The 46,456-nt window shown below is 44.8% G+C and carries 50 protein-coding genes and 2 pseudogenes (1 of these 52 running past the window's edge); all 52 read right to left on the bottom strand.

The features are described 5' to 3' along the window. Positions 1-308: 308 nt before the first annotated feature. A complete protein-coding gene (locus ONB37_13445) occupies positions 309-806 on the bottom strand; it encodes a ferritin (protein ID MDZ7401160.1) in 498 nt (165 codons plus the stop codon). A 317-nt stretch (positions 807-1,123) separates the two neighbouring features. Next, positions 1,124-1,342, bottom strand: a complete 219-nt coding sequence (locus ONB37_13440) for a DUF4364 family protein (GenBank protein MDZ7401159.1) — start codon at positions 1,340-1,342, stop codon at positions 1,124-1,126. Between the two features lie 174 nt (positions 1,343-1,516). Then, entirely contained in the window at positions 1,517-2,185 is a 669-nt protein-coding gene (locus tag ONB37_13435; protein ID MDZ7401158.1) for a peroxiredoxin, read from the bottom strand. Between the two features lie 237 nt (positions 2,186-2,422). Continuing rightward, the gene (locus tag ONB37_13430; protein MDZ7401157.1) at positions 2,423-3,469 is read right to left on the bottom strand and encodes an endonuclease NucS; all 1,047 of its coding nucleotides are present in this window, start codon (positions 3,467-3,469) and stop codon (positions 2,423-2,425) included. Between the two features lie 51 nt (positions 3,470-3,520). Further along, positions 3,521-3,775: a hypothetical protein gene (locus ONB37_13425; GenBank protein ID MDZ7401156.1), complete on the bottom strand. Its 255-nt coding sequence runs from the start codon at positions 3,773-3,775 to the stop codon at positions 3,521-3,523. 4 nt (positions 3,776-3,779) lie between these two features. Then, positions 3,780-4,256, bottom strand: coding sequence for a nucleotidyl transferase AbiEii/AbiGii toxin family protein (locus ONB37_13420; protein ID MDZ7401155.1), 477 nt, complete (start codon positions 4,254-4,256; stop codon positions 3,780-3,782). Positions 4,257-4,268: 12 nt separating this feature from the next. Next, a pseudogene (locus ONB37_13415) lies at positions 4,269-4,518 on the bottom strand (hypothetical protein). A gap of 54 nt (positions 4,519-4,572) precedes the next feature. Beyond that, the gene (locus ONB37_13410) at positions 4,573-5,034 is read right to left on the bottom strand and encodes a hypothetical protein (GenBank protein MDZ7401154.1); all 462 of its coding nucleotides are present in this window, start codon (positions 5,032-5,034) and stop codon (positions 4,573-4,575) included. Between the two features lie 171 nt (positions 5,035-5,205). Next, positions 5,206-5,604 carry a HEPN domain-containing protein gene (locus tag ONB37_13405; protein MDZ7401153.1) on the bottom strand — a complete coding sequence of 133 codons (399 nt, stop codon included), beginning with the start codon at positions 5,602-5,604 and terminating at the stop codon, positions 5,206-5,208. Next, complete coding sequence (locus ONB37_13400; GenBank protein MDZ7401152.1) at positions 5,597-5,914, bottom strand: nucleotidyltransferase domain-containing protein; 318 nt, start codon at positions 5,912-5,914, stop codon at positions 5,597-5,599. The genes ONB37_13405 and ONB37_13400 overlap by 8 nt, the downstream gene beginning before the upstream one ends. A gap of 319 nt (positions 5,915-6,233) precedes the next feature. Continuing rightward, the gene (locus ONB37_13395; protein ID MDZ7401151.1) at positions 6,234-6,842 is read right to left on the bottom strand and encodes a hypothetical protein; all 609 of its coding nucleotides are present in this window, start codon (positions 6,840-6,842) and stop codon (positions 6,234-6,236) included. 215 nt (positions 6,843-7,057) lie between these two features. Continuing rightward, entirely contained in the window at positions 7,058-8,167 is a 1,110-nt protein-coding gene (locus ONB37_13390; GenBank protein ID MDZ7401150.1) for an FAD-binding oxidoreductase, read from the bottom strand. 424 nt (positions 8,168-8,591) lie between these two features. Then, the gene (locus tag ONB37_13385) at positions 8,592-9,125 is read right to left on the bottom strand and encodes a hypothetical protein (protein ID MDZ7401149.1); all 534 of its coding nucleotides are present in this window, start codon (positions 9,123-9,125) and stop codon (positions 8,592-8,594) included. A gap of 210 nt (positions 9,126-9,335) precedes the next feature. Continuing rightward, on the bottom strand, positions 9,336-9,926 hold the full coding sequence (locus ONB37_13380) for an NADH:ubiquinone reductase (Na(+)-transporting) subunit E (protein ID MDZ7401148.1): 591 nt from the start codon (positions 9,924-9,926) through the stop codon (positions 9,336-9,338). A gap of 347 nt (positions 9,927-10,273) precedes the next feature. Further along, positions 10,274-10,915: an NADH:ubiquinone reductase (Na(+)-transporting) subunit D gene (locus ONB37_13375; protein MDZ7401147.1), complete on the bottom strand. Its 642-nt coding sequence runs from the start codon at positions 10,913-10,915 to the stop codon at positions 10,274-10,276. A gap of 93 nt (positions 10,916-11,008) precedes the next feature. After that, a complete protein-coding gene (locus ONB37_13370) occupies positions 11,009-11,407 on the bottom strand; it encodes a four helix bundle protein (GenBank protein ID MDZ7401146.1) in 399 nt (132 codons plus the stop codon). 127 nt (positions 11,408-11,534) lie between these two features. Beyond that, positions 11,535-12,305: an FMN-binding protein gene (locus ONB37_13365; GenBank protein MDZ7401145.1), complete on the bottom strand. Its 771-nt coding sequence runs from the start codon at positions 12,303-12,305 to the stop codon at positions 11,535-11,537. A 429-nt stretch (positions 12,306-12,734) separates the two neighbouring features. Beyond that, on the bottom strand, positions 12,735-13,760 hold the full coding sequence (locus ONB37_13360; protein ID MDZ7401144.1) for an RnfABCDGE type electron transport complex subunit D: 1,026 nt from the start codon (positions 13,758-13,760) through the stop codon (positions 12,735-12,737). 229 nt (positions 13,761-13,989) lie between these two features. Next, the gene (locus ONB37_13355) at positions 13,990-14,187 is read right to left on the bottom strand and encodes a heavy-metal-associated domain-containing protein (protein MDZ7401143.1); all 198 of its coding nucleotides are present in this window, start codon (positions 14,185-14,187) and stop codon (positions 13,990-13,992) included. A gap of 358 nt (positions 14,188-14,545) precedes the next feature. Continuing rightward, the gene (locus ONB37_13350) at positions 14,546-14,731 is read right to left on the bottom strand and encodes a ferredoxin (GenBank protein ID MDZ7401142.1); all 186 of its coding nucleotides are present in this window, start codon (positions 14,729-14,731) and stop codon (positions 14,546-14,548) included. Between the two features lie 200 nt (positions 14,732-14,931). Then, positions 14,932-15,471 (bottom strand): ferritin family protein, encoded by a 540-nt coding sequence (locus ONB37_13345; protein ID MDZ7401141.1) that lies wholly within the window; start codon positions 15,469-15,471, stop codon positions 14,932-14,934. Positions 15,472-15,515: 44 nt separating this feature from the next. Then, positions 15,516-15,866, bottom strand: a complete 351-nt coding sequence (locus ONB37_13340) for a type II toxin-antitoxin system PemK/MazF family toxin (GenBank protein ID MDZ7401140.1) — start codon at positions 15,864-15,866, stop codon at positions 15,516-15,518. After that, positions 15,863-16,108 carry a hypothetical protein gene (locus ONB37_13335; protein ID MDZ7401139.1) on the bottom strand — a complete coding sequence of 82 codons (246 nt, stop codon included), beginning with the start codon at positions 16,106-16,108 and terminating at the stop codon, positions 15,863-15,865. Before ONB37_13335 ends, ONB37_13340 begins: the two co-directional genes overlap by 4 nt. Positions 16,109-16,128: 20 nt before the next feature. Next, positions 16,129-17,583 (bottom strand): multiheme c-type cytochrome, encoded by a 1,455-nt coding sequence (locus tag ONB37_13330; protein MDZ7401138.1) that lies wholly within the window; start codon positions 17,581-17,583, stop codon positions 16,129-16,131. A 197-nt stretch (positions 17,584-17,780) separates the two neighbouring features. Further along, entirely contained in the window at positions 17,781-17,972 is a 192-nt protein-coding gene (locus tag ONB37_13325) for a DUF433 domain-containing protein (GenBank protein ID MDZ7401137.1), read from the bottom strand. Positions 17,973-18,044: 72 nt separating this feature from the next. Continuing rightward, a complete protein-coding gene (locus ONB37_13320; protein ID MDZ7401136.1) occupies positions 18,045-18,392 on the bottom strand; it encodes a DsrE family protein in 348 nt (115 codons plus the stop codon). Further along, a pseudogene (locus tag ONB37_13315) lies at positions 18,389-18,746 on the bottom strand (DUF86 domain-containing protein). The gene ONB37_13320 and the pseudogene ONB37_13315 overlap by 4 nt, the downstream one beginning before the upstream one ends. After that, entirely contained in the window at positions 18,743-19,033 is a 291-nt protein-coding gene (locus tag ONB37_13310) for a nucleotidyltransferase family protein (GenBank protein MDZ7401135.1), read from the bottom strand. Before ONB37_13310 ends, ONB37_13315 begins: the two are co-directional and overlap by 4 nt. 27 nt (positions 19,034-19,060) lie before the next feature. Beyond that, a complete protein-coding gene (locus tag ONB37_13305) occupies positions 19,061-19,303 on the bottom strand; it encodes a UPF0175 family protein (protein MDZ7401134.1) in 243 nt (80 codons plus the stop codon). A gap of 93 nt (positions 19,304-19,396) precedes the next feature. Next, on the bottom strand, positions 19,397-19,852 hold the full coding sequence (locus ONB37_13300; GenBank protein MDZ7401133.1) for a hypothetical protein: 456 nt from the start codon (positions 19,850-19,852) through the stop codon (positions 19,397-19,399). Beyond that, positions 19,849-20,820: an AAA family ATPase gene (locus tag ONB37_13295; GenBank protein ID MDZ7401132.1), complete on the bottom strand. Its 972-nt coding sequence runs from the start codon at positions 20,818-20,820 to the stop codon at positions 19,849-19,851. Before ONB37_13295 ends, ONB37_13300 begins: the two co-directional genes overlap by 4 nt. Positions 20,821-20,931: 111 nt before the next feature. Beyond that, positions 20,932-22,998 (bottom strand): thioredoxin domain-containing protein, encoded by a 2,067-nt coding sequence (locus tag ONB37_13290; GenBank protein MDZ7401131.1) that lies wholly within the window; start codon positions 22,996-22,998, stop codon positions 20,932-20,934. Positions 22,999-23,279: 281 nt separating this feature from the next. Then, positions 23,280-23,492, bottom strand: a complete 213-nt coding sequence (locus ONB37_13285; protein MDZ7401130.1) for a YgiT-type zinc finger protein — start codon at positions 23,490-23,492, stop codon at positions 23,280-23,282. Then, positions 23,489-23,818 (bottom strand): DUF4258 domain-containing protein, encoded by a 330-nt coding sequence (locus ONB37_13280; GenBank protein ID MDZ7401129.1) that lies wholly within the window; start codon positions 23,816-23,818, stop codon positions 23,489-23,491. Before ONB37_13280 ends, ONB37_13285 begins: the two co-directional genes overlap by 4 nt. Before the next feature lie 137 nt (positions 23,819-23,955). Then, the gene (locus ONB37_13275) at positions 23,956-24,189 is read right to left on the bottom strand and encodes a sulfurtransferase TusA family protein (protein ID MDZ7401128.1); all 234 of its coding nucleotides are present in this window, start codon (positions 24,187-24,189) and stop codon (positions 23,956-23,958) included. 98 nt (positions 24,190-24,287) lie between these two features. Then, positions 24,288-24,770, bottom strand: a complete 483-nt coding sequence (locus ONB37_13270) for a DsrE/DsrF/DrsH-like family protein (GenBank protein MDZ7401127.1) — start codon at positions 24,768-24,770, stop codon at positions 24,288-24,290. Positions 24,771-24,777: 7 nt separating this feature from the next. Continuing rightward, positions 24,778-25,206 carry a Fe-S cluster assembly scaffold protein NifU gene (gene nifU, locus ONB37_13265; protein MDZ7401126.1) on the bottom strand — a complete coding sequence of 143 codons (429 nt, stop codon included), beginning with the start codon at positions 25,204-25,206 and terminating at the stop codon, positions 24,778-24,780. 332 nt (positions 25,207-25,538) lie between these two features. After that, the gene (locus ONB37_13260; protein ID MDZ7401125.1) at positions 25,539-26,702 is read right to left on the bottom strand and encodes an aminotransferase class V-fold PLP-dependent enzyme; all 1,164 of its coding nucleotides are present in this window, start codon (positions 26,700-26,702) and stop codon (positions 25,539-25,541) included. A 269-nt stretch (positions 26,703-26,971) separates the two neighbouring features. Beyond that, positions 26,972-27,679: a succinate dehydrogenase/fumarate reductase iron-sulfur subunit gene (locus tag ONB37_13255; GenBank protein MDZ7401124.1), complete on the bottom strand. Its 708-nt coding sequence runs from the start codon at positions 27,677-27,679 to the stop codon at positions 26,972-26,974. 272 nt (positions 27,680-27,951) lie between these two features. Next, complete coding sequence (locus ONB37_13250) at positions 27,952-29,649, bottom strand: FAD-binding protein (protein ID MDZ7401123.1); 1,698 nt, start codon at positions 29,647-29,649, stop codon at positions 27,952-27,954. Between the two features lie 468 nt (positions 29,650-30,117). Then, the gene (locus tag ONB37_13245; protein ID MDZ7401122.1) at positions 30,118-31,413 is read right to left on the bottom strand and encodes a TRAP transporter large permease; all 1,296 of its coding nucleotides are present in this window, start codon (positions 31,411-31,413) and stop codon (positions 30,118-30,120) included. Positions 31,414-31,594: 181 nt separating this feature from the next. Further along, positions 31,595-32,089 carry a TRAP transporter small permease gene (locus ONB37_13240; GenBank protein MDZ7401121.1) on the bottom strand — a complete coding sequence of 165 codons (495 nt, stop codon included), beginning with the start codon at positions 32,087-32,089 and terminating at the stop codon, positions 31,595-31,597. Between the two features lie 13 nt (positions 32,090-32,102). Beyond that, positions 32,103-33,071: a TRAP transporter substrate-binding protein gene (locus ONB37_13235; GenBank protein MDZ7401120.1), complete on the bottom strand. Its 969-nt coding sequence runs from the start codon at positions 33,069-33,071 to the stop codon at positions 32,103-32,105. Positions 33,072-33,345: 274 nt separating this feature from the next. Continuing rightward, the gene (locus ONB37_13230) at positions 33,346-34,827 is read right to left on the bottom strand and encodes a Gfo/Idh/MocA family oxidoreductase (protein ID MDZ7401119.1); all 1,482 of its coding nucleotides are present in this window, start codon (positions 34,825-34,827) and stop codon (positions 33,346-33,348) included. 51 nt (positions 34,828-34,878) lie between these two features. Beyond that, the gene (locus ONB37_13225; protein MDZ7401118.1) at positions 34,879-36,150 is read right to left on the bottom strand and encodes a lactate racemase domain-containing protein; all 1,272 of its coding nucleotides are present in this window, start codon (positions 36,148-36,150) and stop codon (positions 34,879-34,881) included. Positions 36,151-36,200: 50 nt separating this feature from the next. Next, on the bottom strand, positions 36,201-36,962 hold the full coding sequence (gene kduD / locus ONB37_13220; GenBank protein MDZ7401117.1) for a 2-dehydro-3-deoxy-D-gluconate 5-dehydrogenase KduD: 762 nt from the start codon (positions 36,960-36,962) through the stop codon (positions 36,201-36,203). A 118-nt stretch (positions 36,963-37,080) separates the two neighbouring features. Further along, on the bottom strand, positions 37,081-37,911 hold the full coding sequence (kduI, locus tag ONB37_13215) for a 5-dehydro-4-deoxy-D-glucuronate isomerase (GenBank protein MDZ7401116.1): 831 nt from the start codon (positions 37,909-37,911) through the stop codon (positions 37,081-37,083). Between the two features lie 201 nt (positions 37,912-38,112). Further along, the gene (locus ONB37_13210) at positions 38,113-39,393 is read right to left on the bottom strand and encodes a DUF4861 domain-containing protein (protein MDZ7401115.1); all 1,281 of its coding nucleotides are present in this window, start codon (positions 39,391-39,393) and stop codon (positions 38,113-38,115) included. 501 nt (positions 39,394-39,894) lie between these two features. After that, positions 39,895-41,133, bottom strand: coding sequence for an N-acetylglucosamine-6-phosphate deacetylase (gene nagA, locus ONB37_13205; GenBank protein MDZ7401114.1), 1,239 nt, complete (start codon positions 41,131-41,133; stop codon positions 39,895-39,897). 481 nt (positions 41,134-41,614) lie between these two features. After that, on the bottom strand, positions 41,615-43,363 hold the full coding sequence (locus ONB37_13200) for a glycoside hydrolase family 88 protein (GenBank protein ID MDZ7401113.1): 1,749 nt from the start codon (positions 43,361-43,363) through the stop codon (positions 41,615-41,617). 459 nt (positions 43,364-43,822) lie between these two features. Continuing rightward, positions 43,823-45,076, bottom strand: a complete 1,254-nt coding sequence (locus ONB37_13195) for a glycoside hydrolase family 88 protein (protein ID MDZ7401112.1) — start codon at positions 45,074-45,076, stop codon at positions 43,823-43,825. A gap of 396 nt (positions 45,077-45,472) precedes the next feature. Then, positions 45,473-46,456 carry the 3' portion of an ATP-binding protein gene (locus ONB37_13190; GenBank protein MDZ7401111.1) on the bottom strand. 324 nt of this gene lie beyond the right edge of the window, so the window shows 984 of its 1,308 coding nt (coding positions 325-1,308); its start codon lies beyond the right edge, outside the window — the gene reads right to left on this strand; its stop codon occupies positions 45,473-45,475.

The following is a 46,456-nucleotide window of genomic DNA, read 5'->3' as shown; positions in this document are numbered from 1 at the left end:
GCAAAATGCTGAAACCAGTCATTCCGACCCGCCAGTAGGCGGGGAGGAATCTCATCAATCTTTAGTCCATAAGATTGCTTCGTCGCTTCGCTCCTCGCAATGACTCGATATCTGCTATTTTGCAGAAGTCTAGATATGTTTATTTTCTCTTGCTTATCTATGGATCACCCTTCCCAAGATTCGAAACCTTCGAAAGGATTCATTTTTCCTAATTACCCAATTACCTAATTACCTTGTTTCGGAATTTAAATTTTCGGTAATTGGATTTTATTTGGAATTTGGATATTGAATTTTGGAATTTGAGAAATCTACCCTTTAAACTTCCGCTCTTTCAAATGCGCATCCAACATAAAAATGCCAGGCCCTTTTTCGCCCACCATCTGGAGCTGTTTCAAGATTTTCAACATCGAAGCTTCTTCTTCCACTTGCTCGTCAATGTACCATTTCAATAAACTCTGAGTAGCGTAATCTTTCTCTTCCACAGCCAGATGCATCATCTCATTCAACCATTTGGTCACTTGCTGCTCATGCTTCCAGGCCAGCTCGAATACTTCGGTCAGTGATTTAAAATCCTGCTTGGGCTGATCCAGGCCGTAGATTTTCACATCCTTGTTTTGCTCCACCAGATAGTGATAAAATTTCATGGCATGAGCCCGTTCTTCCTGCTCCTGCACAATAAAGAAATTGGCAAAGCCATCCATATCGACTGACGAGCAATAAGCCGCCATCGACAGATACAGATGGCCCGAGTACAATTCATTTTTGATTTGTTCATTGATTTTTGCAGCCATTTTGTCGGATATCATAATTGTCTCTCCTTCTGAATTAATTGTTCTTCGAAAATTTTTTAGACCTATATTTTTGATTTCAACGTTGAAAGCTTTCAAAAAAGTTCTCTTTTAGGCAAGCGACCGTCATCCGCTGATTGGCGGAGGACGGACATCTCCCTAATTAGCGCTCGAACGAAAGCTCACCTTTCTGTCATTTCGATCCGCCAGTTGGCGGAGAGAAATCTGTGACTCTTATACTTTATGAAAATTCAGATTCTTCACTTCGTTCGGAATGACACTTTTACTTCAAATTCAATGGTTTTCTTTAAGGTACTAATTACCAAATTACCCAATTACCCAATCTTCTCCTTGCCCTTCTCGGTAATCGAATACCGTTCCGCCTCCAATTTCACCAATCCCCCATCGACCAGTTCCCGCAGGCTGCTGCGCACCCGAAACAGCGGATGTCCTGTTTGCTGCGCTACCTGTTCGGCTGTCATTGGCGAGTGGAGCAGCTTCAGCATTCCCTTTGCTGAATCGGAAATGGTTCCATCAGGATTAATGCATGCCATAATTTTTCACCTTGTTAAAGTATGTTTGTGGAAATACAATTTCTCAAATTCATTAAGAAATCTGTAATCAGAAATTACGCTTATTCTAGGATAACAATCATTCATGCGGTAGATAAAGGCGCCGCACTCCTGTGTTTCAATTCGGTGATCCAAATTGCCCAGTTACCAAAGAAGCTACTTTTTCAATTCTTTCTTGCAGAAATACCAATCCTTACACTCGTAGCCTTCCTTCATCCTTGCCTCAGCCATCTCCTGCGTCTTGGGCGGCGGCACGATCACTTTGTCGCCAGGACGCCAGTTGGCTGGAGTCGCCACGCCGTACTTGTCGCTGGTCTGCAATGCCTGAATCAGGCGCAGAATCTCATCCATGTTTCGACCAGTCGTCAACGGATAGTAAATAATTGCCCGAACGATCTGCTTGTCATCGATCACAAACACGCAGCGGGAGGTCTCGGTCTTGCTTTCGCCTGGCATGATCATGCCATATTTGGTGGCAACCTCTTTGTTCAGATCCGCTATAATCGGGAAATTAATCTTCACGCCCATTTTCTCTTCGATATTCCGTACCCAGGCAATGTGCGAATAGGTGCTATCAATACTCAGTCCCATCAATTCACAATTTAGCTCACGTAGCTTATCCTGAATCTGGGCGAATGCAATAAATTCAGTAGTGCAAACAGGGGTAAAATCAGCGGGGTGCGAGAAAAGAATGAGCCAGCTTCCTTTAAAGTCTTCCAATTTGAGATGGCCAAATGTGGTATCAGCCTCAAATTGCGGCGCTGGATCGCCAATGCGAGGCAGGCTTACTACCTTGACCTCGGAGGTTTCAGTTACGTGTTCCATAGCTAGATCTCCTTCTAATTTGGTTGGTTTTCAATTTGGAATGATTTTAAATTGGAATACAATATAAATTAAATTAATCACAAAATCAAGGATTTTTTTCAGCATCTTAAAATGTGGAGGGAAATTATCGTGAAAAAATTTTATTAGACATGCTTGACCGCTAATTGCGCTAATTGAAGCGAATCGACATGTCTATTGCTCATCTTTATTGGATGAGAATTAATCCGCTTACTCATCTCAAATATTTGCTTTCAAACCGTTCGCTTTAATTTTTGACATGAGATCATCAATGACTTGGAGAAAATCAATAATGTGCTGATCCGAATACTCCGTATCAATGATCCATTTTAAATTCGATTTTGCAGGGACAAAATAGCCGAGTTGTTCCAGCTTGGTACGATAATCCGAAATTATCTCTTCCGAATTGTTCACCTTTTTAGCTATTTCTTCGAATCCCGTGTAAATGCTTTGCTTGAATACCGAGTCGGGTGGGTATCCAAAAAATAATCCCACAAATCCGCCCTCCATTTCCAGATTCAGCGAAAAGCCTTTAGAGCCCCAGCGAAACAAAAGCTGGTTTTGTCTAGCAAATTGAAAAATGCGATCAAATACTCTGGTGCCAAACTTATCCAAAGACTTTCGGAATTGCTTCTCATCTATTTTGGGAAGCGATTTTGATTCTATTTTTTGGCGAAGAAATTCTTCTTCGCCCACTACCACATCACATGAGATGATTTTTTCACCTGATTGGGTACTAAAATATTTGAACTCCAAGCAATAAATATCCAGACCCTTTTTTCTGAGATACTGAGCAGTTTGTTTGATCTCTCGGGTTATTTCATGTGCGACAATCACAAGTTTTGAATACTTATTGAATGAAACTTTTTCATCGAGCTCGCTCTGGAAATATTGTTGATGGTAATCCTCCAGACTAATTTCCTCTCCAGAATAATTTTGATAGATTTCATTTAGCTGTGAATAATCCAAATTCTCGACAAATGAGGCATACTCCAACAATTGAGCGATAGTATCCCGAGGCGTCTTGTCCCGTTTTAATTCGATGACTACGGTATTACCCGCTTTATCAATGCCAAGGAGGTCAAGAGATGAATCAAGATTGGTGGTGATCTGGCGGCCGATAATTAATATTTTGGTGTTTTCAAAAAAATATTCAGGGTTGTTTTCAAGGAGGTCTTCTAAATCAGATTCCCTGTTTTCAAATTTAAATTTCATTTCCTGATAGGGAACCATCTTGCCATTGGCATCCAGCGTAAAAAGTCGCATTTTGTGCTCCTTCAACAGGCGTGCTAATTTCTAAGCCATGGAATAATAGATTTATTCTTCCGATCGAGCGTATCCCATTCTCCGAACGGCCACCTTTTTTACATGTTCAATCTCGATTGCTTCCCGATGGCGATTGGCCTCTTCAATTGTCTTGAATTTAAAAATCCCTCTGGGATAAACAATGGGATTCAACTGATTGGCAAATTCCCACAACTCTTCCACTCGCTGCAAGTACTTCTCATCGGGATTGAAATTCCAAAGCGCCTGTTCGGCCTCTTCAAAGGTTTTATATTTATAGATAGGCATAATTTTATTGATCCGATTTTCGCTGTTGGATGATTTCTTGCAAAAATAAAGCATCAGCTTTATCCTGAAGCCGCAAGGTGTTTTGCTTCATCTTAAAGAGCGTTTCTGGCGTAGCAATTTTTATTTTTATCTGACCAAACTCGATGGTTTCATATTCCAGATCTTGGAACGAGAAGGTCTCACCAAGCCTAGTCATAATATCGATATAAAATCCATCGGGTGTCCCGTAGCGAATCACTGCATAGTTACGCAATTCATCTAATGTAATCTCATCGATCTCTGGATCATCATAAAGCGAACGCAGCGCCATTTTGAGCCGATCAATATTTGTAGCGGAATCCTCGACAAAAATATCGATGTCCCGAGTTAATCGCTCCAGGCCATGAAGAATCACAGCGACGCCGCCCACCAGAACATATTCAACCTCAAATTTATTGAGCGCCTCAATGACAGCAAGGAATTTTTGGAATTGATTGGCCATATATTAATTGACTTACCGTAATGCTACTCGTTTTTTATGATTGGGAATTCTGGTTAATTGGATTACTAGACGTAAAGCTTCATTAACTGATTTGTCAGTAGGAAAAGCTCTGGCAATATCAGGTTCGAGCAAAACTAAATTCGTACCTGCACGAAACCGTTCGGGATATTTCCCACGAACTTCATTTTTTTAATCGCTCTGCTAGATCATACTCAGGACAAAGGCCAGCGTCCGAACCATCTTTCTGATTGGAATTTGACATTTTGTTCATTGGAATTTATTTGGAATTTGTTTTTTGAGATCTGGAATTTAGATATTAAGCACGCTTCAATTCTAATACCTGAACCAGTTCCTCAGGCTCCAACCGAAAGGTGCTCCCCTTCCCCTCAAAAAAACCATGTTCTTTGATCATGTGCACATTCAACTGAGAATATTTGATTTCTTTGTTCAATTTTTTATTGACCAGCGTGGCGATAATTTTGTGTTGCCGTCTCGGCTCGCCAAAGGGACAGGGCAGCAGTCCCCGATCCCAGGAAATTTGAACCGTAAAATCGCCCAGATCGACCTTCGTCTCCAATCCTTTTTTTCCTTCTTCAATAAAATATTGGAGCCGATCAGCAATGGCTTCCGCCTCTACGCCCAGGCGGGAGAGCGTGAGCAAATCTTCCTGAATGATGTCGTGCACATGTCGGGTGTCCTCGCCCAGAAAGCCGTCTTTGGTGATTTTGCCTGGTTTGAAATTATTGAGCAGTTTGGTTTCGAGTGGGGTAGGTTTCATGTTTTGACTCCAATGATGATTTTAATCTTTTGGATATGAGATGCTGACGTTTTTCTATCCAACTGATTGAAACAGCATAACGGATTTTGTCCTGAGACTCTTATCAGTTGGGTTGTTTGAATTCGCTGGGAATGAAGATGAAATGCATCGCCTGGTCCGATATGTTACATTTTAGTTTGGACTTGCTGACCTAACTTTATTTAGAACGAACTCTTTTATTTTCTCCGCATCTTTGATCGCCAATTTCATATCGGTTTCATTCAAATCCATCGGATAAGGATATCGGACATTCACAGCATAATCAGTTAATCGCAAGCATTCCTCTTCAATTGATTTGAATCCTTCATCATAACTGAGACATAATTGGTTTAGCAAAACCAAATCATGGGTTTTAATTACTTCATGTTCATTCCACGCCAAGAAACCTTTTAAATATTTTTCAGCGGATTGTTGGCAATGGTAACAAATTATTTCGATGGGAATGGGATGCATGGATTGCAAATATTTAGCAGATGCTAAATCTGTATCAGCAATATCAAACCACTCCTGGACAATCTGGAATTTATCCATTGATCAGAATTCCTTGTTTTGATATTTTATATTCCAATGTGTTAGGAAGCGATGATCGCTGCTGAAACTCGATGTAATCATAAACAAGAATATCCAGCGGGAATTGAAAATAGCCTCTTATTTCTTTTCGAATGTCTCGTATTAATTCGATTTTTCTTTTCCCTCCAAGCTTAGTAATAATGCAAAGGTCAAGATCGCTCTCCATTGCAGGATTGCCATAAGCATAGGAGCCGAACAAAAAGATTTTTTGAGGATTAAATTTTTTAATTATGATATTGACCAATGAATCGATTTGTTTTTTTGAAATCATATCTATTTCCTTTTCATATCAATTAATTTTAAAATCATGAACATTTCGATTACCGTCATTTAAAAGCCGTCATTGGTGATTTTGCCTGGTTTGAAACTATCGAGCAGTTTGGTTTCGAGTGGGGTAGGTTTCATGTTTTGACTCCAATGATGATTTTAATCTTTTGGATATGAGATGCTGACGTTTTTCTATCCAACTGATTGAAACAGCATAACGGAGATTTAAATTTAATTTCATCAGTTGGGTTGTTTCAATCCGTTGGGAAAATCTTGAAAGATGTAGTCCACTTTCAAAGTGGGCTACATCTTTTCTGACATCTTCACAGCTTCTTGATCATCGCCTCATATAATTCTGAAAGCTCCTGCTCATTAATAAGAATATCATTCGCCAGCAACGCCAAACTAATAATCAAGCCGCTCATATCTTTTAAATTAATATTACCAGCAACGTAAAAGTTGTCTCCGACTTTAAGATATTTTGCCTGGATGAAATCCTGCACTGCATATAGTTTTGACAACGATACTGCAAGATCATAATCCATGTGATCAATAGCCCCCGTTTGATTGGCAAGCTGCCACCCTGTTTTTTCTAATAATGGAATGCCAAATCCGCTGGGCATTGCTCGGTATAAATCTGAGAATGATAATTTTCTTTTATTCATAGAGAGCGTTGCGGCAAATACTTTTAGCGTATCACTCAATTTGGTGTGATATGGAAGGATTTTGGCGACGTGCTCTTTATTGCGTTGCAGTTCATCTTTAATGTAGCGAAGCGCATTTTTTGCCTGAGCCTTCTCGGCACGTGCCACACGCCACTCATTGGCTGCCAGCCCCAGAAGCACTCCTATAACAATTAACACAACTTGAATAAGCAAATATCCTAGATTTGTTTGGTTAGATGATTTGTTTTCACTTTTGGGAGAGCTCATCTCGTCGCATCCTCATTTTCGGTGATAAAATAGATTATATTGCAAGATGGAAGTTTCAAATACAAAAAGAGAACTAATAAATAATTTGCCCTCGGATGATAGAACTACGGCTGATTTTTTAAATAAATTATTCGTCGCTGCTTTTTCACTAGTAGAAAATAAAATCCGTTGGAGCGATAAGATATAGCCCACTTTGAAAGAGGACTACATCTTAATTATCCAAACGGATCAAAGAAAATCCGATCCGAGGTGATGCCGTATTTTTTCATGACCGCCGTGCAAGCATTGATCATACCAGGGCTGCCGCACAAGTATCCTTGGGCTTTGCTTGTGTCGATCTGTTTCAGATGCTTTTCCAGTGGAACAGTGATCAATCCGATTTCTCCATCCCAATCATCGCCAGGCTCGGGTGCTGAGAGCGCAGGGATAAATTTAAAATTGGGGAGCTGTCGCTCGAATTCCTTCATTTCCTCTACATAAAACATATCCTTCTTTGCCAGCGCCCCAAAAAAGTAAGTGATTTTCCGAGTCTCTTTGTTTTTTGCCATATCCGCCAACAACGACACCATCGGTGCCATGCCCGAGCCGCCTGCCACCATCACGATCTCACCATCCCCCTCGTGCAGATGAAAATCGCCCATGGGCCCAATCAATCGCACGATATCGCCCTCCTTCAAATGCTTGAAGACCCAGGTGGTACAAATCCCCTCGGGCACGAGACGAATCATCAACTCCACATAATGCTTCTCATACGCAGGCGAGCACATCGAATACGCCCGCTGTACCACCTCTTTGACGCCATCGTACGGCTGAGTTTCCAACTGGACATACTGCCCTGCCCTAAAATTGATCTCATTGGGCTCAATCAAGTCAAATCGGATCAACTTGATGTCATGCGTTAAATCCTTGATGAACGCCACCCTGGTCTTGAACTCTTTGATATTGAACAGCTCTTCGGGGATTTCAATTTTCATGTCCCTTTTGACTTTGACCTGGCAGGAAAGACGAATGTTGTTCTTTCGTTCCTCAAGGGATAATAGCGGTTCCTCCGTGGGCAAAATTGGCCCGACTCCTTCCAGCACTTTGCATTTGCAATAAGCACAGGTTCCCCGTCCGCCGCAGGCTGAGGGCAAAAAGATCTTTTCTCGGCCCAAACTTGCCAGCAGCGATGAGCCACCCTTGACAATCAGTTCTTTTTGGCCATTGATCGTAATCTTGCAATCCCCATAATTGGCCAGATAATGTTCAGCGATCACCAGTAGAATAGAAAGCAGCGCACTAATGCCTGCCATCGATAGCGTAGCGATGATGATTTTTAAAAACATAATTCCTCATTTTAACATAAATTTCAAAACCCAATTTCCAAATTCCAAATAAATCTCAAACTTCAATATTTAATGACCGAAACAAACAGTGTGCATTAATCAAAAATACGTCATAGCGATCGATTCCCAATCTCCCAATTACCAAATTACCTATTTGCCTAATTATCCAATCAGTTTTGAAATTGAATATTGAAATTTATCCGCCAGTTGTCAATTGGCGTCAAATTAGAAGTGCAATGTCATTCTGAGCGATCCGCCAACTGGCGGAGAGCGAAGAATCTCTTGATTTAACGAAAGTAGGTGCGTTTATTGAAGGGATTCTTCGTCGCTTCGCTCCTCAGAATGACAGCGCCTCCTTGAGTAGCCGCTTAAGTTGACGCCTATGGCCAGTTGTCGGACAGGTTTGGAATTTGGAAATTAAGCCTCACGGTATCAACACTCCCGCCTTTTTCAACGCCTGATAAATCCGAGCATCATTCCGCACATCAGGCTGGCCTTCGACCCATGATTTTTTAATCTTCAAAACAGTAGAGCCATAGTCCTGGAGCATATAGCCTGTAACCTCAATCGTTGGGAAAAATGGAGCGACGGATGAAAAAGCGTACCAGAACGCCCCCAGATAGATCCGCTCCTTATTGGCCATCACAATGAAGGGGATACCAAAAACTGTCGGCCGTGACTTGGCCAGTTGTCTGACCCTTTCATTGGCTTCAGATCTTAACGAAAAGGTATGGTCACTCCATTGATAATATTCCAGGTCGCTATCTTCAACAAGCGGCTTGTCGGCAAGGCTTAACAAATCGAGAGGTTTTTGTGCTGCATCGGTAGCCGTCACGGTGCTATCGGCCAGGGTGTAGATGGCAAAGCCATCATAAAGACCAGGCTTCACAGGATTTTTTTCATTTCTGCAGAAGCTGATCACCGAAATGATCGCAAAGCAGACAAATAACTTTTTCATTTTGATTCCGTGCCTATTTTTCGGAAGGCCAAATCATTCTTTTCCATGATTTGATCACCTTAATCACCCGAACAATCAATCATCGCCTTCCTACATTTCCCAACAACCCAATCGCCAAATTGTCCAATTTCCCAGTTACTCAAGAAGTTTTAAATTTGATAATTGATTTTTGAAATTTATTTGAGATTTGTTTTTGGGATTTGGAATTTTTCATTGTATCTGCACAATCCCTGAAAACCCAATGAACGCCATGGCCATGATCCCAGAAATAATTAGCACAATCCCAGGCCCCCGCAATCCTGCGGGAATTTTACTCTCGTTCAATCGCTGCCGAATTCCTGCCAGCGCCAGAATCGCCAGCAGCCAGCCCAGCCCGCTGCCTGCGCCGAACAGCACGCTTTGAATGAACGTGTATTTTCGGATGACCATAAACAGCGACACGCCCAGGATAGCACAATTGACCGTGATCAGCGGCAGAAAAATCCCCAGGTTGATGTACAATGGCTCTGAAATTCGCTCGATGATCATCTCCAGCAACTGCACCGCCGCCGCAATCACGATAATGAATGCGATATAGCGCAGGTATTCAATGCCCAATGGCTCCAAAACATAAAAAAAGACTACATAGTTCAGCGCCGAAGTGATGGTCAAAACAAATGTCACGGCCAGCCCCAGTCCCAAAGCGGTATTCACTTGTTTCGAGACTGATAGAAACGAACACATTCCCAGAAAATAGACCAGCAAAATATTGCCTGTAAAGATCGATGCAAAAAATATCACCCAGGGGGATAGGCCTTCCATATATCGAAGCTCCTGCTTATTTTGGTTTGCTCAAGTTATTCTTAATAATTTCATTCTGAACGGACAAGCGTTGTGAATATGTTGTATATTTAATTCTAAATGTCATTCTGAGCGCAGCGAAGAATCTTTATAATGCATTTATCTCAAAATCTTAGAGATTCCTCACTCCGCTGCGCTCCGTTCGGAATGACAGAACAATCGGATATTGTCACTGATGTAGGCGCAAAGCGGATTGAAGAATCTTTTTCTTTGATTATTTACCGTTAATACCAGATTTTTCTCCGCCTGCTGGCGGATCGAAATGACCCAAATTTGCACATGAATGGGGCTAATTAAATTAAACCAAATTATCCTTTATGAACCACTTTATGAGTGGCAATATTATTAGCCACCCAAATAAACATCGCCAGCATGAAAAATCCGCCAGGCGCCATGATCATAAAGGCCCACTGGATCCAGCCCTCGGAATAGCCGATGGCGTGCATCAGCGGATTCATCACCTGGTAGCCCAGGATCGTGCCAAATCCCAGCAATTCTCTCACAAAGGCGATCACCAGCAAGACATACGAATAGCCGATGCCCGACATAATCCCATCCAGAAACGCCAGCCCAGGCGGATTGGACGAGGAGAATGCCTCCAGTCGGCCCATCACGATGCAGTTGGTAATGATGAGACCCACATACGGCCCCAGCGCCTTGCTGATGTCGGGCACGTAGGCTTTCAACGAAATATCAACGATCACCACATAAACGGCAATGACCAGCGTTTGCACCATCATCCGCACTCGGGCGGGAATGATATTTCTCATCAACGAAATCGTCAACGCCGAGAATGCCGTGGTAAAAATCAAGCCCAGGCCCATGATGAGCGTGTTCAAAAAAATGTTCGTCACCGCCAGCGTGGAACAAATGCCCAAAATCTGCACGGTGACGGGATTGTTTTTCCAGAGATCGTCTCGAATGATGTCGATTGGTTTTGGTTTTGGCATAGAGTCCTCGAATCAAAATTTATTATCATACCTGAAAACGGAGTATTGGAGTTTTGGAGTTCTGGAGTAATGAAAAAGATTGCCACAATATTCTCATGGATTGTACTCCGCTATTTCATCAGAGATGTAGTCAACCCAGGTGCCGTCATCTCGTTTTCGTTCCAGGCTTTCGACTAAGCGTAGAAGTTTATTTTCGATTTCATAATGCAAAGAATCGATCATGTTGAATTGTGCTTCGGTTATTTGATTGGTGACTTTCAAGCCAATGATTCGGGTCAGGACTTCGGCTAAACAGGATAATGAAATGTATAAAAATTGAATATACTCCTTGATAGAGCGGCGGCTATATCCTTCAGCAATGTTTGAGGAAACTGATTGTGCCGCATCAGCGAGTTGGGAGCGCAGTTTGAAGTCCAATTTTATATCTTCATAAATGACTTTCCAGATGATCCGATACAATTCGATAGACTTTTGCCACACTTCCAGTTTCATATACCCCCTATTCTTGTTCCGAAATTTGGTATATTCAACGATCTCGATTCCTCCAAAACTCCATTATTTCAGTACTCCAATACTCCCCTGCTCCAACACTCCACTACTCCATCACTCCACCACTCCATCACTCCACCACTCCATTTTTTACCATTGCCTCATTCCCCCGAATCACCTCGATATAAAACCGCAAATCCGTATTTACCATTTTCAACACTCCATTTACCGTCTGGGTGGCGCCTGTGATGGCCTGGAAGCTGTTGGTCGATTCCTCCCGATTGGTCTTGTCCTTCTTTTTGACCAGCACCAAAGGAGGAGTGGGCGAGGCTGGATCATGAAAGCGGCTCAGATCGAGATTGCGGAAGAAATATTTGAATTCGATTTCGGTGATGCGGGCGCCCAGGCCTGGAGTTTCTACCTGCTCGGTGAAATCAATGCCGATCATTTTTTTCAGATCAGCAGAGATCACCCCAAAGGCGGTAATCGTACCCCACAAGCCCTTGCCTCGCAGCGGAAAACCGTAGGCGATGGGCTCGCCTCGCTCATTGGTTCGCACGAAAATCTCCACCGAATCTTTCACTGTGAGAAAGCTATCTTTTAATAATTGAGCCTGCTCGGCCGTAACGGGGAGTTTCACCGTTCGGATCTGGCTTTGCACTGCCCTGAGGATTTCGTCCTGTTTCCACGGGATATCGTTGGTGGTGCTGGTTAGCCCCAGCTCTTGCTCGCTAATCTTCTCTGGGAAGATATCGAACGCATAAAGGATCGATTTGTATTGATCGATCCTGGCGTTCTGCAAAACCCGCTCTTTCGATAGCTCATTGATCGACGCCAGCGCCGAAATAAAGACGATGGTCACGACGACCATGAATAAAATAGTGAATAGCCCTTTTTTCATTGGATATACTCTTAATTTTGTATTTAATCTTGGTAAAGAATCTGAATTATCCTCGTCCTTGCGATACTGCTTTTGGCTGAGAAGAAATCTTTTCAAATTAGCAGATTGCTTCGTTTCCGTTTCTAAGTCGGCAGACTGATCGCCGCCATGAAACGATATGTTTCAACTTTAATTCGTGCTTGAATAAAAACTCATCTTTCTGTCATCTCTATTCTCTAATTGGCGGAGAGAAATCTTATAGTCTGATAATTCTGTTACAGATTCCTCACTTCGTTCGGAATGACGCTATTAATAAAACTCGGTGGTTTTAGTTCAAAACCGAATACGAAACACTTTACTAACTTCCATTTGTTACTGATCACTGATCACTGATCACTGATTACTGATTACTGATTACTGATCACTGATCACTGATCACTGAGACACTGATCACTGTTTACTGCTCACTGAAAGCGCTTTCTTTTTATCCTTATAACTTTTCACATAAAAATCAATCAACGGCCCAAACATGTTGCCCAATAGCACGCCAAACGTCAATCCGCCCGAAAACAAGGCAAACGATTTGATGATGATGGTAAAAATGGCAATCATGGCGCCGTAAACATAACGGGTGAAGTCCTGCTTGGGCGCCGAAACAGGGTCGGTCACGATGAAAAATCCGCCCATCATGGTCGAGCCTGCCAAAAGACCGAACAGCAGATTCGGCACTTTGGCAGGAACGATCAGATGAAGGATGCCATCGAAAACCAGATAGGTCACAAAAAAGCTGACCACCAACCGCCAATTAGCCGCTTTTTTGTAAACTAGATATAGCCCACCGATCAGCAGCAAAATGGCCGAAACCTCTCCCATCGAGCCTGCGCCGATGAGGGTCGTCTCACCCAGTCGCTCGAATTGACCATTGATGTTGCCAAATAGCAATTGAAGATAGCTGGGCAAATTGGCAGCGCCTTCTTTGTATGCAATTTGCGGCGTGGCTTCTGTGATGGCCGAAAGATAATCGGGCGTGGTGTGAAATTGCCAAGCAGCAAATCCCCCTGGAAAATCCGAGAAATTGGCAGCGGGAATCCAGCGATTGGTCATTTGAATCGGAAAAGTGATATAGACAAACGCCCTACCGACCATGGCGGGATTGAACACATTATTGCCAAAGCCGCCGAACGCCATTTTGCCGAATGTGATGGCAAAGACCGCTCCAATGACCACCATGTACAGCGGTAGCGTGGGCGGCAAAGATAGGGCGTAGAGAAATGCGGTGACGAAGACGGCTTCGGAAACTTTGCCATTGGCGCCCCGAACAAATAGCCATTCAGTGATCACGCAACTGATGACCGACAGCACCACCATCGCCAGACTGCGCCAGCCGAAAAAGTAAACCGCAGCGACCGTGACAGGAAGCAATGTATACACCACGGTCCGCATGACTTTTTGCTTCAGGAATTCTATTTTGAACATGATTGGTTTTCCTTATGAAGGACAAGAAAAACAAACGCCACTTTCACGAACTGTGCGAAAATGAAAATCTTAGATAAGACCTGTCATTCCGAACGAAGTGAGGAATCTGTACAAGTAATTGATTCCGTTTAATTGAGAGATTCCTCACTCCTCCGCCAATTGGCGGATTCGTTCGGAATGACATCTACTTTTTGATGTTTTAGATACACAGCTAAAGTGGAGTGCATCTTTATTCTATCAATTTCGCTCGATAACCTATCTTATCAATCGCATCAATTACTGATTGCGCCTCTGGATTACCGCTGACCTGGGCTTCCCCCTTATCCAGATCGACGGAATAGGATTTCACGCCAGGCACCTTTGACAATGCTTTTTCCACGGCCATCTTGCAGTGCTGGCAGGACATGCCATCTATTTTGATTTTCATAATAAAAATAACCTCAATATTGAATATGAACGGTAAAGAATCGGCGGCAAGGGAACATGACCGTCTTGTCGCAGGTGAACGCCACGTTCTCCTCGTGCTGCGAATTCGGTCGTTTTATTTGAATGTGGGATAGCAGATGCCATGGTGGAGCTGCCCAATTCGATGAAGATCGAGGATGAAAGATGCGGCGAATTGGACAAGTTCATTCTCCGAAAATTTTTAAATTGTAGGACAGGATGGCATCCTGTCCTAAAAATAGGACAAATTCAGCAACCTAAATAATCAAGATGCTGGACCAGCCGAGCTGCATCCAGCATCTATTGACGATCAGGATAATTAAAACTTGAAAAGCAATGAGCTATTCGATTTTAATTGCCTCTGCTGGACAATCCTCAGCCGCTTCACGAGCGCAGTCTTCCGAATCGGGCGGGACGACATCGACAATAGCCTTGGCCACGTCGCCGTCCATCTCAAATACCTCGGGGCAGGTGCTCACACAAAGCTCACAGCCAGTGCAGAGATCAGGATCGACCATAGCTTTCATACGTTGACTCCTCATTTGATTTAATTTTATTTGGTAAATTGAAGTTGTCTGGTCCTATTAGATTTTACATCCCCTCTGGCCCCCCTCAAAGGGGGAATTTAAAAAGTGCCCCTTTGAACGGGAATTCAGAGGGATGTCAAAATTATATTCAGGTAGATTGATCTAATTCTAAAATCCGAAATCGTAAATCTAAAATCGATTTAGCCTCCATCAAACATCCAATTCTCCTCCTCCAGATTATAAAGCGACGGATTTTGGAGATAACGATACGAATTATTGAGAATATTATAATGCTCTCGCTCGACGTCGATCATAAAAGTGAAGAACTTCTTGGCCGAGGGATCGGCAGCAGCGTCCGCCTTCTGTTTATAAAAGACAGTCGCCTTATCTTCAATATCTCGAGCCAGAACGTAAGCTTCCAGATCGCTGGTGGCAACCTTCACGTGCTTGTCGATCTCTTCATGCTTTTGCTTGAAAATCGTCTTGATCGCCACCGCCGCATCGCCCACTTTCTGGTTCATCAATTCCACTGACAGCCACTCGCCCGTGTCGTTCAACTTTTGATACATCTTTTTGATGAACTCCACATGCTCCAGCTCCCATTTGGCGAAATACTCGAATGCCTCTTTGGTGAGTGGATTTTGGGCACGTGTGGCTGCATCTTTGAAAAAATTATAACCATCGGTTTCCATCTTCAACGCCAATTGCAGGGCCTGAAGATCGGCTTTTTGTGCAGTCATACAGGATCCTTTCGGTTAGCTAATATATCATTCACTTACAATTTCTATGTAAGTCCTAATTGAAAATTTAGCGCATCTAAAATACTTTGTCGCAACTCATAGCTTTCGATTTTGCCAATCAATTTTGTTAAGCGTACTTTATCTAATGTCCTAATTTGATAGCATAAGATTATCGATTCCCTCTCTAAGCCAGCAGTTCCAGCAGGTATCAGTACTTCATTTGCATAAATCTGGCGACCTGGTTTTCTTGAAGTAATTGGTAAGACGTTGACAACAGGCAATATTTGGTTGATTTCTTCTTCGCTAATCACCAGAACAGGCCGAGTGTTGCCTTGCTCTGAACCAATAACAGGATCAAGATTAGCCAGGAAAATATGCCACCTAAAATTGGTCACGATTCCTTCCAATCCTCTAAATCAACCGCCTTAAAATCCGATGCAACTTCTTCAAGATCTTTCATGAACAGCTCATCATTAACTGCCATTTTTAGCTGATTGATCTTTCTCTCAAAATCATCCCTGCGTTCCTTGAAAATTAATAGAACTTCCACAGGGGAATCTTCTGGGATGTAGTGAGGAATGGTAATTTTAATCTCGTGATTCCGTGGCGTTCTAATTATTTGTCGAATCGTTTCCATATCATCCTATGAAATAAATACTATTTCTTTTCTATTTTATCTTTCATCTCCCTGAGCGTCTTCGTCAAATACCACCAGCCATTTTTAAACGACGCATAATCAGGCGCACCTGTCATGGCTGAAGAATAGCGGACCGAATTGGCATAGAATAGCCACTGTTGCACCCATTTCAGCTCGATCGTTTCATCGAAGGGATTTTTATTATCAGCAATCTTTTTGTCCCAGGCTTTTTGCAATAATTGGGTCGCCGCTAATACCATGCCGTTGGTTTCTTTATTTGTATTATCGAATTTCTCAAAATGCTTTTGCACCCAATCCGTGGAATGACAACTCTGGCAGATTTTTTCCATCTGACCCTGTCGGGTTTTCGCTTCAGGCTGGCTGATCAAAAAATCCGAAGCCTGGCGATTGTCGAACGTCGTGGGCAGTGGCAATCCATCGGCGTTTTTGATGATGTGCGTCGCACCGCTTTTCGGCTGGGGATGGCTATAAATCAGGCCGAAAATCCGCTCCCAGATGCGGGAATCGAAATTGTGCGTCCGTACCGCCACCACCTTGCCCTCGGGAGTTGTGATCAAAGAACTATGGCAAACCGTACATGACGGCGCTTGAAAATCTTTACTTATAACCCATGGCACACTGTCAAAGTTCCAGCCGTGGCCCCGAGCGAAAAAGATGTTCCCGTGCTTGCTCTCTTTATAAACATTGTAGGCAGGGACGTCGGGCTCGAGATGGCACTGGCTGCAGGTGTACGGCTTGCGGGCATCGACCAATGAAAACGCATGTCGAGGATGGCATGAGGTGCAAGCGCCCATGCTGCCATCAGGATTGATCCGTCCCACCCCCTGGTTGGGCCAGCCTGTCAGATCGGGCACTTCCACATCGCCCAGCTCGGCGCTGATCGTTTTCATGCCTTTCACCTCCACCGTGGTGCCATGGCAGCCAAAGCAGGTCTCCCGCCTGGTGAAATGGGAGGCTTGGCCCTGAACGATTTTATCCCCCTCGATGGTCTTGGGACTGACAGTGGTTTCCACCAATGAATCGTAAATCGGATTCTGGGCCAAATTGCCGATGGCGTGCGCTTTGGTGCTCGTCGAATATTGCTCTACCTCCACGGGATGGCAGGTCTGGCAATCCTTCGGCGAGACGACTACATTGATTTTATAATCGAAATGCTCGAAGCTGTCCTGATGCTTTTCCGTATTCAGCCCATGACATTCAAAGCAGCCGACCACGCTATTTGCCAGTTCAGCGGGAACGCTCTCATTGGAAATGCGGCGCTCCAGCTTTGTTTTTTTCAGCGCCTCGGCAGGTGTCATTTTCGCATGGCGGCTGCTCAGCCAGTCCTGCACGATGCCAGGCTGGATGCTCTCGTGGCAATCAATGCAGGATTGGGTGGCGTCGCTGAAGGTTTGGGCGTACGAAAATGCCGTCGCTAATAGAATGGTTAAAAAAATAATCAATGGAATTTTCAATTTTAATTTTCTCCCTCTAACCAGATTTTTTCACACATGCAAAATGAGAAAGCCTGTCATTCCGAACCGCCAATCGGCGGTGAGGAATCTGTCAACTCTTTAGTAAAGCGGATTGCTCCTTCTCCGTCCGCCAGTCGGGGGACGGATTCTCGCAATGACTTAAAATTTGACACCTTGCAGATGCCTAACAGATTTTGTCAAAAAGTTGCCGCTGAAAATTTTAAAGCCTGCTTAATATCTTCTTCTTCCAAATAGGGATAATCCTCGAGAATCTCTTCTACAGACATGCCATTAGAAAACAGATTCACAATCAAAGCAACGGTAATCCTCATGCCTCGAATGCAGGCACGTCCTCCCATTATTTTGGGATCTGTAGGGCAAGATGGCATCTTGCCTTACTGATCTGGACAAGATAGCATCTTGTCCTACATTGTAGGACAGGATGGCATCCTGTCCTACAATCAAAATGTAATAATCTCGAATCCCTGCTCCATATATTTCGCCATGCTCGGATGTCCCATCAGTTCATCGCACAGCGGCAGGTGCTGCGCCATCGCTGCATTCAATGAATTCATCTTCGCAGAGCAGGCTTTGCACACGCAGTCGATCAATCCCTGGTCTTTGACTTTTTGATAGAGATTGGCGAACGGCTTGGTCGGATCCGCAAGTTCCTCCACCAATTTGGTCGCCGACCCTTCGATAATAACTCGCACGTCGTATCCTTTTTCTTTCATATCCAGAGCATTGAGCAGCACGTGGACGAAGCACATCGGCTCTCCGTTGAAGGCGAATAGGGCGATTTTTTTCATGGGTGTTCTTTCTTCTGCAATTCTTCAAACATATCTTCTAACTGTGGTTTTGTTTCTGGAATATTTTCAGCTACTATTGTCCAGATGTTGTCGAGGTCTACGCCAAAATATTCATGAATGACAATGTTTCTTAATACAATAATTTTTTTAGGGGATGTGTGAGTATTGTTGCCTCACATTTTCTGGGATTTGGGTTGCCGCCTCGCCAATGACTTCAATATTTCTCAGCACTGCATCGACAACCATATCATTGTTAACAAAAGAATCATAATCTAAACCCTGCGAGTACTTTTCAATTTTGTTCATTGCCTGGATAATATCATTCAAATACAGCCTATAAGTCCTTTTGATCATGTATAAATTACCTCGTTCAGGATTTGTTCACGAATCAACTGTTTTAATGAATTCTTTGTAACCAGATCTACTGGTTTCTGTAAGATCGTTTCCAGGAAATCTTTTAACTCGACAAAATCCCAGCCGATTGGCTCATAAAGTTCAACAAGTATATCGATGTCACTCTGTTCTCTTGCTTCACCCCGTATCAAAGAGCCAAAAATTCCGATTTTTTTGACCTTAAATCTGGAATCTAAGGTCGATCTATTGTTGTTTAAAACATTTTGAATTTCTTTTAGCCTTTTCATTTTTTTGAAACCTAGAAGTTTTTCTATCTATATATAATTGGCTTTTAAAGTTCGCAAGTCATCTTCAAAATCCTGTTCATCATAATGAATCGGAATCTGGCGACTCGCCAGAAGATGCTGGAATTGGAGCTGACTCATTCTAGCTAATCGGCTTGCCTGTCCCAATGTCAGCTTTTCTTTTTGAAACAGCAACAGGGCTATCTCTTGAGATAGCTCTGGAATCGACATTCGGGTGGATTTGATTATTTCGTCTGGAATAGTGTAGCTCATTTTTAACTCCATTCTTGAAAGCAAGGTTATCTGAATCAATAACAAAAGAAATAATCTCCAACGGATACCAAATTAAAAATCCTTTGGTTTCATCTATCCGTTGGGCAAAAGCGATACCAAATATTCCACCATTTTACTGCTTTTTTTAAGCTCCTTTATCAGCCTTTCAAAATCAGCCAACCTGACATTCACCACTTTATGTAACGCATTTCCATTGGCGGGCAGGTTGTAACTTGCCAGATCAACTTCAGCCTGTTGCGCTGCTGCCACTATCCAATCTTCCAACCTCGGACATAACACGATTAAATAATTTTGATTATTCTTATCATTCAAAACTTTCACATCATTTTTATCAGAAATCAATGCCAATGTCTCCAGGTATTGTGGCTGACCGCTATCAGGATCTTCATCCACCAGGCCAATACAATTCTTATTTTTCCTCAATCGATTGCAAACATTTCCCTTGCTAAAAACATGATAAATATCTTTCGCTTGAATTCCGAGCGACGTGAGCAGCGTTTTATCGGCATTGCACTCGACAAAGATCATTCTTCCCCCAGAAAACGATCGAGGTTAAAAAATACGCTGGCATCGAGATCAAAAAATTCAGATACTTCGTTTGCCGATAACTGCTTTACCCTGGTCTGATAATCTTCAAAATAAGTAATAAAAATCCCAAGTTCATTTTGCCGAGTTTTTTCCAGAAGCGACAGCAGAAAATAGGGATTATGGGTCGAAATAAAAAATTGATTTGTCTCATCCAGAGCAATTCTCTCTGCCAAATATTTAGTGTAAAATGGAAATGAATGGGCTTCTGGTTCTTCGAATAAAATGATTGAATCCTTATTCGTTTCGAGAGCGACTAAGTAAAAGGCGACTCTTCGCAAGGTATCGGACACCAGTGAATAAGGATAGGAAATGATGATACCATCGGTCTCTTTGAGAATCTCGATTTTATTTTCCAGTGGTTTTAGACCAATTCTGATGCCAAATTCCGCAAACAGATCACTAACCAGCTTCCTCAATTCCTTATTGGCCAAAAGCAGCGCCAATAAATTTTCACCTTTGGGCGGCAGCAAAAAATTCAATTCTTGTTTGGGAAATTTATCCAGTGAAAAAAACCGATAAAATTTAATCGGCAAACTTAAACTGGTATCGACTGAGCCACCTTTCCAACCCTCAAATCCATATTCAAATTGTATGTGAATAGATTTTTCTTTCAATTGATAGTTTCCCTTGCCAATAAATTTTCCCTGTTCAAATTCTAAGGTACAGAAAGAATCATCAGCAATCACCTCGATCTTGCGCTCGGTATCCTGATCGTAAAACAAATTGGCAATATTTTCAAATCGAATAAATGCTTCTAGCTTATCGTATAGGATGGAAAAAATACTGACACTCTCCAGAATATTGGATTTGCCCGTGTTCGGCTTGCCAATAAAAATATTTACCTTGCGACAATCGAGTGTAATATGCTTGATGGATTTGAAATTTTTGATTTCGAGTATTGAAATCATGTTTTCCTCTTAACTGAAAAAAAAGAATTCTCCAACGGATTGAAATAACCCAATTGATAAAAAATTTTAAAAATAAAATCCGTTGGGTTGTTTCTATCCGTTGGAAAAAAATTAATGATCGCTCAACAAATTATAAAAATCCTTTAAATCCGAAAACGGACTCTGACACGCATAATTCTCACACACAAAAATCTTTGCCTGCCCATCTTGCGAAACTTTACCATCCATCACTGGCAAAATTGTTTCCTTATTCGCCAACTCGGGATCAGCGTAAGCCAGAATCTTATTCGGCAGATAATGCTGATGAACCGCCTCGATCATCGCCTTTGTCGGATCAGCATCACGGTCGCCTGCAATCACGATTTCTTTTGGCTTGCCCCAGAAATAATCCAGCGAACAGAGCAGCACCGAAAATCCCGAGGGCGAGCGCTGCATCTGACTGGCGAACAATTTTAGCGTCCGCTCCGCCTGTTGTTTGAGCTTGAAATCGCCCGTGAATTGGCTCAATTTCAGCAGATTATGCACCGCTACCGAGTTGCCCGCTGGAACAGCATTGTCATGCGCATTGCGGGTGCGGACGATCAATCGCTCGTGATCATCTGGCGTGAAATAAAATCCTCCCGATTGTTCATCCCAAAACTTTTGCAGCATTATCTCATTTATTTCGATCGCCTGGCTCAGATATTTCCATTCGAAATTGGACTCGTACAGATCGATCAGCGCAGCGACCATAAACGCATAATCCGACAAATAGCCGTTCAAATGGCTTTTGCCATTGCGATAAGTCTTTAATATTCGTCTATCAATATAAAGTTTTTCCAGCAAAAAATCAACTGCTTTTTGGGCGGCGGTCAAATATTTTGGATCGCCTAAAATTTGATATCCCTTGCAACATGCCGAGATCATCAAGCTGTTCCAATCGGTCAGAATTTTGTCATCCGTGGCGGGCGGAACCCGTTGGGAACGAACGGCGAACAATTGCCATCGAGCCTTAGCTAGTCGATCTTTCAACACTGATAAAGAAATGCCATACTCTCTCGCTGCGCCTTCCAAGCTGCGGCGGAGATGGAGAATATTTTTGCCCTCCCAGTTGCCATGATCCGAGACATCGTAAATATCGCAAAACAGCTTAGCATCCTCTTTGCCCAAAATCGCTTCGATGTCGCTTTTATGCCACACGTAAAATTTGCCCTCCTCGCCCTCGCTATCGGCATCCTGGGAGGAATAGAAGCCGCCTTCGGGCGAGGTCATTTCTCGCAGGACATAATCCAGCGTAGCGCTGGCGGTCTCTTTGTAATCGACATTTCTTGTCAATTGATAGGCTTCCAGGTAGGTGATAGCGAGCAGGGCATTATCGTAGAGCATCTTTTCGAAATGGGGTACTAGCCAGCGTTCGTCGGTGGAATAGCGATGGAAGCCTCCGCCGAGGTGATCGAAAATGCCACCATTGGCCATTTCTTGCAAGGATTTTTCCACCATCGCCAGTGCTCGTTTTTGGCCTGTGTGAAAATAATAGCGCAGCAAAAAGGATAATTCCATGGCCATCGGAAATTTGGGCGCACTACCAAATCCGCCGTACCGTTCATCGAATCGCTGCTCAGCCGATTTGAACGCCGAATGCCACAAGGATTGATCAAGCTGGAAATCAACGGATTGAACTTCGTTGATTTGCTTGAGACTGGCCGTGATTTGTCGAGCGCTGCTCACTACATCGCCACGCCGCTGCTGCCAGATTTGGGCGATCTGCAACAAAATTTTTCGGAAGCCAACTCTCCCCCAGCGATCCTCGGGCGGGAAATAAGTGCCGCCATAGAACGGCTCCAGATCGGGTGTCAGCCAGACCGAGAGAGGCCAGCCGCCACTGCCTGTCATCAGTTGCACAGCGGTCATGTAAATCTCATCTAGATCAGGCCGCTCTTCCCGATCGACTTTGATGGAAATAAAATAATCATTCAGGATTTTAGCAATGGCTTCGTTTTCAAACGATTCGTGCGCCATGACATGGCACCAATGGCAGGCAGAATAGCCGATGGAAAGAAAAATCGGTCTGTCCAGCTTCCTGGCCAATTGCAGCGCTTCCTCGCCCCAGGGATACCAGTTCACTAGATTATGGGCGTGCTGGAGCAGGTAGGGGCTGGTTTCGTGGATGAGGTGGTTGGTGTGTTTGGATTGAGTCATCTTTTGAAGCTACTTTCTATCTATAGAGAATCCTCCCAATAGATTCACATTTTTCATTACAATTCTCGATCACGATAAATCGAACCAATAACGCAATCAAAATTTATGCATCCAAAGATCGGTTATTGCAGCCCTAGTATTGCCATTTATCAATGATTAGCTCAGACATAAATCATGAAAAACCTGCCACAAAATTTGGTGATTGATTTTTTACGCCATTAGGACTGGGAGAGATCAGCAACATCCATTAGGTTTTATTCCCACAAAAAATTTCGACTCCGTCAGGCAGCTTTGGCTAATTTTTCAGCCTGCTCATCCAATTTTTGAAGTACGGTCTGGATGGAATCGACCTCGGCCTCTTCAAAATATGCTTCGCCGCATTGCTGGCAAACCCAGGCGGGAACTGCATTCAGCATCAAATGATACCCTTTTCGGTGAATTTGAAAGGGAGCGGTTTTTCGCTCCATTTTGCCCTGGCAATGAATACACTTCATAATTTTCGCCTCGTCTTAAAATCATTTTCCCATTGATCTATGTGTGGAATATAAGCTGTGAAAATCGCTAAATAATCCTCTTTGGGAGAACAAACGACATGAATTGGACGACCATCACTCCCATAGCCCATTATTAAGCAGCTATGCCCCCGTTGATCCTCTGGATAATCTTCGATCACTTCGCCATGCTCTACAACGTTACGTATTTCTGTAACACTAATCATTCTGTCGGGCCGAGACATCTGTCGCAATGCATGAGGAAGATATAGAATCTTTATTTCAGCAGCTTTCCGTGCTAATATCAGAATATCTGATTGTTCTGCCATGCAACTTCTTTATCTGATTTTTTTATGGATTATCCAAATGTTACATGCTTCCATTAACAAATTAGCTTAAGCTTATTTTAACACTGGAAAAACAATTTTGCAGAATCGATTCCCTAACCATAAACTTGCTCAATTCTCTACCCACCAACCTTCCTCACATACGCCCGATACTCCTCCCCCTCCTGCTGCATCTCCAAAAACTCATGTCCCGTCATTTTACACCAATTGGGCATATCCTCGACAAATCCAGGATCATCAGAGATAACTTCCAGAATCTGCCCTGGTGATAATTCTTTGATCTTCTCTGCCGTTTTGATAATCGGCATCGGGCAATATAATCCCAAACAGTCTATGGTAAAATCTGCTTTCATTATCGATCGGTCCTCGTTTTTTCCCCACGGATCATAGAACAACCACGGATGTTATTTCAAATAAATATCAGCGGAAGTTTTATCATCTGTGTGAGAAATTAGATAAACAACGTCACACTACTTTTCTCTGCATCCGCCAAAAACGAAGTCACCCCAGCGATGTTATCGACCTCTGGGATCAATGTTTCTCTGGTAATCCCCATCACGCCCATGCTGGTGGTGCAGGCGGTGAATTTGACGCCCAGGTTTTTGGCTGTGGTCATCAATTCCTTGAGCGATGGCATTCGGGACCGTTTCATAAGCTTCTTGAGCATCATCGGTCCCATGCCCGCCATATTTAATTTGGAAATGGTGCGCTTATCGGGACCTGGCTTGACCATGAAGGCGAACATTTTTTGCAGGAAGCTCATTCCTCGGGGCTTTTGGTGGGTCTTTTGCAGCAGCTTCAATCCCCAGAAGGTGAAGAACATATTCACCTGTTTGCCCGAGGCAGCCGCTCCTGTGGCAATGATAAATGCCGCTAACAGCTTATCCAGGTCGCCGCTGAAAACGACGATGGTCACTACATTTTTATTGTCCATATTTCGCTCATTCGTCCTTATGAAATTCTTCGGAAGTTTTCAATTTGAATGGAGCGGGTTTGCCCTGCCTCTTAAAATAATCAGCCAGAGCACTGTGGAGTGCCTCTTCAGCCAACACTGAACAGTGGCGCTTCACGGCGGGCAATCCGCCCAAGGCACTGGTAACCTGTTCGTTGGTGACTTTTACCGCCTCTTCGATTTTTTTGCCTTTTATCAACTCGGTAGCCATGCTGCTCGTCGCAATGGCCGCACCGCAGCCAAAAGTTTTGAACTTGGCATCAACAATCGTGTCATCTTTCACTTTGATAAACATCTGCATAATATCGCCACAGGCGGGATTTCCCACCGTTCCCACGCCATCCGCATCCTCGATTTCGCCAACGTTCCTCGGATTCATAAAGTGATCCATTACTTTTTCGCTATATGGGCCTGTCATTGTTATATCCTTTCGTAATAATTCAATAATCGGCATTAAAATTCCAAAAATCAAATCCCAAAATCCAAATAATTTTCAATTCTCAAAAACACAAATTCAAAACTTTTTGGTTCATTGAATATTTGGATTTGAGATTTGTTTGAAATTGGCTTATTGTTTTTTGTAATTTTTATTTCTTATTGACTTCTGCAAAATGTTTGAACCCGTCATTCCGAGCGAAGCGAGGAATCTGATTAATTGATAGATTCCGTGAGAAATGAAGATTCCTCACTCCGCTGCGCTCCGTTCGGAATGACTGTAAAATTTTTATTTTGAAGAAGCCTAAATAAACATCATTTTTTATACAGCGGCGACATCGACCTCAGTCGCTCTACAATCCCGGGAAGCTTCTCCCCCAGAAGCCGAATATCTTCTTCGGTATTATCAATACCCAGCGTGAATAAAATTGTTCCGTTGGCAATGGCGTGCGATTGACCAATGCCCAACAGCACGTGGGAAGCTTTCAGCGCTTTGGAGGTACAGGCCGAGCCGCTGGAGGCGATGATGTTGCTCATGCCCAAAAACAGCAGGATCGATTCGCCTTCGATGAATTCAAAGCCAAAATTCACATTATTGGGCAACCGCTGGGTGCGATGACCATGAAGATAAACATGGTCGATTTTTTCTTCGATCAATTGAATCATCAAATCCCGCAGCGGCTGCACGTGGGCGATCCTTTTGTCCATGTCCCTGAGAGCGAGCTCCGCCGCCGCACCCATGCCAACAATACCCAGCAAATTTTCCGTGCCCGCTCGCCGACCGCCTTCCTGGGTGCCCCCGTCGATCAGTGGATTGATCCTGGCGCCCTTACGGATGTAGAGTGCCGCTGCTCCTTTGGGTCCATAAAAGGCGTTGGCCGCCAGACTGAGCAGATCGACGTTCAATTTTTTCACGTCCACGGGGATCGTGCCTGCGGTTTGAATAGCATCGGTATGAAACAGCACTCCCTTCTCCCTGGCGATTTTACCGATTTCCTCGATCGGTTCGATGGTCCCGATCTCGGGATTGGCATGATGCACCGAAATCAAAATCGTTTTATCGGTGATCGCTTTTTTGACGTCATCAGGATCGACCAAACCATCTTTGTCTACTGGAATCTGGGTGATTTGATAGCCCAGCTTCTCCAGCGATTTGGCCGCCTGGAGCACAGAAAAGTGCTCGATGGCTGAAACAATGATATGGTCGCCCTTCTTGCGATTGCCAAACGCCACCCCTTTCAATGCAAAATTATTGGATTCGCTGCCCGATGCGGTGAAAACGATTTCCTCGGGCTCGGAGTTAATCAACGCTGCGACCTGAGCTCGGGCTTTATCCAGCGCCGCCTTCGCCTGTTGACCCAGCACATGCATGCTGGACGGATTGCCATAATTGTCTTTCAAAAACGGCATCATGCTCTCCACCACCTCAGGCAATGGCTGGGTGGCTGAGCCATGATCGAAATTTATGATTCTATCCATAAATTACCTCGAAATTCCAATTTCAATATATTATTATTCAGAGCAGTTATCAGTTTGAATCTCAGTGTCATTTCGACCGAATGGAGAAATCTGCAAATTCAGCAACTACATGAAAGTCAGATTCCTCACTGCGTTCGGAATGATAACCCAAATATAAAGGACAACCTGCTTTCTGGAATAATTCCCCATTCAGATCTATCTCCTCAACACAGAATATTCCAATGCTCCAGCACTCCATTACTCCACTATTCCATTATTCCACTATTCCATCATTTAATCCGATTCTGGATGAACGTAATCGCCCGCAGGGGACGACAATCTTTCGGGCAGACTTTCACACAGACCGCATGTTTATCACAAGCAAAGACGCCATTGGGAGCGGCACTGATCTGCTTGCGATGCTCGAAATTTCTATCCCGTGGATCGAACATTTGCTTGCTAATTTGAATAGAAATGGCTGGGCCAATGAATTCGGGCATTTCATCGACCTTGGGACAGCCCGCATGGCAGCAGGAGCATTTGATGCAGTCTGACGATCGATTCAATTGATCCAGGTCCATCTTGCTCATACTGGCTTCATAATTGAGCCGTTCGTCGGGCAGTTCTTTCTCTCGAACCAGCCAGGGCATGGTGGCCTGTACCGCCTGCCAGAATGGTCGCTTATCCACCACCAGGTCCTTGATGACACCATAATGCGCCAGCGGCTCGATGGTGATGGCGTCGGCCTCATCGAGAATTTTGCTCACCTGGGTTTTGCAGGCCAAGCGAGGAACGCCATTGATCATCACGGCGCAGGTGCCGCAGATCGCCCCACGGCAGGAGTAGCGATAGGCCAGCGTGCCGTCCTGCTCATCGTGCACCTGGTGCAATAGCGCCAGCACGGACATGCCTTCTTCCATGCGCACGGAGTATTCGACCAGTTTGCCCTTTTTGTCTTTGTCAGGATGGTAACGGAATATTTTGGTTTTGATGGTCATGAAGATTGGACTCCTCTGGATTATTCAAAAAGATATGATAATCTCCAACGGATTGAAACGACCCAACGGATAAACAAAAATCCCGAATCTCACCAGGCAAATTCCAAATAAATTACAAGTCTCAATATTTAAAATTCAAACGTTTCGGTGATTGGTCATTTAAGATTGAAATTTGTTTGTAATTTGTTTTTTATTATTTGGAATTTTATCCGTTGGGTTGTTTCTATCAGTTGGAAAAAATAATTCTAAAATCGAAAATCAAAAATCTAAAATCAATACTTGATCTCCGCCAGTGGCTCAATATCCTCGATTACCACGGGCTTGTAGCTCAACTGCGGCTGGCCCTGTTCATCTCGCTGCACCATCGTATGCTTCAAGAAATTTTGATTATCCATTTTCGGATAATCTTCCCGATAATGGGCACCTCGACTTTCTTTGCGGGCGATGGCGCCGATCGCTATCACCTCAGCGAGATCGAGCATGTAGCCCAATTCCAGCGTTCGGATCAAATCGAGATTATAAGCTTGACCTTTGTCTTCAACGATTACATTTTGATAACGCTGCTTCAGTTCAGTGAGTTGCGCCAAACCTTCTTGCATCACTTGTTCGTTTCGGAAGATGCCGAAACTGTTGACCATGGTCTTCTCCATGTCCTTTCGAATAGTCGCCGCCCGCTCGCCCTGGCTTCGACTCAGCAAGGTATTCAATCGGTCTTCTTCGGCCTTTAGCGAAGCTTTCGAATAATCCAATAGCTCATGCTGTCTCGAAAACTTCAACGCCTCCCGACCCGCAATGGGACCGAACACGACGGTCTCCAGCAGCGAATTGCCGCCGAGCCGATTGGCACCATGAACGCTGACACAACTACATTCGCCTGCTGCATAAATGCCAGGGATGGCTGTCTCCGTTTTGATATTGACATCGATGCCGCCCATGGTGTAATGCACCGTCGGTCGAATCGGGATCGGATCGTGCACAGGATCGACGCCAGCAAAGTGGATGCATATCTCCCGAATCTGTGGCAGGCGAGTTTTGATCTTCTCCTCGCCCAGATGACGCAGATCGAGGTAGACATATTCGTTATTGATGCCTCGTCCCTCTCGGATTTCAAAGTGGATGGAGCGAGCGACAAAATCCCGTGGTGCCAGCTCCATGAATTTCGGCGCATAGCGCTGCATGAACCGCTCGCCATCTTTGTTGATCAAATAGCCGCCTTCGCCTCGGGCGCCTTCGGTGATCAAAATGCCGTTCAACAAACCAGTGGGATGAATCTGGAAAAACTCCATATCTTTGATGGGAATGCCGACCCGATAGGCTAAAGCGGCACCATCCCCTGTATTGATCAGCGCATTGCTGCTTTGACCGTAAATTCGACCTGCTCCGCCCGTAGCGATGATCAGCGCCTTGCCTCGGATGAAATAGAACTCGCCCGTCAACATATCGAAAGCGACGATGCCTTTGAATTGTCCCTCCTCCACGATGAGGGAAGTGACGAAATGCTCCCAATAGAATTTCACCTGCCGCTTCATGCATTGTTCGTACAGCGTATGGAGCAAATTGTGGCCCGTCTTATCAGCGATGTAGCAAGTGCGATTGCGGCTCTGGCCGCCAAAGGCCCGCTGGGCAATGGTGCCGTCCTCGTTGCGATTGAACAGAGCGCCGTATTTATCGAATCGGGCGATGACCTCTTTGGCTTCGCTGCATAAGATTCGAGCCGCATCCTGATCGGCCAAAAACCATGAGCCTTTCACTGTATCGTACATGTGTGAATGCCAGCTATCGTCGAACCGCAGCGCTGCATTGATGCCGCCCTGGGCTGCGCCAGAGTGCGAACGAACAGGATGAACCTTGGAAATAACCGCCACGTCAGCCTTTTCATCCCGTTCCAATATCTCCAGAGCTGCGCTCAAGCCGGCCAAGCCAGCGCCAAGGACAATACTATCGTGCTTGATCTGTTCCTTGATTTTCATTCACATTCCCTCAATTATGAGTTAGGGGCATTCAGATTTATTCAAATAAATTTGTGAACAATTCTATTTCATGAAAAATTTCAAATCGGAAATGAATATAAACCAAATCTGTTTCAAAATCAAGCGATTTTTTTCCCAGAAAACCATCCCTTTGAATTATCAGAGCAATTGGACTCGTTATATGAACGCACCAAGAGGCTGTGAAAATTAACAGGATTGAAATGCAATAACGAGTAATAATTTGTTCTGAATTGAATGCATGAAAGAAAATTTCTTCCAACTTTTCAGTGCAGTGCGACTCAATGCGGCGATTCGGCGAGGTGGCTTTCAATCGCAAAAAAATAAATGGAGCGGGTCAACTCAAAGCTTTCGTTTAGTTCACAGCGATATTATTGGATCCACAGGATGCTCGTTCAGCAAAAAACTTTTAGAAACTAAAGTCCGAACCGAATAATACATGGCTCGTTCCTAATATCCAAATGATTTGGGAATTACTAGGCTAATCCAAGGAATGTATGTGATGATCATTAAAACGATAAACATCGCCAAATAGAATGGGATGAGCGCGCGGGACATACTGGCAATATTCGTCTGACCAATGCCGCAACCTACGAATAAAACTGAGCCCACGGGAGGTGTACAAAGTCCTATGCAGAGATTTAATACCAGGACGATGCCAAAATGAAGCGGAGACATCCCGAGCTGAACCACTACTGGTAAAAAAATTGGGGTAAAAATCAGGACGGCTGGCGTCATATCCATGAAGGTACCAACAATTAACAAGATGACATTGATGATCAGCAGGATGATTATTTTGCTATTGGTCAATCCGATCAATGAAGCGCTGATGTTCTGGGGGATATTCTCATAAGACAGAATCCACGACATGGCAGAGGACGTTCCGATCAGCAGCATGACGATGGCGGTGGTCTCCACGGTTTTGAGCAATATCTGTGGTAGTTCTTTGATTTTCACTTCGCGATAGATAACCACAGACAGCAACAGGGCATATAATACAGCGACAGCGCTGGCCTCCGTGGCTGTGAAGTAACCAGCGATTATGCCGCCAATAACGATCACGATGAGAGATAAACTGGGAAGCGCATTTAAAAATTTCTTCGCCGCTTCAATCGCGGCGACTTTTTCGCCGACTGGATATTTTCGGACCAATGAAATACCCGCAGCAACCATCATGAGTCCCACGCCCAAGATGATGCCAGGGAGATATCCTGCGATAAAAAGCGCGGCAATCGAAACGCCCCCACTCGCTAACGAGTAAACGATCAGGACATTAGATGGAGGGATCAGCAACCCAGTCGTCGACCCCGTTACGGTAACTGCGGTGCTAAAATTTTTATCGTATCCCTCTTTATTCATAATTGGGATCATAAAGCCCCCGATCGCGGAGGTCGCCGCGACAGCCGAACCTGAGATGGCACCAAAAAACATACATGCCAGCACATTCACATAGGCCAAACCACCAGGGAGCATCCCCACCAGTACCTTAGCGAAATCAATTAATCTTCTGGCAATGCCGCCTCTTCCCATGAGTTGACCAGACAGGATGAAAAACGGAATAGCCAGCAAGGTGAAGCTGTTGATTCCAGTGGCCATCCGCTGGGCCACTGTTGTTACTGCGGGACCTGGTGCGATGGTGAACAACATGGTTAGAATCGTCGAAATTCCTATGCTGAATGCTATCGGAATGTTCATTGCCAGAAGAACAATAAAACTGATGATTAAAACCAACACCGAAATATCCATGAATTTGCTCCCTGTTGCTAATCATTTAATTGATAATCTGCTCCATCTGCAATCGCGCACCTATTCAATTATTCAGCTAATCTTCGATTCGTATCTGCAACAATTGTTTTTGGGATTGCTACATGAGTGCAGAGCGCTCTATCAGGGACCGAAACGAACAAATCAATTCGAATTATCCCTATCAAAATTTGTCAGGAACACTCGAATTAGTTTTCAGGTTGTTTATGATAAACTGAATGGCAAAATAGATCATCAAAATCCCAGCGATCGGAATAACCATGTAAATATACCCCATTTCAATTCCCAGAGCTGGCGAAATCTGCCCCAAGGTAAAGGTAAGCTTGACCAATCGAATACCGCCAAGGACCATGACGAAGAACGCGAACGTCAGAACGATCAGATTAATTGAAATCTCAATTATCTTTCTTTTCACACCAGAAAGTCTATAGACTAACACATCAATGCCGAGATGAGCTTTGGTGTAATACGCATAGCTAGATCCTAATAGACCGATCCAAATTAACAAGAAACCAGCCAGCTCCTCGGTGTAAGAACTGGGATTTTTAATGACAAAACGGCTCAACACCTGCCAAGTCACGTCAATAACCATGGCGCCCATCAGTACCGTTAGCACTACCCCCAAGATCTTGCTGATGATTTTGGTTATCTTTGTCATACTGATCCCTTCTTCATTGGATGCTTTGAATAGCTTGAATCAGATCGTAAATTGGCGTTCCTCTGAAGGAAGCGTACATTTCTCGCACAGCTTGCTGGAATGGATACTTATCTGGATGGATCACTTGAACACCTGCCTTTTGGACCTCTTTCAAGGCTTGCTCTGAGGATTCTTGCCAGAGCGTTTTTTGATACTCAACAGACTCGTCGATGGCCTCCTGCAACCATTGCTGTTCTTGAGGCGATAGGCTCTGCCATACAACGGTGCTCATAAGGACAATATCAGGAACAGAAGTATGTTCATCCAAACTGTAATATTTGCAGACCTCATAATGGCGCGACAAATAAAAACTGGGGGGATTATTTTCAGCGCCATCGACCACTCCTTGCTGCAGCGCAGTATAAAGTTCACCCCATGGGATGGGGGTTGCTGAACCGCCCAAAGCCTGAACCATGGCAAACGAAGTCGGACTATTCATCACTCGAATTTTAAGGCCCTTCAAATCCGTTGGTGAATGAATCGGCACATTTTTGGTGTAAAAACTCCGACTACCCGCATCATAATAACACATTCCCCGAAGAAAAAATTTTTCACAGGCCAAAAGCAAGCGTTTCCCAATTTCACCATTGAGCACCTTCCATCTATGCTCATCATCCCGAAAAACATAGGGCACTCCGAAGATCTTCATCTCAGGGACAAACGCCTCCAGCGCTGCTGTTGAGACTTTGGTCATCGCCAAGCTGCCGATTTGAAGGAGCTCGATTAGGTCGCGCTCCTGGCCCAATTGCCCACTGGGGTAAATATCCACCCGCATGCGTCCAGCGGATTTTTCGGATACGCGCTTTGCCATGAAAACCATACCCCGATGCACGGGGTGACCCGGATCCAGCACATGGGCCAATTTGATCTCCCGAACCCGGCTTTCGGTTTGACAACCGATCAAACCGAGCATAACAAGCATTACCAACAAATGATTCCGCATCTCACCAAACCTTCAGTTTTTAATTCAGAGCGAGCCTTCGCATTTCTAGCCAATATCAACCAGAATTAGCAGCAAACACAAATGGAATTTTTCATTTCATTTCGTCATCAAAATTTTTGATCGACTGCTACGATACGAGCGAGAAATGAACATCTGGGAAAACTCCTGTGAACGCAGGAGTCTCTTTTATTCCGATAATTGGAAGGTGAAGAAATTCCTGCATTCGTAGGCAAGACATGATAGAACTCTAAAATTCTGTGAGCGAAGAGAGCCATCACAAATTTTTCTCAGGCATTGGCAGAGCCTCAGCACGGGATGGCATCGCTGGATAATCAGGATAGCCGATATTATGGACCAGATCAGAAATAGTTACGGGCTTCCCGATTTCAAAACAGATGTTGGCAGCAATTCCAATCAGGATTGAGTAAGCTCCGGATCGCTGATCCGCTGCGCGCAGATACTTATCCGCTGGTTTCTCTGGCAAAAATAGATCGTCCAGCAGTATTTGATCGCCGCCGCCATGTCCACCAATTCCCATCCACGGCTTGATCTCCTGAGCTGGTCCGCGCAATGGGATCACGCGGGTGAAGGTCCCGCCTGGCTTGAGCCCTCCTTGCACCGCATCGGTACCGCTAATGTAAATGCTCTCCTCCACGCGATGCTCCAGCCTGCCTTTGGTGCCATTAAAGACAATTGTATATCCCTCCCACGAATTGAACGCATTGAGCGAATAACAAAGTGTGACATTGTTATCGTATTTGACCAAGACATTCATCGTGTCTTCGATATCGATGTCAGGTCGAAACACGCAACGATCGCGGTAATAGCCATCATACTGTTCATTGTCCAAGTACAACTCTTTGAGACCCTTGTCCGCGGCTAGGTCCAACTCGAAACCGCACCGTTTTTTCTCGGGACAGGGATGGCAACGTTCATGATGACTGTCCAATCCAAATCGCTTCGCCATCTCAGGGGTATAGAATTCTCTTTTTCCAGTAGCATAGACCGATATGGGGACGGCCGAAAGCCACCAGTTAACCAGATCAAAATGATGCGTGGCTTTATGCACCATCAATCCCCCTGAGAATTTCTTCTGGCTGTGCCACCGACGGAAATAATCTGCTCCGTGGAAGGTATTGAGCATCCAATGGAAGTCCACCGATAAGACATCTCCAATAATGCCGCTCATTAATAGCTCTTTGATTTGGGTCCGCGGTGGTGAATAGCGATAATTAAATGTCACCGTACATTTTCGACCAGTTCTGGCTTGCGTGTCAATAATCGCCTGGCATTTCTCCGCATCGATGGTCATTGGTTTTTCTGTGATCACATCGCATCCCAGCTCCATAGCGCGAATGATGTACTGATGATGAAATCCATCCACTGTAGTGACCACCACCCGATCAGGCCGCGTTTCTCGGATCATCTTATCAAACTCTTTGGCATCAAAAATGGGCACGCTACTGCCAACATTTTTTATCGATCGCTGCTGCGCTAATCTTAACCGTCCCAAGTTGATATCGCACAAGCCCACCAGTTGGCAATGCTCTGCGTATCGGGTCTGGACCGCATCCTGATACATTCGAGATCGCGAACCAACGCCAACAATCGCAATGCGCTGTTTACGAGCTTGCGACCTGCCCGTTCGCCAGAATGCTGCGGAACCCATTGCCATCGCACTTGCGGCGACTCCAGACCTCTTTATGAAATCGCGGCGAGAAATCTTTGCCGGAAAAAAATTGTGTTCGATCTGCATCACTGCACCTGTTACTTATTTGGTTTTTTCGATAATTCTATTTCGGAAAAATCAAGCGAACCGCTCTTTATGCGACCAGAGACCGAGCGCTGGGTTGGAAATAAAAAAAATGGTCTCCCCATTCGGTAGTGTATTGAACCCATCAACCAATTCGCTCGGGGGATATTTTTTTATCATTTGGTTATAATTGCTATAGCGAAAACCGACGGCTTCCACTTCTTCACGAGTTAATTTTCCTGGACAATAAATGACGGCAAATCGTCCCTCCGATGAACCATGGATCAGATGCGCTGCTACGCCCAAATTCTGTCGCAATTCCTCATTGTATTGGACCATTTCCAAAATCCGAGCAGATCCCACATACCCATATTTGCGAATCAATCGATCGATCTCCTTATCCTCCCCGAACGATCTGACCCCAGGCGCAAGAACGATCAACTCACCCCCATCGGCAATGGCCATCCGGGTACGATAGATGCTTTTGTTGCCCAACCAGGTGCTTTTGTATTCACCTGGCTCTAAATAGACGATGACCTTTTGCAACGGCTTCTCCAACCGCTCAAAATTGACCTGTAACGACAACTCACTGGCGAGGTTAAAGCATTCGATGTCATCCCCAATAAATAGACCTCGCACTATCAGATGTCCAGATTGGTCTCGGCTTACAACTGTCAGAACGTAAACGATCGGAAGGTGGTGAGCAAAATGATCCGTTGCATAGTTTAGCACCTTCCGGACGGGATTATCAGCGCGGCCCATAATGTGCTCCATGCCATAAGCTGCTCCGAGGAAGTGGCTCTTGTTGATGCTTTCGGCGCCACCAGTGCCCACGAAAATATTTTTATTATAGCTGGCCATTCCAGCAACTTCGTGCGGGACCACTTGACCAAACGATAAGATCAAATCATATCGGCCTTCTACTAATAATCTCGCCACCTGTGCTGGCCAGGAATAGTTGAGCTTGTGTTCAGATACTGATTGAATGAAATCCGCCGGTATTGTTCCCAAAGTGACAGTTCCATTCCGCCAATCGTGGACGCGAAACAATTGTCGCGGAACACTAGGGAACATGGTCTGAATTTCAACATCGGACATGGGGTGATGAGTGCCAATCGCGGGCAATACATCAGTGAGCGAATTTTGGTAATATTCCCAGGCGAATCGAGTAAGCAGGCCGGCATGAGAATGAAAGCGGGTGAAATCTGGGGGGATTGCAAGAACACGTTTTTTCATTCCAATTTTATCGAGGGCAAAAAAGAGCCCGACTTTTAGATCCTCATCAGTCAGCCGATCCGTTACACCCCCTCGTTGATAATAAACCATTGCTTTTTTCCCTCCGACTGCATCAAAAAATTGTTAAATGGATTATCCCCCTACCTGGCCAACCAACCCCCATCGACCGCGATCGTATAACCAGTCACGTAATCTGAAGCGGAAGAAGCCAAAAATACCACCACCCCTTTTAGGTCCTCGGGTTCTCCCCATCGACCTGCCGGAATTCGGTCCAAAATGGCCTTGCTGCGCACTGGATCAGCTCGCAGCGGCGCCGTATTGTCTGTGGCCATGTAGCCTGGCGCGATGGCATTGACATTGATGCCGTAAGGTGCCAGCTCATTGGCCATGAGCCGCGTTAACCCCATCACCGCACTTTTCGACGCTGTGTACGAGGGCACTAAAATCCCTCCCTGAAACGATAACATCGAAGCGATATTGATGATTTTGCCCCCTTTTCCCTGCTTGACCATCACCCGCGCTGCAGCCTGACTGAGGAAAAACAAAGTCCGAATGTTGATATTCATCACGTCATCCCAATCCTTCTCGCTGAACTCCAACAGCGGCGCACGACGGATAATCCCAGCGCAATTCACCAGAATATCGAGCGAGCCCATGGCTTCCAGCGTTTGGTCGATTATGGAGCCAACGCTTTCTTTATTCGAAAGATCAGCAGCAATTACCTTGCACCTGCGGCCCAGGCGCTCGATCTGCTGCTTCGTCTCTGCCATGTTTAATATATCCACCAAAACCAAATTGGCACCAGCCTCAGCCAACCCCACTGCCATCCCTTGTCCCAATCCTCGAGCTGCGCCGGTGACAATGGCGACCTTGCCATCCAATTTGAATTTGTCTAAAATCATAAGCACCCTCTCTGAATTCGTTTTAGGCTTCGAACTTTTCGCTAATGGATTTGATTGAGCAAGCAAAGAACCTTCGGGATCGAAAACCACATTTCCAATTGTTAAAAGCAGCATGAAGTCACTTTATTTGTCCAATTTCAATCCCATCCATATCTTCGAATGTCTGGTTTTCGCCGCCCATACCCCAGCAGAACGTATAAGCGCCAGTACCAACACCTGAATGAATCGACCAACTGGGCGAAATTACTGCTTGGCGATCGGCGACCACGATGTGCCGCGTCTCATTTGGAGTGCCCATCAGATGAAAAACCCTGCTATCTGGCGCCATATCAAAATAAAGATAAACCTCCATCCGGCGCTCGTGCGTATGCGGGGGCATCGTATTCCACACCGAGCCAGGTTCTAATACCGTGAATCCCATCACTACTTGACAACTGGGGATGCCTCGCGGATGAATATATTTATAAATCGTTCGCCGATTTGCAGCTTCCGACGATCCCAGATGGACGGCCTCAGCGTCTGCTATTCTAGCCCGTTGCGTCGGAAAACTCGTGTGGGCTGGGAAACTCAGCAAATAAAAAGCAGCAGGATGCTCGGGATCATTGCTGCTAAAATGAATCGCTTTCGAACCCTTGCCGATATAAAGTCCATCTCTCGCATCCAGTTCAAAATTTTGACCATCGACCGAAATTTTACCTTTCCCGCCGATATTCAGCACCCCGATTTCGCGGCGCTCACAAAAATATTCCGTCCCCAGCTCTTTCATGACTGATAACTCCAAAGCCTTTTTTCCTGGAACCGCTGAACCGATAATCGCTCGATCTACGTCGACATAAAGTAAGTAAATCGTCTCAGGCTGAAAAAGCGTTTCCACTAAAAAAGATTCTCGGATCTCCTGTGTCGTCATCCGCTGAAAACGAACAGGGTCGGCTAAGTAACGTATCTCCATCAGCTCTCTCCATAATTCAAAAATTTTAGTCGCCTTTGACAGGTTGATATCTCACTTTGATAATAGCAAATTTTACCTTATTGGCAAGGTAAAACTTTTTATTGGCAAATAAAAATGATGAACGGCAAGTAAAATTCCATCATTAATTGTGATGCTGTTCGTAATTCTGCTGCAATTGAATTCGATGCTAGGCTGCTACGATCAGTCACCCCAATCAAGGATAATCGGTTGATTCAATTTCTTCACCGTAGCATTCAAATAATCGACAAACGCTTGTTGAGTTTTGATCCCGTTCGGCTCCTGAACCCAAGCAGCCAGAAAATAGTAGCTCAACCTTCCATTTTCGGGTTTCAAAACCACTACCTGATTAAGATCGTCTTCAGTTAGCTGAAGCAATTGATCCCCAGGATACAGCACTGCAATACCCAATTCATCTTCTTGGCTTGCCAGACTTTGCTTTCCCCAGAGCCCTATATAGCCCCATTCGCCGGATCGCTCAGGTTTGGTGCTAAAAAAAATTGTGTTTTCATGCTTGGCCAATCCAGTGCAAATATTTTCCAGCTCCCCATCGATCCTCAGCTCTGTTTTCGTCAACCGCGAACCGGCAAAGATCGAAAGGTCAGAGGTCAAATTGACCTTCTGAGGCCCCACCTGCCAACCGAAATATTTGGTTCGAATTTGAGAAAAAATAGGCCCACTGGCTAAAATTGCACAAGTGACACTGTCAGTTTGGGCGACGCGATTGGCCTTGCCCTGATACCAGCTGGCGATTGACCCCAGCCCCAAGGATTCGCCTACCTTGAATATATCAGCCCCCCAATCCGACATCTGGTGATAAGATTCAAAACCATCTAATCCGACATTCTGAAGCACCATATTAGGCACCTTCTTACCAAAAATGTCAACGGCATTGCGCCAGTCCAAATAAAAACGATAGCCCACTTTATCCGACTCCCAGCCAGGCCCTTCGTAACGAATATAAAAAGAATGATCAGTGTGCTCAGGTGGGACTCGCAAATGCGAGACGTTCTGAAATGTTCCGCCCTCATACTTGCGATTCACAAACCTACCACCCACTTTGATCGACAGTTCAGCCTGAGTGCGCTTCGGGTACTCTCGCAGCCGAGTGCCTGATGGATGATAGCGAAACATCAGCGTCTTGTTCTCCCGTGGTTTGAAATCCGCTATGACTGCGATCTGGTCTGGATTCCCATCGGCGTCCCTATCGATCGCCTGACTGGGAAGTTCAGCACCTTGGCTGAAAATAACAAATGCATGAGGATTAAAATCGCTTGCTCTGGTTTTTAGGTCATCCATCTCTACAATCAAAGCCTCGTCGACTCGCGATATGTCTGTATTATTTGCAGCTCGCAATTTCAGCGATAGGGGATATTCGGCTTTGATCGTCTCATCAATATCTGGGGAACAACATATCAAAGCACCAAGAATGCTCAGGTAGACAACCATTAAAAATGTTCTCATTCGTTCCCTCCTTCTATTAGTGCTGTTTGAAATTTACCGATAACATGAAGCTTTCGCCTCATAAGTCCATTAATCCTAATTTTTGGAAAAATATAATCACTTTATTTTAAATACTCAAGGTGAATTTTTAGCCATTTCTTTTTCAGCTCCTCAATTCACTTATTTCAATGAACGATTTTGTTAATGCTAAAAATCATCTTCTAAAAATGTTAAGTCCTCAATTAAAACATCACAAGGAAAATCTCATTTAAAAATTGCACAATCCTTTCATCTAACGGCCAATGAAGAAATGCATTGAAAATTTGATCTATTGAAACGTGACAATAAATCTTGGGCTGTTCCCATTCTCATTAAAAGCATTTGCATGATTTTTCGAACCAATCCATGCCAAAATTGTTTTCTTCGATGAACAAACTCCAAACAAAATAGAATAATCTATTTTGAGCAACAACTCTCAATTTAGAGTAGCAAGTTTAATTTTTTTAGATGATCAGGAGTTTATTATCTCAACAGATGATTCACTTCCCGGCCTGCCAAGATCGTCTCATGAATGATCAAATCACTCTCCCCTATCGAAAACAGCACCAGATCCGCCCGCTTGCCAACTTTGATTTCACCACGATCGTTCAATTGATAAAGCCGAGCAGGATTGGTCGTAGCCATCTGGATTGCCTCGGCCAGGGAGCATTGGCTAAATTTCATCATATTGAAAATTCCCCTACCAATGGGCAACGAGGCGCCTGCCAGCACGTTCTGGGCGGGGTACTGGATCATGCCCTCGGGCGTCATCACCACCGTCATTTCGTTCCACACATATTCGCCAGGAGGGAGGCCCGCCAGCTTCGTCATATCCGATGTCAAGATCAGCCGCTCCACGCCTTTGGCACGGAAAAAGGTCTTTACCTCCTCAGCCCGCAGATGGAAGCCGTCCACAATGATACTGGCCCAGAGCCGATCCTCTGCCAGTTGCGGCCAGAGGGGATTGTCATGGCGATGGATGAAATTGGCGCAACCATTGCCCAGATGTACCGAGATCGCCGCACCCAGATCGGTAGCCCGTTTGATTTGCTCCGCCGAGGCATGGTGATGACCGAGCCCCACCACAATGCCCTGAGCGGTGCAGTTCTGAATGAACTCCATCGCCCCATCCAATTCTGGCGCCAGCGTCACTTGAATTATTTTATTCTTAGCCGCCTGATTTAGTTTTAAAAATTCCTCCCAATTGGGCGGCCGCACCCAGGCTTTGTTGTGCGCCCCACGATAGCCATCCTCGGGCGAGATGAATGGCCCCTCCAGATGAAAGCCAGGCACCGAGAGCGCAATATCTGGTTCATGAGCCGCCTGCGCCAAGACCGCCAAATTTTCGCTCAGCCGCTCTGGGGGACTCGTAACAAGCGTCGGCAAATAGGTGGTCACCCCGACCTTCCAGAGCGCCTGGGTCGCCCGACGCACATCCTCGACGGTCAAACCAGGCACCGAAAAATCCACGCCCAGATAGCCATTCACCTGATTATCAATAAAACCTGGTGCGATGAAAATTTGGGCGGCTGAGTTATCCGACAATTTATCAGGCCGAAGGATGCGACTAATTATCCCGTCATCAATTTCGATCACAATGGGCGCAGCGTCGAGATAGAACAGACCTTCGATGCGCTTCAAATGTTTATCCTCGCAATAGAGATTCGATAGAAAATTGACGAGCAACAATAGTGTCACGATGTTGAGGGATTTTTGGATCAAGAATTTCCTCGGAATTGTCTTTTGGATTGGATGATTTTTTCTCCAACGGATAAAAACAACCCAACGGATGAAAACGATTTTGGATTTTAGAATCTATTTCCCCGCTGATGATAGAACAACCACAGATATTTCTTTAATAAAACATCAGCGGTTGTTCTACCATCCGTGGGCAAATTCTTGCCAGGCTTCTCACCTTTCACAAGAAAGCCCTTTTCAATTTTCCCCGCTGATGATAGAACAGCCACAGATATTTCTTTAATAAAACATCAGCGGTTGTTCTACCATCCGTGGGCAATTTCTTGCCAGGCTTCTCACCCTTCACAAGAAAGCCCTTTTTAATTTTCCCCGCTGATGATAGAACAGCCACGGATATTTCTTTAATAAAACATCAGCGGTTGTTCTACCATCCGTGGGGAATTAAAATCCGTTGGGTTGTTTCTATCCGTCGGAAAAAATATTTTTCGAAAATAAATCCCATCCCTCATTTTAATTGCATCATCCTTGCCATTTCCACCGCTGCCACGATCACTGCCCCCAATCCCCTGGGATCATGATCGAACGTGGCTCGGTTGAAATAGAACGCCAGATCATTTCCGATCTCAGTGCCCCGACAGATACCATGTACTGTGCCATCCGCAGCAATTTTTTGGCAGAGCGCCTGCCAACCCTTGAGCGCAGCAGCTTGGTACTTCTTGTCGAGCCAGCCTTGGTGAATTCCCCTGGCAATCCCCAACACAAACATCGCCGTGCAAGAGCTCTCCTCGTACGATTCTGGATGATCCAGCACCTGATGCCACATCCCACTCTTGTCCTGAACTTTGGCCAATCCCTTGATATGCCTTCGATAAATATCAAGAATCTTTCGATAGTGGGGATGATCCTTTGGCAAAAAGAGCAGTGCTTCGCTCGTCGCCCAGATCGCCCAGCCGTTGGCTCGACCCCAGCAGGCGATAGAATTTCGCTTCGTCTCACTGAACCAGCCGTGATAAAATAGCTGCTTTTGCTCATCGAATAGCAGTTTCGAAAAATTGACGATCTGGCGAGCGGCGTCATCGAAATAAGCTCTCTGGCCTGTGATTTTTCCCATTCGCAACAGAAACGGAACGCTCATGAACAGATCATCGGCCCAGACCGTTAACGCCACTGGCTCGGAACGACAAAACGTGCCATTCGTTAAGCGAACTTGTTCGTTCAGCACATAATTCGCCAGCGGCTCGATCACACGCCAATAGTCAGGATTTCTTGTTCGATCAAATAACTCAAGGAATGGCAGGGCTGGCGCTCCTGCATCGTCCAGCATGCTACGCCGAAACAGACGATGATAGCTGCCCCGATAAGCATGATAATGCTCATATTGCCAGCGAAAATAGTCCTGATGCGCAAGGATAAAATCAACATATTTCTGGACAAAATCAAGGTATTTTTTCTCGCCAGTGGCATCGCCCAGCGCCAGAAGGCCCAGCATCATGGCGCCATTGGCATAGTGCCAATCCAGATAAGACTCTCGCTTGAAGGTATTGGTTGGGTTAATTTTTAACTCAAGCAACGTATTCGCACGGGGAAGCGACCAACAAAAAAGTTGTCCCTCATGCCAATAATAATTTTTGAATTCTGACTCGGGTGGCAGAGGATTATCCAGATCGTCTCCTGGCAAAATTCCCAGGCAGAGCCAATTGGAGCGATCCATTTTCGGAGCAATGGGATCGAGCGAAAATTTCACTGCTGTATTTTCATCCCCATTGAACTGAATAGCCCGTAGGAAAAAAATCCAGGGCTTGCTCTTTCTCACTGTTTTGATCAAAATTTTATTTGCCCCCTTTTTTAATTTGAATTGAAGCGTATCCTGAAAAATAAAGCGGTTGTAGGCAATTTCTCTGGGAACCACCAGCGGTCTCTTTCGCTGCGAAAAAATCAATTGCTCATTGAGCCAGATTTTAACGGGATTGCCACAACTGAAGCCAAATAGCACCGAGCTATCCTTTTCACTCAAAATAAAGCTCAGGGCATAGCCGATCCCAATTACCCCTTCGCCGAATTGCTGCTGGAAATCCATCACCTGCATCCCCAGCACCGTCGCCTGGGGCACCAATTCAAATTCAAAGCTGGATTCCCGCATCACCTTATCGGCGACCTTTTTGGCGACTTCGAGCGGTGATTGCGCCAGTAGTAAGCTAAATTTGAGAGTCCGCAAAATGATGAAGAAAAGAAATATCTGCTTTAATCGTCTCATTATTGCCTTCCTTTCTCCACAGATAATAAAACAACTACAGATATTTTTTTGATATGCCCTTGGGAAGGTTATCGACGATCGCAAGGATTTTTAATCGATGCAAGCAAAATTAATTCAAATTGATTGAGATTACTTTTATATTTCCCGCTGATGATAGAACTACCACAGATTTCACACTCGAAAAAACATCAGCGGCTGTTCTATCATCCGTGGGGAAACATGACCAAAAGCCATCAACCCTGTCAAAGCTTTTTTCCATTTCCCCACTGAAACTAAAACAATCACAGATTCCCTCCAATGTAATAACATCAGCGATTGTTTTATCATCCGTGGGGAAACATGACCAAAAGCCATCAGCCCTATCAAGGCTTATTTCATTTCCCCGCCGAAACTAAATCAACCACAGATTCCTTTCTAAGTAAAAACATCAGCGGCTGTTTTATCATCCGTGGGGAAATTTTATTTTGTCTCACCCAGCCATCGATAACAGTCGCACAAAAACCGCAGCCCAAACGCCGTGGCAATATCCCGAACCGTGAGCCACATTTTGCCATCCTTGCTGCGGGTGCGCAGTTCGAAAAATCCCCCTGCCAGGTTTTTATCGGGATGATCGGCGGCAAAGCGATTGTTGAGCACCCACTTCAGCGAGCGCTCTACATTCGTTTTGAACTCATCACCAACACCATACTGAATCAATCGCAGCCAGATGATCCCTGCAAACGACACGGCTGAGCCGCAGGGCGAATTCTGGTTACTTTTGCCGTTCAAATAATTTTGATAATAAATCGTCCCATCCTCTTTTTGAAATTTGGTGTAGAACTGAGCCGTCTTTTTCGCTGCCTCGATATAGCGTTTGTCGCCTGTGAGATCGTAGCCATCCAGCAGCGATTCGGCATACCACAAATTGAAGCGAGGATGGAATGAGCCATCCTCTTTATGATTCGGCATGAAGTCCATCCACAGCCCCTCTTCGCCCTGTTTTTCCACCAGGCTTTCGCACAGCTCGATAAACACCTGTCGATATTTTTCATTCTGGGTGAATTCATACATGTCTTTGAACAACGAACCCTCATTATTCGGCCGAGCCACATCATATAATTGTTGCTGCTTTTTTTCGGGCCAGAATGGGCTATTTTCCTTCATTACCTCGCCCGTGATCGGCTCGATGCTGTCATAAAACACGCCTTTATCCCGAACGTACATATTTTGCAGCATCCATTCCCCTGCCCTGGTTGGCACCTCGGCATATTTTCGATCGCCTGTGACCTCATACAATTTGAACAGTCCCGCAGTCCCGTCCGAGACCGTGGCGAAAACGATAAAATCGATCCCATCGCCATGAACCGCCCGCACCATGCCCTTTAATTTCGGATGATCTTTAATTTCCAGCCCGATCCACCAATCACCAGCCCGTCTCGCTGCCGCCAGAAATTTTGAATTCCTGGTGACCTGATACGCCTCCAGCAAGCCGTAGATCAATTGCCCCGTATGCCAGGGCGGTTCATAATCGTGCCAGGTGCCGTCAAGCCAATTGTAATCGCAGCGGGACTTGCCGTTTTCATCCAGCAGCACGTCGCAGGCGTAATTTGCCCCGTCGCTGATGGCCTGGAGGATGCGATTTTTGAGATCGGTTTCGTTCTGAGCCAATGCGGATTGAAAAATGAATATGAAAACGATTGGGAAAACAGAGAAAAGTTTGGAAACTCGGTTCATAATGAAACGCTCCACGATGGGTTTTAAAAATACAAGGTAAATCTGAAAGGCCAACTTTAAAAATACAAGGTTAATTTCAAAATTGGATTTTAATTTTACAAGGCATATCTTGAAATTCCCAAAAAGCAAAATCCAAATCTCAAATAAATTTCAAAATTCAATTTCTAAATTCCAATTGAACGATGCCATTGGAAATTTGGGAATGGCGTGATCAATTCAAATCCCAAATGTACCAATTCCAGAGAAGAGTAAATCCTGGGGACAAATCGATAATTTGTATTTCGAAATTTTGTTATTGAGATTTGTTTGGAATTTGCTTTTTGTCATTTGGAATTTCATCTGTTGGGTCGTTTTCCGCCAACTGGCGGATTGAAAAAAATAATTAAAGCTTGCAATTTAATCCACCATCCCCATCTGATACGCATAATAGAGCGGCAGAAAGACGAGCTTTTGATCAGGCAACTCCTCATAATTCTGGGTCGAAAGCACATAGCCCATTGGGACATTGGGGTACTCATCCAACAGCAGATGTAAACTTCGCAGCCGCCCTGATGGCCCGCTTTTCACTTCGATCGGGGTAATTGTCCCTGCTCGGTTGATCAAGAAATCGACTTCCGCTGTGCTGCTTTTGGCTTCTCGGGACCAATAGAACAATTCTGGCTGGCCTGCGGCTAACAATTCCTGCCCCACAAACTGCTCGGCCATCGCCCCCTGATAAATGGACAGCAAATCGGATTTCTGATACTCCACCTCGACATTTAGGCCGCTCAATGAGTTCATCAAGCCGATGTCGACCATAATGGCTTTAAACTTTCTATATGAAGCCGATGCCCCCAGTGGTAATCCTGCGGGACTGGCAATAGGAACTTTATGAATTATTTGCGCCATTGAAAGGAGATCAACCGCCTTTTTGATGGTCGGATTGCCAAATTCATCAGCCAGACGGGCATATTTTATCTGCTGACCTACACTTTGAGCAACCGAACTCAATACGGCATTCAAGCATCGCTTATCAGAATATGGCGCATATTTAGAAAAATCTGATCGAAACGTATTGATTAGATTGGATTGAATTTCAAAAGCCCCTCGCATCCGTCCCGACTCTGCGAAATCCTGGACACACTCAGGCATCCCACCGACAAAAAAGTATTTTTTTAACTCTTCAATTAGCATATTGTGGATCGTCTCCGACTGCTTCTGCGGAGGCGAAAGAATTAATTCAGCTACACGATCTTTTCCAGTGGCCATTAAAAATTCAGCAAAACTCATCGGATGCAGATTTAAAAATTGAACTCTACCGACAGGAAAGGATATGTCCTTCATAGCGAACTCAAGCAAGGAGCCAGCCGCAATGACATGAAGCTCTGGATAATCCTCATA

The organism is candidate division KSB1 bacterium (assembly GCA_034506395.1).
Taxonomy (GTDB): domain Bacteria; phylum Zhuqueibacterota; class Zhuqueibacteria; order Thermofontimicrobiales; family Thermofontimicrobiaceae; genus Thermofontimicrobium.
Note: the sequence above shows the minus strand (reverse complement) of the source record. Positions and strands in the feature narration are given on the sequence as shown.

What these genes read in the sequence shown, in the direction of transcription:
- ONB37_13445 (MDZ7401160.1), bottom strand. Translation starts at nt 806, where the DNA reads ATGATATCCGACAAAATGGCTGCAAAAATCAATGAACAAATCAAAAAT.
- ONB37_13440 (MDZ7401159.1), bottom strand. Translation starts at nt 1,342, where the DNA reads ATGGCATGCATTAATCCTGATGGAACCATTTCCGATTCAGCAAAGGGA.
- ONB37_13435 (MDZ7401158.1), bottom strand. Translation starts at nt 2,185, where the DNA reads ATGGAACACGTAACTGAAACCTCCGAGGTCAAGGTAGTAAGCCTGCCT.
- ONB37_13430 (MDZ7401157.1), bottom strand. Translation starts at nt 3,469, where the DNA reads ATGCGACTTTTTACGCTGGATGCCAATGGCAAGATGGTTCCCTATCAG.
- ONB37_13425 (MDZ7401156.1), bottom strand. Translation starts at nt 3,775, where the DNA reads ATGCCTATCTATAAATATAAAACCTTTGAAGAGGCCGAACAGGCGCTT.
- ONB37_13420 (MDZ7401155.1), bottom strand. Translation starts at nt 4,256, where the DNA reads ATGGCCAATCAATTCCAAAAATTCCTTGCTGTCATTGAGGCGCTCAAT.
- ONB37_13410 (MDZ7401154.1), bottom strand. Translation starts at nt 5,034, where the DNA reads ATGAAACCTACCCCACTCGAAACCAAACTGCTCAATAATTTCAAACCA.
- ONB37_13405 (MDZ7401153.1), bottom strand. Translation starts at nt 5,604, where the DNA reads ATGGATAAATTCCAGATTGTCCAGGAGTGGTTTGATATTGCTGATACA.
- ONB37_13400 (MDZ7401152.1), bottom strand. Translation starts at nt 5,914, where the DNA reads ATGATTTCAAAAAAACAAATCGATTCATTGGTCAATATCATAATTAAA.
- ONB37_13395 (MDZ7401151.1), bottom strand. Translation starts at nt 6,842, where the DNA reads ATGAGCTCTCCCAAAAGTGAAAACAAATCATCTAACCAAACAAATCTA.
- ONB37_13390 (MDZ7401150.1), bottom strand. Translation starts at nt 8,167, where the DNA reads ATGTTTTTAAAAATCATCATCGCTACGCTATCGATGGCAGGCATTAGT.
- ONB37_13385 (MDZ7401149.1), bottom strand. Translation starts at nt 9,125, where the DNA reads ATGAAAAAGTTATTTGTCTGCTTTGCGATCATTTCGGTGATCAGCTTC.
- ONB37_13380 (MDZ7401148.1), bottom strand. Translation starts at nt 9,926, where the DNA reads ATGGAAGGCCTATCCCCCTGGGTGATATTTTTTGCATCGATCTTTACA.
- ONB37_13375 (MDZ7401147.1), bottom strand. Translation starts at nt 10,915, where the DNA reads ATGCCAAAACCAAAACCAATCGACATCATTCGAGACGATCTCTGGAAA.
- ONB37_13370 (MDZ7401146.1), bottom strand. Translation starts at nt 11,407, where the DNA reads ATGAAACTGGAAGTGTGGCAAAAGTCTATCGAATTGTATCGGATCATC.
- ONB37_13365 (MDZ7401145.1), bottom strand. Translation starts at nt 12,305, where the DNA reads ATGAAAAAAGGGCTATTCACTATTTTATTCATGGTCGTCGTGACCATC.
- ONB37_13360 (MDZ7401144.1), bottom strand. Translation starts at nt 13,760, where the DNA reads ATGTTCAAAATAGAATTCCTGAAGCAAAAAGTCATGCGGACCGTGGTG.
- ONB37_13355 (MDZ7401143.1), bottom strand. Translation starts at nt 14,187, where the DNA reads ATGAAAATCAAAATAGATGGCATGTCCTGCCAGCACTGCAAGATGGCC.
- ONB37_13350 (MDZ7401142.1), bottom strand. Translation starts at nt 14,731, where the DNA reads ATGAAAGCTATGGTCGATCCTGATCTCTGCACTGGCTGTGAGCTTTGT.
- ONB37_13345 (MDZ7401141.1), bottom strand. Translation starts at nt 15,471, where the DNA reads ATGACTGCACAAAAAGCCGATCTTCAGGCCCTGCAATTGGCGTTGAAG.
- ONB37_13335 (MDZ7401139.1), bottom strand. Translation starts at nt 16,108, where the DNA reads ATGGAAACGATTCGACAAATAATTAGAACGCCACGGAATCACGAGATT.
- ONB37_13325 (MDZ7401137.1), bottom strand. Translation starts at nt 17,972, where the DNA reads ATGCCATCTTGCCCTACAGATCCCAAAATAATGGGAGGACGTGCCTGC.
- ONB37_13320 (MDZ7401136.1), bottom strand. Translation starts at nt 18,392, where the DNA reads ATGAAAAAAATCGCCCTATTCGCCTTCAACGGAGAGCCGATGTGCTTC.
- ONB37_13310 (MDZ7401135.1), bottom strand. Translation starts at nt 19,033, where the DNA reads ATGAAAAGGCTAAAAGAAATTCAAAATGTTTTAAACAACAATAGATCG.
- ONB37_13305 (MDZ7401134.1), bottom strand. Translation starts at nt 19,303, where the DNA reads ATGAGCTACACTATTCCAGACGAAATAATCAAATCCACCCGAATGTCG.
- ONB37_13300 (MDZ7401133.1), bottom strand. Translation starts at nt 19,852, where the DNA reads ATGATCTTTGTCGAGTGCAATGCCGATAAAACGCTGCTCACGTCGCTC.
- ONB37_13295 (MDZ7401132.1), bottom strand. Translation starts at nt 20,820, where the DNA reads ATGATTTCAATACTCGAAATCAAAAATTTCAAATCCATCAAGCATATT.
- ONB37_13290 (MDZ7401131.1), bottom strand. Translation starts at nt 22,998, where the DNA reads ATGACTCAATCCAAACACACCAACCACCTCATCCACGAAACCAGCCCC.
- ONB37_13285 (MDZ7401130.1), bottom strand. Translation starts at nt 23,492, where the DNA reads ATGAAGTGTATTCATTGCCAGGGCAAAATGGAGCGAAAAACCGCTCCC.
- ONB37_13280 (MDZ7401129.1), bottom strand. Translation starts at nt 23,818, where the DNA reads ATGGCAGAACAATCAGATATTCTGATATTAGCACGGAAAGCTGCTGAA.
- ONB37_13275 (MDZ7401128.1), bottom strand. Translation starts at nt 24,189, where the DNA reads ATGAAAGCAGATTTTACCATAGACTGTTTGGGATTATATTGCCCGATG.
- ONB37_13270 (MDZ7401127.1), bottom strand. Translation starts at nt 24,770, where the DNA reads ATGGACAATAAAAATGTAGTGACCATCGTCGTTTTCAGCGGCGACCTG.
- nifU (MDZ7401126.1), bottom strand. Translation starts at nt 25,206, where the DNA reads ATGACAGGCCCATATAGCGAAAAAGTAATGGATCACTTTATGAATCCG.
- ONB37_13260 (MDZ7401125.1), bottom strand. Translation starts at nt 26,702, where the DNA reads ATGGATAGAATCATAAATTTCGATCATGGCTCAGCCACCCAGCCATTG.
- ONB37_13255 (MDZ7401124.1), bottom strand. Translation starts at nt 27,679, where the DNA reads ATGACCATCAAAACCAAAATATTCCGTTACCATCCTGACAAAGACAAA.
- ONB37_13250 (MDZ7401123.1), bottom strand. Translation starts at nt 29,649, where the DNA reads ATGAAAATCAAGGAACAGATCAAGCACGATAGTATTGTCCTTGGCGCT.
- ONB37_13245 (MDZ7401122.1), bottom strand. Translation starts at nt 31,413, where the DNA reads ATGGATATTTCGGTGTTGGTTTTAATCATCAGTTTTATTGTTCTTCTG.
- ONB37_13240 (MDZ7401121.1), bottom strand. Translation starts at nt 32,089, where the DNA reads ATGACAAAGATAACCAAAATCATCAGCAAGATCTTGGGGGTAGTGCTA.
- ONB37_13235 (MDZ7401120.1), bottom strand. Translation starts at nt 33,071, where the DNA reads ATGCGGAATCATTTGTTGGTAATGCTTGTTATGCTCGGTTTGATCGGT.
- ONB37_13230 (MDZ7401119.1), bottom strand. Translation starts at nt 34,827, where the DNA reads ATGCAGATCGAACACAATTTTTTTCCGGCAAAGATTTCTCGCCGCGAT.
- ONB37_13225 (MDZ7401118.1), bottom strand. Translation starts at nt 36,150, where the DNA reads ATGGTTTATTATCAACGAGGGGGTGTAACGGATCGGCTGACTGATGAG.
- kduD (MDZ7401117.1), bottom strand. Translation starts at nt 36,962, where the DNA reads ATGATTTTAGACAAATTCAAATTGGATGGCAAGGTCGCCATTGTCACC.
- kduI (MDZ7401116.1), bottom strand. Translation starts at nt 37,911, where the DNA reads ATGGAGATACGTTACTTAGCCGACCCTGTTCGTTTTCAGCGGATGACG.
- ONB37_13210 (MDZ7401115.1), bottom strand. Translation starts at nt 39,393, where the DNA reads ATGAGAACATTTTTAATGGTTGTCTACCTGAGCATTCTTGGTGCTTTG.
- ONB37_13200 (MDZ7401113.1), bottom strand. Translation starts at nt 43,363, where the DNA reads ATGAGACGATTAAAGCAGATATTTCTTTTCTTCATCATTTTGCGGACT.
- ONB37_13195 (MDZ7401112.1), bottom strand. Translation starts at nt 45,076, where the DNA reads ATGAACCGAGTTTCCAAACTTTTCTCTGTTTTCCCAATCGTTTTCATA.